Raw genomic sequence first — 56,669 nt, 5'->3', positions numbered from 1 at the left:
CAATCAGAGTCTGGTAAACCGCCGGATAATTTTTTAAGTCATCCAGGTATAAATGTTCAAGTTGCTGCAAATCGCCACTGCGCCAGGCTTTTCGCATCGCATCAAAGTCTTCACTGCTATCAGTTAAGTCTTCCATGGTGCTTTTAATCAAGGTTTCAGCACCACTATTATTCAGTTCGGTCAGCACAGCCAGATGCTGCTGCATAGTTTCAAGACCCGTTACTTTTTTTCCGGCTTTTTTTGCTTCCTCCTGCAAGTAGGCGTCTACTCCGGGAGCTGTTGCGCCCTGGGCTTGCAGTTGAGTGGTGGTCAGCATCACAGCGGCAAAAGCGGGTTTAAAACGGGCGATCTGCTCAAGGGGAATGTTATTTTTTTTGCAATACTCGGCCAGTTGCTTTGCTAAAGGTTGTGACAGTTGTTGCAGCAAATTTTCGCCGGAAGGGTAGGAGTTTTGCGCTATCAATTGCTGGATACCTGCCGGACTCGACAGCTGTTCCAAATCGGTTTCAAGTAATAGGCTGTCGCTGTTTTTAAGCGCTATTAGGTATTCTGGTGGCAAAGGATAATCATCAGGGCCAAGCAAATGTATGGAACCTGCCAGATAAAAATGCTGTTCGCCTTTGCTGACTTTCCAGACTCCGTCGGCGAATACAGAACTGCTCAGCAGTATGAAAGTAACAAGGCTAAAAATACGGAACACTACTGAAAACCTCTGATTAATCAAAAGAGCTTACTTTACCGCGCAGTTTTTTTCGTTCTTTATGCTGCGTTTTCTCTTTTAGTCTGTCCATGCGGGCACCAAAAGTGGGTTTAGTGGCGCGTCTTTTTTTCGCTTCAAAACTGGCGGATTGCAGCAGTTGCATTAATTTTGCAACCGCATCTTCCCTGTTCATATCCTGACTGCGGTGGGATTGAGCTTTAATAACTATAATCCCACTCTTGCTGATGCGGTCGTCCGGATACTGCAGCAGCTTTTGCTTAAATTCATCGGGTAAACTGCTGCGCCCAATATCAAAACGCAGCTGCACCGCAGTGGATACTTTATTGACATGCTGGCCTCCACTGCCCTGAGCCCGGATAAAGCTGAGCTCCAGCTCGTCCAAATCAAGTTCAAGGCCGGGTTTGACCTGAACTAAAGTTACCACATCAAATCATCCGGAATTTGATAGGCGGCGTACGGATCGTCTTCCGCCTGCACTTCGGCGCTTTGACCTGTGTTATGCAGCACTATGATGGTTTCAGCTAAACGCTGCTGAATTTTCTCAGCCACTTTCACCGGGATCACATAATACTGCTCAGCCAGTTTGGCGATAGCTGCCTGACCTTTGGTTAATTCAGCATGGATGCGGTTACTGACGTATAAACGTTTTACAACACTGCCGTCGGTGAAGTTAAAGGCGGTTTCACCTTTATGAGTAATGGTATTGAGCTCAACCAGCTGTTTGACCTGAGCTGCCAGTGCTTTTTTATCCTGTTCGGCTTTGCGCTGGCGATTTAACTCCTGATCGCGCTGCAATTGCTGCTGTCTGCTTTGTTCGGCGAGCACCGTAGCTTCATTGACGACTGTGCCATTTTTCCCGGCTTGCACCCGTTCTTTATGCTTTTCTTTTTTAATAGCTTTTAGCTTTTTCTCATTGCCTAAACCGGCTTTGAGCAATTGTTCCTGCAGTGATTTACTCATAAAAAGGTCCTGTCGATCAGATGTCGTTATTGTTTCATGTTCCGGCTGCGCTGCAAAGAGCAGAAGGGCAGACTAACCGCCTATGCTAAAAATGCGTTATGATAAGGCACTTTTATTGAATTTGTCCGGGACCTTATCTTGTTATTTCACGATCTTGCGTTAGACCCTCGTTTAGTCCGTTCTATCCAGCACCTTGGCTTTGCGAAACCAACGCCAATTCAGCAGGAGGCTGTGCCTGCCGCTATGACAGGCAAAGACTTAATGGTTTCTTCGCAAACCGGTTCAGGAAAAACTTTGGCGTATTTGTTGCCGATGATGCAGCGCTTATTGCGTAGCAGACCGTTATCCAAACAAGATGCCCGGGCTTTGATTCTGGTGCCAACACGTGAACTGGCTCACCAGGTCTATGCCAAATTACGTTTATTTGTGGCTAATACGCCTTTAACCAGTGCTTTAATTGTGGGTGGTGAGAACTTTAACGAGCAGGAAAAAATCCTGAAACGTCAGCCGACTATCATAGTGGCAACCCCAGGCCGTTTTATTGATCACCTGCAGCACAAAACGTTTTTTATTCAGGGCCTGGAAATGCTGATTTTAGATGAAGCAGACAGGATGCTGGATTTAGGCTTTATGCCACAACTGAATGAAATAAATAGAGCTGCGGATCACCGTTTGCGCCAAACCCTGATGTTTTCTGCCACTTTAGATCACGCCGAAGTGAATGAACTGGCGATGTCGTTGTTAAAGTCGCCACACCGAGTCTCCGTGGGAGCGTCCTATCAGCAACACGAAGATATAGAACAGCGTTGTTATTTCGCCGATCATTTGTCTCATAAAGAGGCGTTACTGGCTTTTTTTCTTAAACAGGAACAAATTGGTCAGCTGATAATTTTTACAGCGACCCGTGAAGATACCGATCGTCTGGCAAAACTATGTGACTCTTTAGGTTATCCGGCTGTAGGTTTAAGTGGCAAGTTAACTCAAGGTCAGCGTAACACTGTGATGCAGGGCTTTTCAGCCAATAAACATCAGGTGCTGGTGACTACAGATGTTGCGTCCCGTGGTCTGGATTTATTACAAGTCAGCCATGTGGTGAACTTTGATTTACCTAAACATGCAGAAGAGTATGTGCACCGTATAGGTCGTACCGGCAGAGCTGGAGCTAAAGGTATTGCGATTTCTTTGGTAGGTCCAAAAGACTGGGTCGCTTTTTGTGCAATAGAAAGCTTCTTACGCCGTCCTTTACCTATGGAGAAAGTGGAGTCTTTACCGGCAAAATTTAAAGGTGTGGATTTGCATGCACCGGTAAAAGCCGTGAAGAAAGCGAAGCCTGTGGTCAGAAAAGCCAAAGCAAAATCAACAGATACAACGGCTAAAGTAAAGGTCGCGCCAAAACCTAATTTTTATCAGGCTGGCGATGATGGTATGACTCCAGTAAAGAAAAAGATCAAATAATTTACAGTAGTATGTTTTTTATTCGGAAAATAGTGCTACACTCTGGTCGTTACTTTGTAGATTTGTTCGACAGTTTTTATTGCAAGCAATTGTTTTGGCTGAAGAATTATTTAGAGTAACTGGAACGGCCAAAACCAGAAAAACTATTTTTCTGTCGGATCAGTAATAGCTATTGACCACTTTGTCAGGTTCACTGATAATGGGGTCGTAATATGTACTAGCTCGAACACGGCCGGTAATATTTAAGTCGCCAAACAATTGGCAAATTTAGTTAAAGTAAGAGAATGTTATGTCACAATTAATTTCCGGTACCGTTAAGTGGTTCAACGAAGATAAAGGTTTTGGTTTCATCGAGCGTGAAGGCGGCAAAGACGTATTCGTACATTTCCGCGCTATCAATGGCACAGGCCGCAGAACTTTAGTTGAAGGTCAACGTGTAACTTTCGAAGTTACTGAAGGCCAAAAAGGTCCTCAGGCTGAGAACGTAACTGTTACCGGTTAATAGTTTTCTGAAAAAGAGCCAACTCTAAGTTGGCTTTTTTTATGCCTGAAATTCAGAGGTGCTGTTCCGTAACTGACTGTTTTGGCAAGCTAATTAATTATTTTCTTTGATATCAAAGCTCTAATGACAGCTGTGCCTGAGCTTCCTGCGCTTTTAATCCAACATGAATGCCCACCAGCCGCACTTTTTTACCATGCCCCCTGTGCCAGGCTTGCTCTAATAACTGCTTTAAGCTGGCCATATCCAATTCGGGTTGTTGTTTCTCTACAGTGGTTTGTTGAAAATCGGCAAATTTCAGTTTAATACCAATCTTTTGAATATGAGCTGTTGCTTCACAGCGTTCAATACGACGCCTGAGTTTAGGCAAAAGCTCTGATAAGCTTTGTTGGCCTGCATCCAGATCAGGCAGATCTTCAGTGTAAGTATGCTCAACGGCTACAGATTTACGCGGGTAATCGTTTTGTACCTCGCGACTGTCCCGGCCAAAACTGCGGTCTATTAAGGTTTCTGCAAAACTGCCGAAGTGTTTTACCAGTGTATGCAAAGGTGCGTTTTGAATATCCACACACTTAAAAAAACCTAAAGTCGCCAGACGCTCCGCAGTTTTTTTGCCGACTCCAGGGATTTTATGTAAAGGCAGAAATTTTACGAAGTCGCTGACTTTGTCTGGTGGTAATACGAACAAACCATCAGGTTTATTTTCATCACTGGCAATTTTGGCAAGAAATTTATTTGGTGCTACACCGGCTGAAGCTGTTAAACCTGTTTCGGCAAAAATTACCCGACGAATGTCTTCTGCAATACGGGTTGCGCTGCCAGAGAATAAGGTGCTGTCGCTGACATCTAAATAAGCTTCATCCAGGGATAAAGGCTCTACTTTGTCGGTATATCGATGAAAAATAGCCTGAATTTGCAAGCTGGCTGCTTTATATTTTTCCATATTGCCAGGTAATAACAACAGGTGAGGGCAGAGCTTTAAGGCTTGTCCTGTAGGCATGGCAGAACGCACGCCATAGACGCGGGCAGGGTAGTTACAGGTGCTGATCACACCACGCTCGGTGCGACTGCCGCCTATAGCCAGAGGAATATTGCGCCAATCCGGCCTGTCCCGCATCTCTACTGCAGCGAAAAAACAGTCCATGTCGATATGAATGATTTTTTTCATTTACAAAGCACTGTTGGTTTATACAGCTACATAATTGACTAGTTTTTGTTTTTTGTAAAGGCGGTTACTGGTTATATTTACAGTTGATTGCTCTACTCAGCCGACCAGACATAGCAAAACCCACTTTAGATGTTTAGATGGCTACTTTATAGCTGCATATTTAGCGGATTCCATGTAGAATGCGCGCAGTTTTTTTGTAAATAGCCTGGCCCTTTTGGCCACCTGGGAGCAAGCATGTTAAAGCGCGAAATGAACATTGCCGATTTTGATCCGGAATTATGGCAATCCATTACCAACGAAACCCAACGTCAGGAAGATCACATCGAGCTGATCGCTTCTGAAAACTATGCCAGCCCACGCGTGTTGCAGGCTCAGGGGTCTCAGTTAACTAACAAATATGCTGAAGGTTACCCGCATAAGCGTTATTACGGTGGTTGTGAGTACGTGGACGTGGCTGAAGACTTAGCTATCGCCCGTGCGAAAGAATTGTTTGGTGCCGATTACGCAAACGTGCAACCGCACTCAGGCTCTCAGGCTAACTCTGCAGTATTTTTAGCTTTATTAAACGCAGGCGATACCATTTTAGGTATGAGTCTGGCGCACGGTGGTCACTTAACTCACGGTGCTACCGTCAGCTCTTCAGGTAAGTTGTACAAAGCTGTGCAATATGGTCTGCACCCTGAAACTGGTGTTATTGATTATGCTCAGGTAGAAGCTTTAGCACTGGAGCACAAACCAAAACTAATCATCGCAGGTTTCTCTGCTTATTCAGGTATTATCGATTGGCAGAAATTCCGTGAAATCGCGGATAAAGTGGGTGCCTACCTGATGGTGGACATGGCTCACGTTGCTGGTTTAGTTGCGGCTGGGTTGTATCCAAACCCGGTGCCAGTTGCTGATGTTGTAACAACTACTACTCACAAAACTTTAGCCGGTCCTCGTGGTGGCTTAATTCTTGCCCGCAAAAACGAAGAGATCGAAAAGAAACTGAATTCTGCAGTTTTCCCTGGTGGTCAGGGTGGTCCTTTAATGCATGTGATTGCCGCTAAAGCTGTAGCTTTCAAAGAAGCGCTGCAACCAGAATTTAAAGTTTACCAGCAACAAGTACTGAAAAATGCTGTAGCTATGTGCGATGAAATGATCAAACGTGGTTATAAAATCGTGTCTGGCGGTACGCAAAACCACTTATTCCTGATGGATTTAATCGACAAAGACATCACAGGTAAAGAAGCGGATGCTTGGTTAGGCCAGGCCCATATCACAGTGAACAAAAACTCTGTGCCAAATGACCCGCGTTCTCCTTTCGTGACCAGTGGCTTACGTATCGGTACTCCTGCTATTACCCGCCGTGGTTTTAAAGAAGCAGAAGCCCGTTTGGTTGCCAGCCTGATTTGTGACGTACTGGACAGCCGCGGTGATGCTGGCGTTATTGACAAAGTACGTGCGCAGGTGTCTGAAGTTTGTGGCCGTTTACCGGTTTATGCCTGATTGCCAGCTATGACTGAACAAAGATAGAGTGTTATGATGGCCGCTTAATGCGGCCATTTTTTTCGGAGAAATTCCGTGTTTTGTCCTTTTTGTCGTGCCGACGATACCAAAGTTATAGATTCCCGCTTAGTAGCGGATGGGTCTCAAGTAAAAAGACGACGTGAATGTGGCGCCTGCCACGAACGTTTTACCACCTTTGAAGCTGCTGAACTGGTGATGCCTCGTATTGTAAAACGCGATGGCTCCCGCGAGCCTTATAACGAAGCTAAGTTGCGCAGTGGCGTGATGCGTTCACTGGAAAAACGTCCTGTACCTACAGAGCAGATTGAATCGCTGATCAGCAAAGTGGAGAGCTTATTACGCGCCACAGGTGAACGTGAAGTGCCAAGCCAGTTATTGGGCACTTTGATTATGGATGAGCTGGTGAAGCTGGATAAAGTGGCTTATGTGCGGTTTGCCTCAGTCTATCGTTCTTTTAAAGATATCCGCGAGTTCGGTGAGGAAATAGCCCGGCTTGGAGACAACTAAGTGAGCTTTACTGAACTCGATCATCATTATATGGCACGCGCTATTGAGCTTGCCCAGCAAGGCCGTTTTACCACAGCCCCTAACCCAAATGTTGGCTCTGTCGTAGTCCGCGATGGCGAGATAGTAGGTGAAGGTTATCATCGTCAGGCCGGTGGTCCACATGCTGAGGTTTTTGCTTTACGTCAAGCTGAACATCTTGCTTTAGGTGCAACCTGTTACGTCACTTTAGAGCCTTGTAGTCATTATGGTCGCACTGGTCCTTGTGCTTTGGCACTGGTAAACGCTGGTGTGAAAAAAGTCATAGTGGCTATGCTGGATCCTAATCCTTTAGTGGCTGGGCGTGGTATTCAAATTCTGCAAGATGCAGGCATCGAAGTGCAGGTTGGTTTGTTAGAAGGTCAAGCCCGGGCATTAAATCCAGGCTTTTTAAGCCGGATGGAGCGGCAAAAACCTTATATCCGGCTTAAACTTGCCACCAGTCTGGATGGGCGCATTGCGCTTGCCAATGGCAAAAGCCAATGGATAAGCTCGGCGCAGTCCCGCTCTGACGTGCAGTTGATGCGAGCTCAGGCTCATGCCATTTTATCGACTGCGACTACTGTGCTTGCAGACAATGCCCGTTTAACAGTGCGCTCTGAAGGCTTGGCCATACCGTCTTTGGACGATGGCTCTGTGCGTCAGCCAGTACGGGTGATTTTGGACCGCAACCTTAAATTAACAGGCCAGGAGCTTTTGTTTTCGCAAAATGGCCCCATAGTGCTGGTGCATGACAAGCAATTCAAACCGGCATTTGAACATCCACAAGTGCGTTTTATTGGGCTGAATGCTGTTGAGTCAGGACTGAATTTAAATGAATTAATGACTGTACTCGCAGCAGAAAACATCAACGACCTGTGGGTTGAAGCCGGTGCTGTGCTGGCAGGTTCTTTGTGGCAGGCAGGGTTAGTGGACGAACTTATTGTTTATCAGGCCCCCGTGCTGTTAGGTGATAAAGCCAAAGCCATGCTGCAGTTACCGAATTACAGTGAGCTTTCAGAGGCTCAGCATTTTGTATGGACTTCAGTCGAGACACTGGGGCCTGATTTAAAATTAACAGCAAGGTTAGAGCCATGTTTACCGGAATAATCGAAGCGACGGGTCGGGTGAGCGCCATTAAAGCGTCTGGTGTGGATTTAAAGCTGACCATTGAATCCGACAGTCTGGACTTTTCTGATGTCAAACTTGGCGATAGCATTGCCAGTAATGGCGTCTGTTTGACCGTTACAGCACTAGATGGCAAAAGTTTTAATGCCGATGTGTCAGGTGAAACTGTTAAACGGACTTTGTTTGGCCAGTACAAAGAAGGTCAGTTACTGAACCTGGAAAAAGCCTTGCTGGCGACCGGGCGCTTAGGCGGACATCTGGTCAGCGGCCATGTAGATGGTATCAGCAGTGTTGAAAAAATTGAGAAGTTTGGCGAAGCCTGGCAAATCTGGATAAAAATGCCAAAAGACTTAGCGCATTACATCGCTGAAAAAGGCTCTATTACGGTGGATGGCATCAGCCTGACCGTCAATGAATTAAGTGCTAGCGCTTTTCGTTTAACCATAGTGCCTCATACGGCACGGGAAACCACTTTGATGAACCTTAAAGCAGGCAGTCAGGTGCATCTGGAAGTGGATTTAATAGCGCGTTATTTAGAACGTTTGCTGCAGGGCCGGGAAGGGGCTGGCAGTAAAGGCGTGACTATGGATTTATTGCAACAACGTGGTTTTTTATAACGCAGTAAGGCCCGGGGCCTGAGGTGAAGTATGCAACTGAATACACCAGCAGAAATTATTGAAGATATTCGTCAGGGTAAAATGGTTATTCTGATGGATGACGAAGACCGTGAAAACGAAGGCGATTTAGTGATGGCGGCTGAATACGTCACGCCTGATGCTGTGAATTTTATGGCCACTCATGGCCGTGGTTTAATTTGTTTAACGCTGACGAAAAAACGCTGCGAGCAGTTAAAGTTACCGCTGATGGTGGATAAAAACTTATCGCCATTCTCTACCGCCTTTACCTTGTCTATTGAAGCGGCAGAAGGTGTCACTACCGGTATTTCAGCAGCCGACCGCGCCCGCACAGTTAAAGCCGCTGTAGCCCGTGATGCCAAGCCGACAGATATCGTTTATCCGGGTCATATCTTCCCGCTGATGGCTCAGGACGGTGGTGTTTTAGTGCGCGCTGGTCACACGGAAGCAGGTTGTGATTTAGCCCGTATGGCAGGTTTAGAACCCGCGGCAATGATTGTTGAAATTTTAAATGAAGACGGCACTATGGCGCGTCGCCCTGATTTAGAAATTTTTGCTCAAAAACACGGTATTAAAATTGGCACCATCGCCGATTTAATTGAATACCGGAATCTACATGAAACCACAATAGAACAAGTCGCCAGCTGCCAATTACCTACTGAATTTGGTGAGTTTAATCTCGTCACTTTCCGTGACACCATCGACAATCAAATTCATTTTGCTCTGGTCAAAGGTGTAGTTGAAGCAGAACAGCCGACCTTAGTCCGTGTGCATTTACATAATACCTTCAGTGATTTGTTGTTATCCGACCGCGGCGCTAATCGCAGTTTTTCGTTGCACTGTGCGATGAAGCGTATTGCCGATGAAGGTGGAGTGCTGGTGCTTTTAGGTAAAAACGAAAGCAGTGAAGAGCTGGTACAGATGGTGCAAAACTTTGAAGCCGAAGATAAAGGCGAAAAAGCCAAGACCGATCTGTGGAAAGGTACCTCACGTAATGTGGGTGTAGGTTCACAAATTCTGGCCAGTTTAGGCGTGAAAAAAATGCGCTTGTTAAGCGCGCCGAAAAAATACCATGCCTTGTCAGGTTTTGGTCTGGAAGTCGTGGACTATGTGTCTGAATAAGACACTGTAACAACTGCTACAGAAACAGTAGCAGGGGACGGGCAATCTTGTGTTATCATGGCGCCCGTTTTTTTGAATTCTGGTGTTTAAAACCATTTTTTTGCAGCAAATATGCAATAAGGACCTCCAATGCAGGTAATTGAAGCAGGCTTAACCGCTAAAGGTAAAAAATTTGCCATCGTTGTGGCCAGATTCAACAGCTTTATTGTCGAAAGTTTGTTAGACGGCGCTGTAGATACCTTAAAGCGTGTCGGCGACATCGCTGATCAAGACATCACTGTGGTTCGTATCCCTGGCGCTTTTGAAATGCCATTAGCTGTACAAAAAGTTGCAGCCAGTGGTAAGTATGACGCGATCATCGCCTTAGGTGCTGTGATCCGCGGTGGTACACCTCATTTTGAATACGTGGCGGGTGAATGCACCAAGGGCCTGGCTCAGGTGATGATGCAGCACAGTATTCCTGTTGCTTTTGGCGTATTGACTGTAGACAGTATCGAGCAGGCTGTTGAGCGTGCAGGTACCAAAATGGGCAATAAAGGCGCAGAAGCAGCGATGTCCTCGCTGGAAATGGTAAACGTTCTCTCTCAGTTGTAGGATTTGTTGATGAAACCTAATGCACGTCGTTTAGCCCGTTCTTTGGCCGTTCAGGGAGTTTATAGCTGGCAAGTCAGCAAGAACCCTATTGGTGATATTGAACAGCAGTTATTGCTGGAACAAAACACCAAACACCTGGACGTGGGCTATTTCCAGGATATTTTACGTGGTGTGGCTGTGAATCATCCTGTATTGGATGAAGCGGTAAAACCCTTTTTAGACCGTCCATTTGAAGAAATTGATCTGGTCGAAAAAGCCATATTACGTGTCTCCGCTTACGAGCTTAAATACCGTCTGGATGTGCCGTATAAGGTGGTGATCAACGAAGCCATCGAACTGGCGAAAGCCTTTGCTGCCGATGACAGCCACAAGTTTGTCAACGGCATACTTGATAAAGCCGTCAAACGCCTGCGAACCGAATAAAAAATGGAGAGCCGGCGTAAGTCGGCTTTTTTATGGGTGAATTTGAGTTAATTCAACGTTGTTTTGCCGAAGCGGGCCGTAAACGCACTGACGTTGCCATTGGTATTGGCGACGATGGTGCTGTGGTGCAGGTGCGCGAAGGCTGTGATCTGGTGATCACCACCGACAGCATGGTCGAAGGTATCCATTTTTTCCCGGATGTCGATCCGCGCTCGCTTGGGCATAAATTGGTGGCAGTGAATGTCAGCGATTTGGCTGCTATGGGGGCTGAACCTTGTTGGTTGTCACTTGCTTTAACTTTGCCAAAAGTGGATGAAGACTGGTTAACCGCTTTTGCTGAAGGCTTAAGCGAAACAGCGGATTACTACAATTGCCAGCTGATAGGTGGTGATACCACCCGCGGGCCCTTAAGTTTAACCATGATTGCCAAAGGCTTAGTGCCTAAAGGCAAAGCCATTACCCGCGCTGGCGCTCAGAATGGTGATTATCTGTATGTGACTGGCACTTTAGGTGATGCAGCTTTAGGTTTAAAGTTGGTTCAGGAGCAGGTTGAAGTCAGTAAAAAGCACCGGGCTCATATTCTGCAACGGTTCCACTACCCAACAGCCCGTGTGGCTTTAGGTCAGGCGCTGCGTAATATCGCAAGTTCTGCCATGGATGTATCTGACGGTTTAGCGGGCGATTTGCCGCATATTTTACGCCGCTCCAAAGTCGGGGCTGTGGTGGATGTCAGCAAATTGCCGATGTCGCAGGCGCTCAAAGACAGCTGCAGTGCGGAACAAGCATTGCGATATGCTTTGTCAGGCGGTGAAGACTACGAATTGTTGTTCACCGTGCCAGAAAACCGCCGTGGTTCTTTGGAAGTGTTGTTATCTCCTTACGGTGTGCCAGTGACTTGCATTGGCCGCATTACCGGTGCGGTCGGCAAGCTGGAATTTAAGCAAGGGGATTTGCCTTTTGTATACCAGCATCAGGGCTTTGAGCACTTTTAATGGCATCTACTCAACACGCTAAAGCTAAATTTGATCTGAGAAAGTGGACCCATTTTCTTGCATTGGGGTTTGGTTCCGGTCTGGCGCCAAAAGCGCCTGGTACTTTTGGTACATTAGCCGCTATACCTTTAATTTATCTGCAATCTTTAGTCAGCCCACAGCTTGGATTGATCTGGGTGTTGTTTGCTTTTGTGTTGGGTTGTTATGTCTGTGGCCAGACAGCCAAAGACATTGGTGAACATGATCACGGCGCCATTGTCTGGGATGAAGTCGCGGGGTATAGCCTGGCTATGTGGTGTATCCCATTTGAATGGCAGTACCTTCTGGCTGGTTTTTTACTTTTCCGCTTTTTTGATATCGTCAAACCTTGGCCTATTCGTTTGCTGGATAAAAAAATCCACGGCGGCTTTGGTATTATGATTGACGATATGCTGGCTGGTTTCTTTAGCTGGCTCATTCTCTTCGCGCTGGTGCAGTGGCAAGCTTTTAGTTAATATAAATTTTTCCCTGCAACCTGGTGATTTCTGTGCGTTTTGCGCTGCTGGTTTTTTTAGCCTTTTTTTCTGTTGCTGCATCCGGTCAGGGTCAGGCTGGTTCTATTTATGATTTTGACATCAAGCACTGGAACAGTGCGGATGGATTGTCCTCGAATTCAGTCAGAGCTATCAGTCAGGATCAGCAGGGCTATATGTGGATCGGCACTTTATATGGTTTAAATCGCTTTGATGGCCATCATTTCACCCAGTTCAGTACTAAAACCAGCCGTCAACTCGCCAGCAATTCCATCAATAAACTGCTTCTGGATCAACAAGGTTATATGTGGGTGGGCACTAAAGCCGGTTTATCTGGTTTTAATCCACAAAGCCTGAAGTTTGATCGGTATCCCATTTTAGCTGAGGTCACCTCTATTGTTGAGGTGGCTCCTGATGAATTATGGGTAGCCGCAGAAAATCTGTTTAAAGTAAAACAAGGCAAAGTCAGCCGGATTAACAGCATTAAAGAAGCTGTAGTACAGATGGAAATAGCCGGAGACTCGGTATTCGTTAGTACAGCCAGACATTTGTACAAACTCAGTCCACAAGGTGAAACTGAGCAAATTGCTTTGCCTGATGAGCTGCAACAACATCCGTTGTACGATTTAAATTGGTTCAACGATACCTTACATTTTGCCAGCGAGTCTGGTTACTTTCATTTAGACAAAACACAACAGATTGTTCGCTGCGCTATTAATGGGGTGGATAATACTGCTATCTATAAATTGTTCAGAGACAGCTCAGGCAATGATTGGATCTCCGGTTACAACAAGTTGTATCACCATCATGCCGGTCAGGAGTGGCAACACATCAGTTCTGAAGAGCTTGGAAGTTCGCCCTGGTTCAGCGATATTTTTGAAGACAGAGATCATAACATCTGGATGGCCAGTTTCAGCGAAGGTCTATATCGCGCTTCTCCTGGAAAAATGCGGCGGGTGGTTGGTGCGGGTCAACAGGATGTTGTGGTGCGCAGTGTGCGCTACTCAGCCCGCTTAAATAGCCTTTTAGTCGCTACCCAAACTAATGTTGGGCTGTTAAAGGCGAATCAAGACTTTCTTGAATTGGTCGATCATCAATCACTAGGACAAAGTACTGTGTTTGATTTATTCGACAGAAACAACCAGCTGTGGCTGGGGACTGACAGTGGCTTATTGCTTTACAACTTTGACGATCGCAGTGTCAGCCGGCCCTTTCAGGAATTAGCGAGCAGCGCTATTCGGGTTGTGCAACCTGATGCAGATAAGGGCCTGTGGTTTGGTGGAGCAAACGGACTTTATCACTATGACGGGAAAACACTGCAAGCCGCGCCATTTAATGCCGATTTAGAGTCTGGTTTTGTCACAGTGATTGAGCATCAGGGCCCGGATTTACTGGTTGGAACGACCAGTGGTTTGTATTGGTATCAGCAGGAAAAACTAAACAGAGTAGGCCTGGGAACGCCTTTATTTGGTGCTTATATCACTAGTGTTTTAACCTTGCCTGATCAACAACTGCTAGTTGCTACTCTGGATGACGGTTTGTTTATTAAAACAGCTCAAGGCCAATGGCAGCAATACGACAGCAGTAATGGTTTACCTTTGGATCCGGTGATCAGCTTATGGTATGACAAAGACAGAAATTATTTGTGGGCCAGCAGTTTAAAAGGGGTGTTCAGATTTAAACCTCCGGCAGCAAACGACAATGGCAAAGTACTGAGTTTCGAGTTGATCTTGTCACCTTACGATCGACAACTTGGCACAGCACCTGGGCGCTGTTGTAACGGCGCTGGTCACAGTAAAGTAGCTAATTGGCAAGGTCAGCTTTGGTATCCAAGTTTAAAAGGCCTGGTGGCTGTGCCTCTGCAATTAACTATGGCCCCCGACAGAGCTTTGCAACCCTTGTTACAGGATGTCACAGGCCAAAAGTCGTACTCTTTGTTACCTGATCAACATCAGTTGGTGCTGGAAACCTCGGATCGTAACATCAGTATTCGATACAGCGCGCTGGAATTTATCAAAGCAAATGCCATCGAATTCAGATATCAACTGAAAGGATTTGATCAGGAATGGCAGCAGGTTGGCCAGAGGCGGGAGGCTATTTACACAAATCTACCACCAGGACGCTATCAGTTTGTGGTGCAGGCCCGCTATTCCAGCCAGCTCTGGACTGAGCTGCAACAGCTACAGCTGGATTTGGTGGTGCCACGATTATTTACTGAGACTGTTGTATATAAAGGATTGTGGGCCTTGCTGGTCGTACTTGCTTTGTATGGTCTGGCCTGGTTGTGGCGTCGTAATGCCGTGATGCAGCAACAGGAGTTGAGTAAACTGGTGCGTCTGCGCACTGTGGAACTGGAAAACAGCAACTCGCGACTGAGTGAATTGAATGAGCAACTGTCGCAACTTACTCACAAAGACACTTTAACTGGCCTTAGAAACCGCCGTTTTCTATTTGAACAGTTGCCTAAAGACGTTGAGCAATATCAGCATAACAGAGACGCTATGTTGCAACAGGGCAAATGTATAGCCTTGCTGCAGCTGGATATGGATAATTTTAAATCAATTAATGATCTGTACGGCAATAGTGCCGGTGATAGTGTATTGCAGCAAATCAGTGGATTGTTGTTGCGCGAAAGCCGCGGGGCCGACTATGTGGTGCGTTATGCCGGTGAGCAGTTTGTTTTGGTATTACGAGACGTTGAATTTTCTACAGTTCGGGAAGTTGCCTTGCAATTGAATCAACTGGTTGCCAATGCGAATTTCCAGATCCCGGACGGCCGTACTGTGTCTTTGACCTGTTCTATTGGTTACAGCTGTTTTCCGCTGGAGCTTTTAGGAGGACAACTGATTTCCTGGGAAATCTCGTTACAGCTGTCTGAAATTGCCTTACGTAAAGTGAAACAATCGGGTCGTAATGGCTGTGCGACCTTGGGATTTGATCCTCAGGTCGATGCTTTTGAGTTTGAAGATTCAGGTCATATTGACGTACAGATCGAAAAGCTATTAGCCGATGGTGTGGCCTGGTTTGAAGTAAAAAGCTACCGCCCTTAGCCGTTGTTCTTGATGCAGAAGTAACGGGCGCGGGTAAACCGCGCCCCTACGAAAGAAAATAATCAGCGGGAAATAAAGGCTGCTACTTTGGCTTGGATACCTGTGCAGTCTAACCCTAGTTCAGCGTAAATTTGTTCCTGAGTACCGTGTTTGATAAAAATATCAGGCAGGCCGATATTCAGCAGCTTCACTGGCAACTGTTCGGCTATGCAGTATTCATTCACTGCAGAACCTGCGCCGCCCATAAGCGCATTGTCTTCAATAGTGACAAAGTGGCTGTGGGTTGTGGCAAGCTCAGCCAGCAGTTGCTGATCCAGAGGTTTCACAAAACGCATATCCACCAATGTGGCGTTTAATTGCTCTGCTACTGTATGGCAAGCCTGTAATAAAGGGCCAAACGCCAGCAAGGCTACTTTTTCGCCGCGACGGCGCACGAGACCCTTGCCCAGAGCTAATTCACTCATCACAGTTTCTGGCGCTTCGCCATTACCGCTACCCCGAGGATATCGCACTGCGGCAGGCCCTTTGTGCTTATAGCCGGTGTACAGCATCTGACGGCATTCGTTTTCATCCGAAGGCACCATAATCAGCATGTTTGGAATACAGCGCATAAAGCTCAAATCAAAAGAACCCTGGTGAGTTGGGCCATCGGCACCTACAACACCAGCACGGTCGATAGCAAAAAGCACATCCAGATTTTGAATTGCTATGTCGTGGATAAGCTGATCGTAACCACGTTGCAAGAAGCTGGAGTAAATCGCCACTACAGGTTTTAAACCTTCTATCGCCATACCTGCGGCCAAAGTCACAGCATGTTGCTCTGCAATAGCTACATCAAAATAACGCTCCGGATAGCGCTTAGAAAACTGGACTAAATCTGAGCCTTCGCGCATCGCAGGTGTAATACCTTGCAGCTTAGGATCCACTGCAGCCATATCGCATATCCACTGACCAAAAATATTGGAGAAGGTGGCTTTACCAGCTTTTTTAGCGGGCTGGCATTGTGCTGTTGGGTCAAATTTACTGACTGCATGATAACCAATAGGATCTTGCTCTGCCGGTAAATAGCCTTTGCCTTTTTTCGTCACCACATGCAGTAATTGCGGGCCTTTGAGATTACGCATATTACGAATGGTGTCAACCAGGCTTTTGACATCATGGCCATCAATGGGGCCTATGTAGTTAAAGCCCAGTTCTTCAAAAAAAGTACCAGGGGTGACCATACCTTTAAAATGTTCTTCAGCGCGGCTGGCTAGCTGATGTAAAGGTGGCACACCACTTAAAATCTTTTTACCGCCTTCACGCAGGCTGGTGTAAAAGTTCCCGGATAAAATGCGGGCGAAATAACGATTTAAAGCGCCAACATTCTCTGAAATCGACATTTCGTTGTCGTTTAAGATCACCAGCATATCGGGTTTGACTTCACCAGCATGGTTCAGCGCTTCAAAGGCCATGCCTGCAGTAATAGCACCGTCACCAATGACTGCAACCACCTTACGGTTTTTCTGCTCAGCTCGAGCTGCAATCGCCATACCTAAAGCTGCGCTGATAGAGGTACTGGAATGACCGACACTTAAGGTGTCGTATTCACTTTCTTCCCGCCATGGGAAAGGGTGTAAGCCATCTTTCTGGCGGATGCTGTGCATTTGATCGCGACGACCTGTCAGAATTTTATGAGGGTAAGCCTGATGGCCCACATCCCAAATCAGGCGGTCAAAAGGGGTGTTGTAGACATAATGCAAAGCAACCGTCAGCTCAATAGTGCCAAGACCTGAGGCGAAGTGGCCACTGCTTTGGCTGACGGTTTTCAATAAAAATGCCCGTAATTCGTCACTCAGAGCGGGTAACTCATCCTGTGGCAGCTGGCGCAAGTCGGCAGGCCAGTTGGCTTTATGAAGCAGAGGGAAATCCTGACTAGCTGATGTCATGAGAATGCCTGTATTAAAACTGTCGGGCAATAACGTACCGGGCCAACGCCACCAGTTCGTCTGTTGCATAAGGAAGTTCGCGTAAAGCGGCTAACGCCTCTTCAACCAATAAGTGTGCTTTTTGTTTCGCTTGATCTAAGCCCAATAAAGCAGGATAGGTGGCTTTATTAGCTTTTTGATCTGAACCTGCGGTTTTACCCAGTACCACAGTGTCGCCTTCGATATCAAGAATGTCGTCCTGCACCTGAAAAGCTAATCCTATGGCTCTGGCGTAACGAACTAAAGCATCTAAATGGGCGACATTATCCACTGGACTGGCCAGATAAGCAAAACGTACTGAACACTCAATCAAAGCACCGGTTTTTAGCTGATGCATCTGCTCCAGTGCTTCAACCGACATTTTCTGATTGGTATGAGCCAAATCAATAGCCTGACCGCCACACATGCCGTTGTAGCCTGCATGCAGCGCGAGTTGTTGCACCATAGTAAGAATACGTTGTGGCTGAACTTGTTGGTAGTCATGCTGGCTTAGTAGTTCAAACGCGAAGGTCTGCAGCGCATCGCCCGCCAGAATAGCGCTAGCTTCATCAAAAGCTTTATGGCAGGTGGCTTTACCACGACGCAAATCGTCGTTATCCATAGCTGGTAAGTCGTCATGGATTAAGGAGTAGGTATGTAACGCCTCAATAGCCGCCGCCGGGCCATCTAAATCTGCTAAAGAAGCGCCTAACATCTGACCGCAGCTATAAACCAAAAAAGGCCGCATACGTTTACCGCCCAGCAGTAAACTGTAGGCCATGGCCTGATGCAGCCGTGGGTCGGTCAGCGGCTTTTTATCTAATTGTTGTTGAAGTACCTGTTCCAGTCGTTGCTGGTACGAGGTTAAAGAAACTAACGTCAAATCATTCACCTTCGCTTGCTACAAAAGGTTCCAACTGATCTTGCCCTGCGTTCTGGACCAATAACTGGACTTTTTGTTGTGCAGCCTGTAGTTGCTGTTGACTGGTACGGGAGAGTTCGATACCACGCTCAAATTGTTGCAAAGCCTGATCAAGGCTTAAGTCGCCTTGCTCTAACTGTTGTACTATTTGCTCCAGCTCAGCAATGCTCTGCTCAAAATGGCTGAAATCTGTTTTCTTTTTTGTCATATTTTCGCCTGATAATGGGTGTCTGACCAAGCCCAGCGCGCTATTATGAGCAATCAGGACCGCGTTGGGAAAGGATAAATTTGTTTGAGGCCTGAATTTATAGTTAACTATCCCATACTTTTGCCGATAACTCACTATAAGCTAAGATAAAACCAGCGCTATGCTGGTATAAAACCAACTTTTTGCATTCAGTTTTCCGGGAGATACGCAGTGGATTTAGCAACCGTCATAGGATTGGTCTCGGTTATGGGGATGATGGGCTGGGCCATGTGGCTCAGTGCCAGTGGCAACATCGCCATGTTTTACGATTTTGTATCTATTGTCATCGTTTTTGGCGGTAGTATTACAGCTGTAGTGATCAAATTCACCTTTACTCAACTGGCCGATTCAATGAAAGCCGTGGGTAAAGCTTTTATGTTTAAAATTGAATCAGCAGAAGAGTTGATTGAAAAAGCGGTGCAATTGGCTGATGCCGCCCGTAAAGGCGGTTTTTTAGCCTTAGAAGAAGCAGAAATTCCTAATCCTTTTATGCAAAAAGGCATCAATATGTTAGTGGATGGCCACGATGCGGACGTGGTGCGCGGCACACTGGAAAAAGATATTGAATTAACCTACAGCCGACATAACACCGCTATTAGCGTGTTCAAGCAATTAGGTGATTTAGGCCCGGCTATGGGCATGATAGGTACCCTTATCGGTCTGGTCGCTATGTTGTCCAACATGTCTGACCCTAAAGCTATAGGCCCGGCAATGGCGGTAGCCTTATTAACCACTATGTACGGTGCTATTCAGGCTAACTGTATTTTTTTACCACTGTCAGAAAAAATGGCGGTGCGTAACGAAGAAGAAAAAACCAATAATCAGCTTATTCTGGATGCCATTATGGGCATACAGGATGGTCAGAACCCTAAAGTGATCGAAGGCATTTTACGTAATTACCTGGCTGCCAAGAAACGTGAGCCTGCAGCTCCGGCAGCGGAGTAGGAGTTAGTATGGATAAGTGTCCTAAGTGTCCACCTCCGGGGTTACCCGCTTATATGGGGACTTTTGCTGACCTGATGGCGCTTTTGATGTGTTTTTTTGTGCTGCTGCTGTCTTTTTCGGAAATGGATGTACTGAAGTTTAAGCAAATTGCAGGGTCCATGCAGTACGCTTTTGGTGTGCAAAATAAAATTGAAGTTAAAGATATCCCCAAGGGAACCAGTGTGATTGCGATGGAATTCCGTCCGGGCCGTCCTGATCCAACGCCCATTGATACCATCCAGCAACAAACTGTGGAAATGACGCAGCAAACGCTGAATTTTCAGGCGGGTAAAGAAGATGAAGCGGGTGGACGTCAGGAACAGCGGGAGGATAAAACCGGAGGTCAGTCGAGCAGTACCGCAGAAGAGCCTATGGAAGCAGTTGAAGCTGCTGCCACTGAAGTACAGGAACAAACCAACGAGCTGTTGAAAAAAATTGCTGAGCAGTTGGAAAAGCAAATTATGGATGGCGCTATTGAACTCGAATCTTTAGGCCAACAAATTATTATCCGTATTCGTGAGAATGGCTCATTCCCATCCGGCTCTTCGTTTTTACAGCCCAAATTCAAACCAATTATTCAAAATATTGGTACCTTGTTAAAAGATGTTCCAGGCGAAGTTACTGTTTCTGGCCATACTGATGGTGATCAGGTTTCTGATGAATTACATAGCAATAACTGGGATTTATCTGCTCAACGTGCTGTGTCTGTTGCTTCTGAAATGCTCAAAGCTCCAGGCTTTGATAAAAACCGTCTGGTGGTGGTAGGGCATGCTGAAACCCGTCCTTTGGTGCCTAATGATACGGAAAGCAACAGACGACGGAACCGCAGGGTTGAGATTTCTATTATGCAAGGTAAAGCAAAAGAGTCTGACCCTATCAGCCTGGAACCTGCAGCGCAGAGCAAGCCAAATCCGTAACTCCACTGAGTAATAACTGCAGCAATAAAAGCTAAACTGTTGTTGCAAGGCGCGCTATAATTCGCGCCTTTATTTTTTCAGCGAGTGATATGATGGAATTTTTAGTCAAACTGCACCCGGAAATATCGATTAAAAGTAAATCGGTCCGAAAACGTCAGACTATGCTTTTAGAGCAGAATCTGAAAACTATCTTGTTGCGGTTAGACCCATCCGTTGCCATCAAAAATAACTACGACCATTTGCTGGTGCAGGTGGCGTCCAATAGCCCTAAATTACGGCAGCAGATGATTGATCATCTGGCCTGTATTCCCGGCATAGTGCAGTTTATGGAAATGCAGTCGGGCACCTACACTTCACTGCATGATATTTTTGAACAAGTCAAAGCTGCGTTTACCGAAAAACTGGAAGGTAAAAGTTTTTGTGTGCGGGTAAAACGTACTGGCGATCATGAATTCAGCTCGCTTGAAGCAGAACGTTATATAGGCGGTGGTTTAAATCAGCATATCCCTTCTGCCCGCGTGCAACTGAAAAACCCGGATGAGGTGGTACGTGTGGAGATTAAACGTGACCAGCTGATTATTGTCAGTCAGGTGTTTGAAGGCATGGGCGGCTTTCCGCTGCCTAGCCAGAGTGACGTATTGTCGTTAATTTCCGGTGGCTTTGACTCGGCAGTAGCCAGTTACCTGATGATCCGCAAAGGCCTGCGTACTCACTATCTGTTTTTTAATTTAGGCGGCCCGGCCCATGAAACTGGCGTGCGGCAGATGGCTTTTTATTTATGGCAAAAATTCAGTTTGTCGCACAAAGTGAAATTTATCAGTGTTGATTTTGCCCCTGTGGTGACAGAAATTCTGGAGAAAGTTGATAACGGCCTGATGGGGGTTGTGTTGAAGCGCCAGATGATGCGAGCTGCTGCCATAGTGGCTGAACGTCTTGGCGTTCAGGCTCTGGTGACAGGCGAAAGTGTCGGGCAGGTGGCTAGCCAGACTATTGCCAATTTAAGTGTGATAGACAAAGCCACTGATACGCTGGTGTTGCGTCCGCTTATTTATCAGGACAAACAAGAGATCATTGATTTAGCGCGCAAAATTGGTGCTGAAGATATGGCCAAAACCATGCCTGAGTACTGTGGTGTGATTTCCAACAAACCCACCATCAACGCAGATTTAAACAAAGTACTGCTGGCGGAGCAACAACTGGATTTGGCGGCGTTGGAAAAACTGGCTTTGGATGCGAACGTGTTGGATATCCGCACTGTCGAGTTTCAGGCGGAGCAGCAAATCAACACAGTGCTGGATGAAAGCACTATGGCGTCCGACGCCATTATTCTGGATATACGCAGTCCTGATGAAGTAGATGTGAAGCCGCTAACTGGGGTTCGCCATCAGGTGCAACTGTTACCTTTTTATAAGTTGGCCAGTCAGTTTAGCCAGTTGGATCAAACACAGCAGTATTATCTGTATTGTGAACGTGGCGTAATGAGTCGTTTGCAGGCATTGTTATTGTCCGAACAGGGCCACACTAACGTAGGTGTTTATCGTGGTGATTTCTGAAGCAACAGCTGATAAATAGCCTGATGAGCGGGCAGTTGCAGTTGATGCTGCTCTGCCTGTTTCAGTAAGAATCCTGTGATATAGTCGAGCTCATTGCGGCGGCCTTTGGCAAAATCCTGCTGCATCGAGGAGTAATTGTCAGCGGTTTGCCTGATGACTTGCGTTACTCTGTTTTGAATCGCCTCAATGCTGAAATCTTGCCCTGCTGCTTTTGCTACCAACACAAACTCTTCAATCAATAACTCAACAGCTGCGGCATATTTGCTGTTGCTCAGCTCGCCATTTTTACATTGATGCAAAGCGGTGAGTGGGTTAATCACTGCATTTACTGCCAGTTTCTGCCAGAGTGCCGGCCAGATATCCGCCATCACCACCAGTGGACCCAACGCAGCTTGCATAGCCTGTTCAACACTCTGCTGCTGAGCAAGAGCCGCCTGATTAAGCGCACCCAATACCGACTGGCCCAGACCACTGTGGACTACTGTTGAATGATCAGGTTTAAAAGCGCCATGACTGGTACTTAAAAACCACAGTCCTTGTTCGGGTTTTAGCAGTGGTAACAGCTGTTCTATAGTACCCATGCCATTGTGGCTCAATACCAACTGTGCATTATCGCTCAGCAAAGGTAATAGCTGTTTTACTGCGTCCAGCACTGCATAAGCTTTTACAGGCAGAAGGATCGAAGAGTAGGGCTGTTGTATTTGACTGGGTAAAGAAAGGGACTGGGAACTAACAGCAGACTGAAAAACGAAATCGAAAGGCCCGGCAGTGCGCCGATGCAATTGCACCGGATAGCCAGCCAGATGTAAACGGGCTGCCGAGAGAAGGCCGATAGCACCTTCACCTACGACAGTCCAGAATGCGTGGGTTATTGTGTGCGGTTGCGCCATTTTTTTACAGCAAAATAGCACAAATAGAATACGGCTACGCCAACCAGATCGGCGACCCAATCTAACAATTCTGCGCGGCGATAGCTGGTTAAATAATTTTGCAGGAACTCAATGGCAACGCCATAACCGGCCATAATCAAGGCCGCTTGCCAAAGCTTAGGTTTATAACTCCATTGCAGCATAGCGGTCAGACAGAAAAAGACTAAAAAATGCAGGTGCTTGTCGTATTGGTTTAAGCTGATACCACTACTTTTAACTTCTGTCAGAAAACCAAAAGTGGCTGCGGTAAACACCAGCAAACAAATCGCATGGTAAAGATGACGCTTCACAAGATACTCTTCTTTAAAAGACCTGGCCGGATTGTATCAGTTTTACGATTACAATCTCCAGCTTGAAACAACGAGCCCTTGTATTCCTTTTTTCCTTTATGCAACCTGTTGTCAAACCTTGCTTAACAGGAAGTACGGAATAAGGTCGATAATCCGAACCGCGAATTGGCTGACCGCTCTGATTTTCGTGCTGTACAGGCCGCAGACCAATAGAAATGTCTGCAAGTCAGCACGACAGCTGAAGCTGATCTTCAGTGACTACAAACAATAGATAGTTTATTGTCAAAAGCGGTAAAACCCGGCTGGGCTTTGATCTGACAGACCATATTCAGGGCTTTTGAACCGGGAGGAGTTGCCTTTTTGTGATTCGGCGTCTCCTCCTGTTTAGGGGCAGATCAAACCTATCGAGAACGCAATTAGTCTCGGAAGTTCTTAAATTGGAACGGCTGCCCCAGGTCACTTCCTCTGACTAACTGCATCACAGCCTGCAGATCATCGCGTTTTTTACCTGTGACACGCAGCTCTTCTCCCTGAATGGCCACCTGTACTTTAATGCTACTGTCTTTGATTAATTTAATAACCTTTTTGGCTATCTCTTTGTCAATGCCTTGCTTGATAGTGATATGGCGGGTGATGTACTTCCCATGACGATCTTCTTTTTCAATTTTGAAACTACTTACATCTAACTGCAGCTTGCTTGCTTTTGTGGCAAAAATATCGAACAGCTGCATGACCTGCTGATCAGCTTCTGCGGTAAGCTCAATGTGCTCTTTGTTAAACTCAATTTTTGCGTCAACGCCACGAAAATCGAAACGGGTTTCTAGTTCACGTTTCGCATTCTCAACCGCGTTTTTTGCTTGATTCATATCAATTTCAGAAACAATATCAAATGAAGGCATAGCGTTCTCTTTTTTCCTTTGAAATTTATCAGGGCATTATAAGCGAAAGAATCCAAGGAGCGAACCTCATCGAGCTGTTTTCTGCCCTTATCGCTGATGGGAGACGTCTGGATTTCTATTGACATTATGACTGCGACCGCTACACTGACGCCGCGTTTTTCAGGTGCCCGCAGAATGTTGTTAACATTTGAGGGTGAAACGGGAATCTGGTGAAAACCCAGAGCTGCCCCCGCAACGGTAAAACAACAGAGAGCTTTGCTCTGGCTTGGATCAAACCACTGTCTTTGGATGGGAAGGGATCCCGGTTACTTTGAATAGCCTGTTGTCAGCCCGGAGACCGGCCTGAAAAGTTCATTCACTATTCAGGACGCGGTGGGCGTCTTTGGGAGATATCATGTTTAAAAAAACGTTGCTGGCGACAGTAGTCGCTGGTCTGCCTGCTTTTGTTTTTGCCGATAGCTCGGACGATCCGCTGGAACACATCAGTGTGTACGCCACTCGCCAGGCTCAGCCTGTGCATCAGATTTTATCATCAGTTACTGTATTAGACCGCGAGCAAATTGAACAAGCGCAAGTATCTGATTTGCCTGCTTTGTTGCGTCAGGTCGCAGGGGTGCAAATTAGTCGTTCCGGCGGTAAAGGCCAGACTAACACCATATTTTTACGCGGTGGTTCTGCCGGACACACCTTAGTACTGATTGATGGTGTTCGCACTGGCTCAGCTACTTTAGGTTATGCCTCTTTAGCTGAATTATCTCTGCAACAAATAGAACAAATTGAAGTTATTAAAGGGCCAAAAGCCGCTTTATATGGCTCTGACGCTATAGCTGGAGTGATCGCCATCACCACCCGTAAAGCAGATAACACCTCAGTGCAGTTAAAAACCGGCCGTTACCAAAGTCATGAAGCCGATATCGCCACCAGTCAGCAGTATGGTGATGTAACTGTTCGTGCGAATTTAGGCTGGTCCGACTCCGAAGGTTTTGATGTGCGTCCTGGCACCCAGGCTGACAAAGATGGTTTTGATCAGCGTTATGGTAAGTTAGGCGCTGAATACAATACAGCTTATGGTGTATGGTCTGTCGATCATAATGTACTCAGAAGCCGCGGTCAGTACGACTATGACCCGACGTGGGGCCCCGGCTCGGATCAAGTCGAAACTAAAACCAGTCAAAGTCGTTTAGGCTGGGCATTGGATGGTGATAAATCCCAACAGAAGCTGAGTATCTCTCGCAATCAGACGGAAGACTTAAACTGGGGCGAAGACAGTCCGGCCAGTTTGTTTGAAACTGAGCGGCAGGAACTGGATTACCAGTACAGCCGCCAACTGACGCAAAGCTTAACTGCGTTGACTGGTGTAAACTGGTATCAGGAAGATGTGTCAGGCAGCGATTTGGGCTATGACGTTGATTCTCGTATCAATAAAGCCATTTTTGCCGGTTTTAGCTATCAGTCAGGTGCCTGGTTGGCCGATGTCACGGGCCGTTATGATAAACAAAGCCAGTATGGTCATTCCAACACTTATGAAGTGGGTTTAGGCTATCAGCTGACCAACGAATTACTGCTTCGCGCCAGTCGCAGCAGTGCTTTTAAGGCGCCAAGCTTTAACGACCTGTATTACCCTTTGAGCGGTAACAAGGATTTAGCACCTGAAACTGCAACCTCTGATGAGCTGGGTTTACGTTACCGTGCTGGTGATGTGCAGATTGAAAGTTCCATTTATCAGCAGAACGTCAGTAACCTGATCCAGTGGGCTCCGGCAGCTGATGGCAACTGGGTGCCACAAAACGTCGGTGAAGCTAAAATTAAAGGTGCAGAGCTGAGTGTTAGTCACAGCTGGCAACAACTGCATCAGCAAGTCGCTTACAGTTACACAGATGCCAAAGATGAATCCACAGATGCTCCTTTAATTAAACGTTCTAAGCACACAGTGCATTGGCAGGGCGCTTATCAATGGCAAGACTGGCGTGTTTTTGTCACCTCTGATTATCAGAGTGATTTCCATACCGGCGATTTTTCCACACCACAACTGGGTGGGTACACCTTATGGGGCGCTGGCGTCAGTTACGAATTAAGCCGCGAGTTACAAATTTCGGCTAAAGCGGACAATCTGACCAACAAAGATTACTTGTATGTGCCTGGTTATGCTACGGCAGGTGCTGAATGGTCATTGCGTTTAAACTGGACACCTGATTTTTAATCGCCAGGGTCAGAGCCTTGGCTCTGACCCTATTAAGCCTTCAGTAAACTCACAAAAGTCTGGCGAAATTTAGCCAGCTTGGGTGTAATTAAGAACTGGCAATAAGGCTGGCTGGTGTTCTGCAAATAATAACCCTGATGATAGTCCTCAGCCGGATAAAAGGTACTGGCAGCGGTAACTTCTGTCACTATCGGCAAGTCAAATAACGGCCCTGCCGCTTTAATTGAAGCTATCGCCTGCTCACGTTGTTGTTCTGAGTGGTAAAACACTGCCGAGCGATACTGAGTGCCTATATCGTTGCCTTGACGGTTGAGCTGAGTCGGGTCATGCAAAAAAAATAACACCTGCAACAGCTGCTCAAAACTCACCAATGCCGGGTCAAACTCCACCTGTACAACTTCTGCATGGCCACTGGTGCCGCTACACACCTGACGATAATCCGGATTGAGTGTCTGGCCTCCCATGTAACCACTGGTTGCTTTGTTTACACCCTGAAGCTGATTCAGGGCTGATTCAATACACCAAAAACAGCCGGCGCCAAAGGTTGCTAGTTCAGTCTGACTCATGGGGTTACTCCGTTGTTGATCTTAAGCTTATGATACAGCGTAAAAGAGTTATGCATTCAAAAAAGAAAAAGCAGTGATGAAAAAAATAGCAGTGCTAGGTGCAGGACTTACCGGAGCCACTGTGGCAGCTACGCTGATTCAGAAAGGGTATCAAGTGACCGTTTTTGATAAAGGCCGTGCCGCTGGTGGCCGCATGAGCAGCAAAAGAACAGAGCAGGGTTATCTGGATATGGGGGCTCAGTATTTTACCGCCCGCAGTGACTCTTTTAAACAACAGGTCAAGTTGTGGCTTGACGATGGCCAGGTTGAGATCTGGTCCTGTAGTACAGCGCTGTTATCCTTGGCAGAAGGGCTTTCATCACTCAAAACATCAGAGGACGAGCAAGCCCGTTATATTGGCGTGCCTTCAATGCAAAGTCCGGTAAAGGCGTTATTACAGGGGGTGCCTCTGATCAATGGCTGCCGCATCCAACAACTTGATTATCAGCAGCAGAGCTGGACTTTGTTCAGTGACAACGGCTTAAGTTACACAGGCTTTGATGCAGTGCTGTTAACGTTGCCGCCAGCTCAGGTGCAGCAGTTAGTAGTTCAAAGTAGGCTGCCTGAACTTTTTGACTGCGCAGATGAGCTGCTGGAACCGTGCTGGGCTGTGGCTCTGCACACTGACGCCAGGCCTGCGCAGGATGCGATTTTTTGTCAGCATCCTAAATTAAGATTTATCAGTCATCAGCAACACAAAACGGGGCGTAAATCCTGTTACATCCTGCATTTTAATACAGCCTTTAGCGCTCTGTATCTTCATGAAGCAGAACAGTTCTGGTTTGCACAAGCCACTGCAATTTTGCGACAAGAGCTGCATATACACCAGGAAATCACCCCATTACTGGCGCACCGCTGGTTGTATGCCAGTCAAAACGAACAGGTCGCAGCACCGGGTTTAATTGCTCTGCCCAATTTGAAACTTTGGGCTGGCGGTGACTGGAGTTATGGCGGTCGGGTTGAAAACGCCTATCTGGCCGGATTAAATCTGGCGAATGCCGTGATTGAACAGGATAAGTCGCAGCAGGATACTCCATGAGCGCAGTGCTTATTATTGGCGCCAGTAGTTCGATAGGTACGGCTTTGGCAAAACATTATCTGCAACAAGGCTTGACTGTGATTTGGTTATCCCGCAGCGCCGCCGATTTTAGTGATCCCAGGCTTCAGGTGATCAAAGCACCCGCTTTAGCAGAACCCACTGACTGGGCTTCGCATCAGAGCTTTTTCAGCACTGTTATCGAAGTAGTGCAACAGCAGCAGGTGGGACTGATTTTTAACTGCATAGGTTGGTTGCATCAGGATGGTGAATTCAAACTCTTGCCGGAAAAAAGCTTAAGCCAAAGTTCCAGTGCCTTGCTGCGTAAAACTCTGCTGCTGAATCTGGAGCTTCCTGTCTTTTACCTGCGAGGCCTCTGGCCTTATCTAACCAAAACCCCTGGCATTCGGTATCTGCAATTGAGTGCCAAAGTGGGGAGCATCAGCGATAACCAGTTAGGCGGCTGGTATAGCTATCGTTCTGCCAAGGCGGCTCTGAATCAATGGATTAAAACGGCCAGCATAGAACTGAAGCGCAGCAATAAAACCGCAGCCCTGGTAACGCTGCACCCAGGCACGACAGATTCCGCTTTGTCAGCACCTTTTCAGCGCAATTTGCCAGCAGGGCAACTGCAAAGTCCGGCTCAGACCGCACAACATCTGGCAGAGGTTGCCCAACAGCTTCAGGTGGAGCACAGTGGTTTGCTACTGAATTGGGATGGCCTGGTTCTGGGCTTTTAACTCTTGCTGTTAGCATAAGGCAGAGATAAGCTCTGGCTTACCGGTTTTCATCACGTGCATTAACAAGGAATAAAAATGGGAATTTTTAGCGGTTTATTAGGTAATGCAGGCCAAATTGATTTGGCCGATATCGAGGCAGAGTTCAGCCAGATTTTATTGCCTGACGAAAAGCTGCAGCAAGCCTATAAAGTGATTCGCGACCTGATCGTTTTTACCGACAGACGTTTAATACTGGTGGATAAACAAGGTTTAACAGGGTCTAAAAAAGAGTTTATGTCGGTGCCTTACCGTTCCATAGTGCGTTTTAGTGCAGAAACCAAAGGCCATTTCGATCTGGAGTCTGATCTGCATATCTGGCTCAGCAGCACAGATACCCCAATCACAAAAACTTTTAATAAAGACGGCTCTATTTTAGATGTACAAAGAGCTTTGGCTTTGTACTGCTGCCGTTAATCTTTTAGCTCAGGCTGTTCAGCCTGAGCTGTTTTCCTTGCTGCGTTGTTAGTTTTAATACTTCCGTATAAGAGCCTTACCTAAAGAGACAATAGGCGCTCTGTCAACTTTGCTTAATACTCAGCTGGTAATTTTAACGGCAGGGTAAATGGCGCAAACCGCAGCCTATAAATGCCAATTGCTGACTTTATTACCTAAAGCCTGAACCTAATGGCCAGAACCTACTCTGACCCTGTTCTACCCATGCCGGTCCTTGTGCGTTTTATCTTTTGCACTGTGGTCTGATCGGTCACTGAAATCAAAGGAGACCATGATGAAAATTAAACGTAGTGCTTCAGTACGCTGGACCGGTGGCATATACCCAAGTGACCTCAAGATGCGAGTTTCAGAGCCGCTGGGCGTTTGCAATGCAAGGCAGCCTGGCGAAGCAATGTCGTCTACCTTGTGAGACAGGCTAACACCGCAGTGCAATCGTCCAGCGACTCCCGAAGGGCGGGTCTAAAAGCGCTTTATGCAGCGTTAACTGTTGTCGCTTTAGAACCACTAAAGCTTCCAACAGCTGCCTTGCCTAAAGCGTTTTTATCTCCCGCTGAATTCTGCATCTTGAAGTTACTTGGGTATACAGAAGGCCGTGGCGAAATATCCACCCAAACCGGTGCTTTATCGGCTTACCCTTATGGCTTTGCCAGTCGTTTTGAAGGTACACCAGGCAGTAATCCGGAAGAGCTGATAGGGGCGGCTCATGCGTCCTGTTTTACTATGGCTTTTACACTGATTTTATCCAAGGCAGGTTTTACTCCGGCTCAGCTGGATACTCAAGCCGTCGTTGCGCTGGAGCAACAAGGTGATGTGTTTGTTATCCCTTCTATTGCCTTAACTCTGAAGGCTGCTATTCCCGGTATAGATGAAGCCACGTTTAACGAACTGGCGACACTGGCCAAACTGAATTGCCCTGTATCCAAAGTATTAAATGCAGAAATCACGCTGGATGCAGAATTAGTCTGAATGCAGCGGGCGTAACCCTTTAAATCAATCGCCATCTGGCATTGATGCTGAACCCCGGAGATGTCTCCGGGGTTTTTTTAGGCTTTGTCACAGTATTATTCAGTGTAACGTTTGGCTGGATGTTGCAGTGATAAGTGGGGAGCCAAAGCGTACCGGGCTTGTAAAAAGGCCTGCCAGTCGGCCAGATCCGGCAAAGACGGAATGGTCACCAGCTCACCTTGATCCAAACCTGCCAGTGATGCATCGACCATATCACCGGCTTCCATAATCATGCCTGGGTCCAGGTGATTAATATCAAAACCTGCCCGTTCAAATATTTCGGTACGGGTAAGTCCTGGCAACACCGCCTGAATTTTTACCCCAACCGGAGCCAGTTCAGAGTGCATTCCCTGAGTTAATGCCAGCACAAAGGCTTTAGTGGCACTGTATACCGCATTAAATTTCTCCGGCAATAAAGCGACAACTGAAGCTATATTGACGATAGTGCCTTGCCCACGGGCTGAAAATACTTTAGCTGCGGCTAAGGTCAGTTGATGTAAACCCATTACATTGAGTTGGATCATGGTTTCCAGCTCGTTTTCGTTCGATTGCAATACGGCTCCTTCTGGGCCAATACCGGCGCAGTTGATCAGCATCGACAACTTAGTGTCTTTATAGATGCGTGCTACAGTCACACGCCAGCCTTCGGCTGAACTTAAATCGGCAGGCAGGCATTCAACCTTGATCTTGTAGGTGGAACTGAGTCTGTCGGCTAAGGCGGCTAAGCGCGCAGCATTACGTGCCACCAGAATTAAATCGTAACCACGTTTTGCTAAGCGGTCTGCATAAGTTGCGCCTATCCCGGAGGAGGCACCTGTTACAAGAGCTGTTGTCATTTGGGTTGTCCTGTTTTAGTCAATAAGGCTTGTCTGAAGACAAGGTGGTCATTGCATAAGATAGGAGTATTGAGAGGCCAAGGCATTAGTCCATCCGGGTGATTTCGCTCATACTTAGGTATGGCGTGCTCTGCAATTGCTTTAACTGAGTGGCAGCAACAACACAAAACAGGCGCCAACAGCGTTGTCATTGTTTTTGGCTTCAATAGTACCGCCAAGGGCTTCAATGATAGAGCGGCAAATCAGTAGCCCCATGCCCATTCCTGCGCTTTTGGTGGTAAAAAAACTGTCAAAGATATGAGGTAAGTGGTCCGGCAATATGCCCGGACCATTGTCGCTGATTTGCAGTTGCAGATGATGTTGATCGGCTAACAGGCTTTGAATATGGATGCCAGGCACTGTTTTTGATCCGTTGGTCGTTTTGCCGGATAAGGCTTGCATTGCATTCACCAGAATATTAATCAGCACCTGTTGCAGCTGAGTGCGGTCTGCCTGCAATGGCGGCAAACCTGGCGTCAGATCCAGTTCCAGTTGAATACGCTGGCTGCGAAGTTCATGTTGTAAAAACAACACCGACTCTTCCACACAGGCATTCAGATCCATCAGTTGTAGCTGCACTTTCGTATGGCTGGCCATAGCGCGAATTCGGCTGATAATGTCGGCGGCTCTGTAGGCGTCATTGACCATGCGCTGCATTAAATCACGGGCTTTGTTTAAATCTGGTTCTTGCCTGTTTAGCCAGCGCAAGCCGGTTTCACCATTGGTCGCTATGGCTGCCAGTGGCTGATTCACTTCATGGGCAATAGAGGCGGTGAGTTCACCCAGCATGGAAACCCGGGCGGCATGGGCCAATTCATCACGAAAATTATCGCGCTGATTACGATCTGCAACCCAGTCAGTAATATCCACTATAGTCAGCACCACCAGGCCCAGTTCCCTTAACGTAGCGGTAGAGGCAGATGCAAATAAAATATCTATTATTTTGCCATCCAGCCGACGTATTTTAGTTTCGGCCTGATAACCCGGTTCGCCGCGATAACCTGCTTCAATACTGCGCCTGAAGGTATCGCATTGGCCAGGGATCCAATAAGGCGTGACAGGGCCTAAAATTTCGGCTTTGGTTTTAGCGCCATACAAGGTCAGAGTGTAGGGATTGGCTTCGGCTATCCAGACCGCATCCATAGCTTGTTGCACAAATTCCGGATGCTCATCGATATAGGCTTTTAAGTCGGTAACGCCCTGAGCTTTTAAAGCTCTAAATAGCTGAGTCTGACGGCTGACATCCAGTTGCTGAAACGAAATGGCGGAGGCTTCAAATAATGTTCTGAATTTAAATTCACTTTTCATCAGCTCCCGCTCGGCCTGTTTACGTTGAGTGATATCCACTAAGGAGATAAACACTGTACCTGAGTCACGTAAGGCTGGGGAGGCGAACATGGAAAACTGCACATCGACTCTGCTGCCATCGAGTACCAGCATAAAGGTCTCGGCTTCGTACTTCGACTGACGCTGAAATCCAGCATTAATACTATTGCAAAAGGTATCGTTGTTATCGTTATTCCAATAGTTCACTACAGGGCCAAGCAGTTGTTCAGGCCGACTGGCCTTAAAAATCCGCATCGCTTCGGCATTCACTTTGACTACTGTGGAGGCCTGCATGGCTTGGGCTAAAAAGTCCGGGTTTTGTTGTGCATACAAAACTAAATCTGTAACGCCCTGAGCGCGTAACTGGACAAAGATCTGATTCAGCTCACTGGTATCTATCTCAAAACAGCCAACCGACATTGAATCAAACATAGCGCGGTACCGCAGTTCGCTTTGGCGTAACTCATCCTGAACCTGCTGGCTTTGAGTAATATCACGGCCGGATTCAATAATATCCAGCAATTGACCCGTAGCGCTATAACGGCAGGACCAACTGATCTTAATCAGTTTTAACTCGCCGCTTGCGCTAAAACGTTGTACCTGATGCTGTTGAGTGTTGGATTGCAGTGCCTGCAGCACATTAGCTATATCGGATGAACTGGTACAGCGTAGCAATGTACATACATTTTGCCCTAACGCATGCTTTGCACTCCAGCCATAAAGCTGCTCTGCCGCTTTATTCCAACCAGTAATAGTGCCTTCTGGCGTAAAGACTAAAACACTGAGCTGAATAAGGTTGAGGATTTCCATATCGTGCTGCTTCATCAGAAACCCTTAACTTAAATGCAATGCTTCAGCCATTTTGACTAAATCAGCCAGCGTTTTAGCCTGCATTTTGCGCATGGCAGAACCCCGGTGTATTTTGATAGTGACTTCGCTTAATTGCAGCTCCCAGGCAATTTGTTTATTCATCTTGCCCTGACACACCAGCGTCATCACCTGTTTTTCTCTGCTGGTTAAGCTATCAAAGCAAGCGCGTACAGCTTCGTTGCTTTTTTCTGCATGCTGCTGATCATGAATACGTTCCATGGCTGTGGCCACCGCGTCCAGCATGTCCTGATCACGAAAAGGTTTGGTTAAAAAGTCCACAGCACCGGCTTTCATCGCCCGCACAGACATAGGGATATCACCATGACCTGTCATCAGGATCACGGGCAGTTGAATACCATAATCCTGCAATTTCGCCTGAAAGCTCAAACCACTTAAACCAGGCAGACGCACATCTAAAATCAGGCAGCCCTGTGCGCCGGTTTTATACTGCTGTAAAAATTCCGCCACAGCACCGAAGCTCTGAGTTTGATAGCCCATCGAATTTAATAAGCCCTCCAGCGCATAACGCAACGAGCTGTCATCGTCCACTATATACACCACTAAATCCTGTTCCACGCTCTGTTCCTTTGCTGTGCTATTTTTGCCACCTATCGACTATAGCACTGGAATAACAACTGTTTTATGCTGGACTTCAATAGTCTGTCCGATTGCTAAAGGGAGTGTGTATGGAGCTTTCAGTCAGATACCCTGTGTTGTCAGGGCTGGCGGGGATATTATTGCTGTTAAATGGCTGCGGTCTCAGCCAGCCAGTGTTGGCTGATGGGCAATCTGTGGTTGCATTACCGTCACAATTGAAAGAAACCTCGGGTTTACTTTGCCTCGAGCAAGACTTTATCAGTTTCAATGATTCAGGTAATGAGCCCTTGCTTTATCGCTTTGACCATAATGGGCAAATCAATCACCAGCTACAACTTTCATTCAGAAATAGGGATTGGGAAGCTATCAGCTCAGATGGAGAATTTTTGTATCTGGCCGATACCGGTAATAATGCAAAGTACAAACAGACGTTGTTTATTTACAAAGTGCCGCTGAATTGGTCTGGTTTAAAACAACCTTATACCCCGGAGAGGCTAGAAATAACACTCCCTGTTGATAAGAAATATCAGCCTTATCAACATGATATCGATTTTGAGGCTCTGGTGTACCAGCAAGACAGTTTGTGGCTGATCAGTAAAAGCTGGGATAGTCAGATCCCAAAACGTTACAAGCTGGATCCTAAGTTAAAACAGCAAAAGCTTGGCAAAGCTCTGCCTTTTGCTAACCCCGGTTTTCTGGTCACAGATGCAGTTTTTGATCAAAATAAACAAGAATGGTGGCTGGTGGGTTACCCGGATCCACGCAAAGCAATTTGGGCTTATTTAAGTAATGCCGGTTTCCAGCCTCAAATTGCCCGTTATGATGAAAACCTGCTTTTGTTGGAAACCAAAGCTTTAGCCACCACAGGTCAGGTAGAGGGTCTTTGTATTGATCAGGATAAGCAGATTTGGATCAGTGAAGAGGGCAATAAACATAGTCCTGCGCTGTTGATTAAAACAGGCTTTAGCAGCAGTAAATGAAGAACTTGCAGAAGAAAAGAACTGGCCTTAAAAAGGTAAGGCCAGTTTAAAAAACAGCTGGTTTCAAGGCTTAGATGAAACCAGCACGTCAGGAGTCGTTACAACAGATTTACTTACACTTTCACCGAAAACCGCAGTTCGCTGCCGGTATTAGCGGCGACTGATTCAGTCATATCCTGATCTTCTACGGTTTTATCCGGGTTTAAAATCATTTCACGGAATTTAGCGAAGCCTTCCTGTATTAAGGAGTAGGTGCTGTCGATATCATCCGAAACTTTACCATTCAGTACACCCAAACCATCCAGAATACCGCGGGCATCTTCAAAGCCTTTATCTACACCACCGCCAACTAAGGACAGGAATTTATCCAGGCGTTCTTCTTCCGGCATGTCCGGGTTTTGTTCGGAGAACTTTTGATAAAAAGCTGTGGCAAAACCAACAATGCGATCGGCAGTGGCTTGTGGCGATGTGTCGACGCCGCTGTTTTTAATTTTTTCAGCTGCATTAGGGCCAAACTCGGCTTCCAGCTCACTATTAATGCCTTCAAGTGCAGTTTTATACAATAATCTCATCGAGTTATCGTCGTCACCTGTGCTTAGTTTCAGCTGATTTTCCATAATAGTTGCATTCAGCTTTTGCTTATTCATCTGAGACGACTCATAGCCTGAAAGCTTTTTCTCTTCGGTCGTTTCATTGGTTTCCGTCGCTTTGCTGGCTTGAGCCTGAGCTGCTGCATTTGACGAGCCGACACCGTTAACAGATGACATAACACACTCCCTTTGGGCGTAAATGAGCTTCAGTATAGTTCTGACTAATCATGCTATCGGCTTTGGCTTTAGTAACTTTAGGACTTTTTGGCAAAAAATTGCCGCGTTTTGTCGATGTCGGCGCAAAGTTGCCGAATACCAAGCAGCATTCGGCTGGTGGTGCGGTGTACAAGGTCGGAGTTGGGTTGGCTAAACTGTTGATATTTAACGGCTGGAATTGCAGGCCAGCGGCTCCAGTCCAGTAATGCCCGTGGTTCATTCACCGATACGGGCTGGATAATCAGTTGAGGTTGGCTTGCGACCACATGCTCTAAACTGACCTGAGGATAATCGCCTATGGCAGTTGCAAAAGGGTTAGTGGCGCCACAAAGCTCCAGTTGCTGCTGTGGCCAGGCCTTTTGTGCCACTGTCGACAGCGGTTGTTGCCACAACTCATAAAATACAATGACTTTTGGTTTGGTACTGTAGATCTGTCGCAACTCAGCCAGGCCTTGTTCCATTCGCTTCGCTTGTTGTTCTGCCGCAGCAACTGCACCTGTATGTTGGCCTAACAAACGCAGTTCTTTGGCAATATCATTCAGTTGCAACGGGTTAGAATCCACCACATGTAAACCAAGCTGCCGCAGTTTATTGAGATCCGCAGGTGGATTGCCATCTGTCCAGGCCAATACCAGATCCGGTTTTAACGCCAGAATTTTTTCGACCTGCAATTGAGCATAATTGCCAACACGAGGAATTTTTTTCGCGGCATCCGGATAATCAGCATGGTCTGTGGTGCCAACAATTTTGTCGCCTACACCAATGCTATACAGCTGCTCGACCAAATGGGGAGAGAGCGCAACAATACGCTGAGCAGGTTCGGCTTGTACTTTGACTGCAAATAAGGCGCAGCAGCACAACGTAATACGTAGCACGTACATTACCAATCAACTCCTTTTTGCACTTGAATCCCGGAGTCGAATGCATGTTTGATTGACTGCACTTCGCTGACGGTGTCGGCCATCTCAATTAAGGTCCGATGAGCCGCCCGGCCTGTGATCACCACATGTTGGGTGGAGGGTCTGTTATTGAGCGCATTCACTACTCTTTCCAAATCTATGTAGTGGTAACTCACCATATAGGTCAGTTCATCCAGCAGTACCAGTTGAATGCTGTCGTCCTGTAAAAATTGTTCGGCTTTGGCCCAGACCAATTCTGCTGCAGCAATATCAGCGGCTCTGTCCTGGGTATCCCAGGTAAAACCTGTGTTCATCACGGCAAACTCAACGCCATGTTGTTGTAACAAATTGCGCTCGCCACAGTCCCATGTACCTTTAATAAACTGCGCTACTGCGGCTTTTAAACCATGACCTACAGCGCGGGCCACAGTGCCAAAACCTGCGGTGGATTTACCTTTACCATTGCCTGTGATCACTAACAATAAAGCTTTGTCAGTGCTGGCGGCAGCGATACGGCTATCGACTTGCTCTTTGAGCTTTTGCTGACGTTTTTTATGGTTTTGCTGTTTTACATCTGTGTTTTGTTCAGTCATGTTGTCTCTCTTTGGAAAAATTTAAAAACCAGCGCTGCCAATACAGTGGATTTGCCATGGGCTTTGTTTGTTAAAACGGCTGATCCGGCTGACGCTGCCATAGGCAATAGACATCTGCTGCAGCCAGCTGCTTTGCTGTAAGTCGATCTTTAATAAGGAGGCCAGCAGCAGACGGATCACGCCGCCATGCACTAACCATAAAGCATGCTGGTGCTGCTCGTATTGCCGCTCGTATTGAGAGCCGCTATGCAATTCAAAAGCCCTTAAAACCCGCTGCTGAAAATCAATTAAAGATTCACCTTTAGGTGGCGTTATGGCAAAAGGCTGCTGCCAGAATTGTTGTTGTGCAGGCCAGCAGGGGCTTTGCTCATCAAAAGGCACGCCGTCCCACAGGCCAAAATTCATTTCTTTTAAATCCGGCTCTATCACAAGCTCAAGCTGCAGGCGTTGAGCCTGTGCTGCGGCACTGTGGCGGCAACGTTGTAAAGGTGATGTCAGTACATGCTGATAAGACTGGGTAGACAGCCACGACAGACAGGCAGGGGATGATTGCTGCAACATCACATCAGTCCAGCCGTATAAAGCAGCAGGGCCTGCGACAGGGCCATGGCGTACTAAATCAATCTGTTGCATCAATGCCTCGCTTTAGATAAAGCGGTAAGCCGGCTGCAACAAAAATCACCTCATCACAAACTCTGGCCAGCTGTTGGTTCAGCCAGCCTTGTTGGTCGACAAAAACTCGGTTCAGTTCGCCCATAGGCACCAGCCCCATACCCACTTCATTGCTGACCAGTATCAATTTGCCTTCAAACTGACTAACAGCATCTGCTACCTGCTGGCGCGCCAGGGCAAAATCTTGCTCTGGCTGATGATACAGCTGATTATTTAGCCAAAGCGTTAAGCAGTCGACTAATACCGTCTGGCCTGAACCAGAAAGCTGCGTTAAGGCTTCACAGAGCAACAATGGGCATTCGATTAATAGCCAGTTGTTGGGTCTTTGCTGCTGGTGCAATGTAATCCGTTTTGTCATCTCAGCATCAAAAGCAGTGGCTGTGGCTATGTAAGTCACCTGCTCTGATGTTTTGGCGAGAGTTTCTGCCAGACTGGATTTGCCACTGCGGGCGCCGCCTAAAATCAGCGTTTTTTTCATCACTGCTGTCTCCACCATATAAGCCACACCAGATATAAAGCAAGTTCAGTGACTTGTTGCGCTGCGCCTAATAAATCGCCTGTATAGCCCTGTAGCTGACAGCGGTAGTAAAAAAACAGCAGAACAAAACATAAGATGAGGATAGCGAGCAGAGATAAAGCTAAAGACAGAGGAACAAAATACAAAAGAGGCACTACAAAAAGCCAGATCCATAGCAAAGCACGTTTTTGTAGTGAGGTGGCTATAGGTTTGGTTTTACTCAACGAATCCAGTTGCTGATAAGGCAAGACAAAAGTAAGGCTGACTGCTGTGGCGCGCGATAAACCAGCCACCAGCACGAAAGCCCAAATGGCTTGTGTCTCTAAGGCTTGCAGGCTTTGCCACTTGATCAAAAAAACCGATAACAGCGCAACCAGACCATAAGTGCCAACTCTGCTGTCTTTCATGATCTCCAGCTTGCGCTCAAGGCTTAAACCGCCACCTAAACCGTCAGCTGTATCGGCCAGACCATCTTCATGAAAAGCACCTGTTAGTACCAGTCCTGCCATTAAAGCCAATAACACAGCGATGGAAAAGGGCAGCAGTTGAGCTGTAGCCACCAACACCAAAGCTTGCAGGGCACCCAATAACAAGCCCACCAGACTTAAATAGCGGCTGCTTTGATTCAAAAGCTCTGGGCTGTACGGGGTCGATGTAGGCACAGGAATACGGCTGAAAAATGACAAAGCCAGACAAAACAGGTGCCATTGCCTGAGTGGCCATTTCAGCATAGAGGTTTTCACTCAAGAGCTCCGGCTTCCACCACTTGAGTCACGCCGGCATCAGCAAAACTTGCCATATCGTTGTAAAAACTAATGGCTGCTTTGAGTAATGGTACCGCCAAAGCAGCTCCTGTGCCTTCGCCTAAACGTAAACCTAAATCCAGTAACACAGAGGCATCCAGAGCCTTTAACACCGCCTTATGACCAGCTTCAGCACCCTGATGCGCAAAAATTAAATAGTCACGGCAATTCGGCGCCATCTGACAGGCCAATAAAGCCGCGACTGAGACAATAAAGCCATCAATGAGTACAGGTTTTTGTAGTGAAGCTGCACCTAAGATAGCACCACAAAGCTGGACTATTTCAAAGCCACCAAATTCAGCCAGAATGGACAGCGGATCTTTGGCATAAGGTCGTTGCAAAGCCCGCTCAATTAACGCCAGTTTTAATTTAAATTGTGCATCACTGATACCAGTACCACGACCGACACAAGTTTCAATCGGCAAATGAGTTGAAGCTGCGAGTAAAGCGGCAGCACTGCTGGTATTGGCTATACCCATTTCACCCAACAGCAGTAAATCGCAGCCTGCAACAATCTGTTGCTGTGCAGCATGACGCCCTAAAGCCAGACCCGCTTCAACCTGCGCCAGACTCATAGCAGGGCCCTGACTGAAATCTGCTGTGCCACAGCCTAAAGAGTGTTGAATTAAACCTTCAGCATCCGGCAGTGGCAACAGCATGCCGGCATCAACCACAAATAGCTCAATATCATTGGCCTGGCAGAAACAGTTGGCCGCGGCACCGCCTGCCAAAAAATTCAATACCATCTGCTGAGTCACTGCGCTTGGCGCTATGCTGACGCCGTGCACATTGATGCCATGATCAGCGGCGAATATCAGTAGCACAGGTTTATTTAGTGATAAAGGGTCTTGGTTTTTATTTGGGTTCTGGATCAGCGCCAGTTGCAGCGCCAGCGTCTCCAGCATGCCCAGAGCGCCCGCAGGTTTAGTTTTTAAATTAATACGCTGCTGTATGGCTGGCGTCGCAGATTTATCTAAAGCAGGTATTTCAAATAACATAACAAGCGACTCCGTTTTCATCAGCATTTAACCGCGACGGTATTTAAACAACATGGATAAAAAGAACAAGCTGCCTATGGCTGAAGTAACAACCCCTATAGGCAATTCCTGATCTGGCAATACGCTGCGGGATAAGGTATCTACGCCAGCTAAAAACACGGCGCCCAGCCAGACAGAGCCCAGCAACAAAGCCACGCTGGATAAGCCAAATAAAGATCGCACCAGATGGGGGATCATCAGGCCGACAAAAGCGATGCCGCCACAACAGGCGACAATAGCAGCGCTGACCGCAGCACAAAGCAGCAAAATAACTAAACGCAAAGGTTGTACATTCACGCCTAAACTGCGGGCACTTTCATCGCTTAATACCAAAGCGTCTAACTGACGGCGATACAGTAATCCCAACAACAACGTAATAAACACCAGCGGGCTTATCAAAGCGATATGAGTCAGGCTGGCCTGGCTTAAACTGCCCATCAGCCAGAACATCACGCGGTTGGCGGCAAAAGGTTCTGATAAATACAACAAGGTGGTGGTGATAGCGCTGAGCATAAAGCTGACGGCTACGCCACAAAGCAGCAGACTTTCAAGCCTCTGCCAGCGACTGCTGGCGCCAATAATCAGCACCAGAAACACAGCCAGCAAAGCGCCAAAAAAAGCGAATAGGGGCGTGAGTAGCTGCCACTCTGGAACTACGATAGTAGCTATGGTTGCGCCTAAGGCTGCGCCTGAAACTATGCCAAATAAATAAGGGTCGGCCAGCGGATTGCGGCTGGCATTTTGCAATAAAGCACCACAAAGAGCTAAACCAGCACCTGCCAGCAGTGCCAGCAATAAACGCGGAAACCGCAGTTGCCACAGTACTGTTGACTGCATATCATCCAGCGGCGCCAAGCTAAATAATCCGGCCATGGAAATAGGCACTGAGCCGGTGCTTAATGCCAGCAGGCAAACCAGGACAAGTACTACCATTGCCAGTAAAAGACGCAGTGGTACAGGCAAAGCTGTTAACAACACCTTACTCATACATAGTCCTTGTAGCCAAAACTGACCCGTGGACAATCACCAAAAGGGTTTTGATCGATTAAACAAGGAATACGGAACACCTCCGTAAGTAACTCCTGCGTTAGTACTTGCTCTGCTGTGCCGTCGGCCACCAGTTGGCCTTGATTGAGCAGTAATAAACGGTCGCAGTAACGTGACGCCAGATTTAAATCATGAATACTGGCGATCACCGTAATATTCAGAGCCTTGGCAATACGCAGCACCTGATGCTGGTAATACAAATCCAGATGGTTGGTGGGTTCATCCAGCAATAACAGCAGAGGTTTTTGCATCACAGCGCGCGCCAATAACACCCTTTGTTGTTCACCACCGGATAAATGGGCAAAAGAATGACGTTCTTTATTTGCTAAACCGACCAGTTCCAGACTCTTCTTGAGTTGCTGCAGGTCCTGCTCTGTATTGGTTTGCCATAAAGCTTTATGAGGAATTAGTCCCATCAGCACCACATCGGCCACTGTTAAATCAAATAAAGGACCGGATAACTGACTGACGAGCGCCACTTTGGCCGCCAGCTCGCTTTGACTAAAAGTGGAGATGGGCTGGCCATGCAATTTAATCTGGCCGGAGCTTGGCTGATACTCTTTTTGCAGCAGTCGCAATAAGCTGGTTTTACCGGCTCCATTAGGACCAAGCAAAGCGACAAACTGGCCTGGCTCGATAGCAAAATTCAGCCCAGTTAATATCTGCTGCTGATTGATCAGCAACTGCACCTGCAAAAATTCGACAACCGGGGTGTGGCCCACTAAAACGCTCCATTAAAAAACGGGCAGGGACCAGGACATGCAGCACAAAAACCGCAGAGTTCCGGCACAGTGTAAGCCCGCACTGTGTGCTGCAAAAGTTGCAGCGCCTGAGGTTTGTAAAGGCAGGACATCTGACTTGCCATACTGGGTTCAGTGCGGCTTACAGTTGCGGGTACAGTACAGGATTTACACCTGTTTCCCTTTCAAGTTCATTGCACTAGCTAAAAGCTGTTGCTGAACACCTTTAACAAAACCCGCGCAGTGTAGCAGAGCAGGGCGCCGGGCGTCAGCAGAAATGTCCGGCGGTCTGGATGTCCTTTAAAGTAAGGATTCGAGCTTTATTCAGCAATCACTGTTTTAGTCAGTTCTGTGCCATCCGCTTGTTTAATTAAAAAGCTGACGGACTCACCCTTATTTTTTTTCATCAAATCTTTGGCATCATCGGCAGGACATCCCGGAATAGCGCAGTCAGCTATTTTCAAAATTTGATCACCTACCAATACACCTGCTTTTTCCGCAGCACCACCTGGCACAAGTTCTTTTACTTTAACACTGACAATAACAGGGCTAAAAAAACCATCCGCATTAATATCCAGAGATAAACCTATTTTACCCTTTTCCGCAGCCAAGGTTGCGGTACTGACTACCAGGCTGCAAAACGCAGCAGATAACAACAGCATTTTTTTATTCATGTCGATAATTCCTTATCTTTAAATTAACGAATAAAACCAGATGTTTACATAAGCGACAATAAAACGAATGTGGGATGGAAACAAGCCATAGCAGAAGATTTTTGCCGAAGTAGGGTGAGCATGTCTGGTAAAGCAAATAATGCCGTGCAATAGTAGATTTGTGTGATTTAACCCATAGGTTCGTTGATGCAAAAAAGGTTATTGTCTGGATTAGCTGCCTTAGTGTTGTTTTACGCAGGTGAAACACAGTCTTGTGTGCTGCGGATGGCGGCAGAAATCGACTTCCCGCCTCATCTGATCTTACAAAATGACAGCTGGCAGGGACAAAGTGTCGAGCTGTTGCAATTACTGGCCAAGGAGGTCGGCTGTGAACTGCAGTTTATTAACAGCCCCTGGCTGCGTTCTTTAGCACAAATCAAATCCGGCGAATTAGATTTAGTCAGTCATTTATCCTACAGCGACGCACGGAAAAATGATTTTGCATTTATCGGCCCTCATCATATTGAATCCATCTGGCTGATCGGCAATCCGGATAAGTTACCCAAAGTCTCGACTTTAAAAGACTTATCTCACGACGTTGATTTGGGCCGTATCGCTGAGCTTAATGGGGCTTATTATGGCGAGGAATTTGAGCTGTTAAAGCAAAATCCTTTTTTTGCCAGACAACTGGTGAGTATCAGTAGTATTCAGGACAAACTGGCATTGCTGGAGGCGGGTAGGGTCAACGCTATTCTGGAGGATGAGTCAGTGCTGTATTACTGGCAAACACATCAGTATAAAAATGCAAAAAATTACCGGCCTTTAGTACTGGTGTATCAAAGCCCTGTTTATTTTGGTTTCAGTAAAACAACCTTATCCAAAGCTATGTTAATCAAACTGCAAAAGGCCTGGCAGAAGTTGTATGAGCAAGGTGATATAGAAAAGACGGTGAAACGATATCAGCGAACAACCACAGACGTGTTGATCCCTTCGACTACCTTGTAAAGCTGTAAAGTAAAATGGCGACTGTACTTGCCAGCAGACAATACAACGCCATCGGCAGCAAGGTAAACCGCATAATCTGTCCCTCCTGTCCTGTTAGTTTCACCACTGAAGCAGCAGCCACCACGTTCACTACACAAAGCATATTGCCCGCATTGGCTCCCAGCATTTGTAATGCTAATACCAGAGGTAAGGGCAGGTTTGAATCTGCCGCCAGTTGTTGCTGCATACTGGCAAACATCAGGTTGGAAAAGGTGGCGGAACCTGCGATAAATGAGCCTAAAGCACCAACCCATGGCGCACACCATAACCAGACTTCCGCCAGATGTGTAGTGGCCATTGCGGCCAGATACATAGGCATAGCAGGTAAATCTGCGCTGTTCAGATCCGAATGCAAAAACAACCTTACCATAGGCACTGCGCTGGCGAGCGTAATAGCTGCAGGCCAAATTCTGCTCAAGCTTTCTGTTGTGGCTTTACGCATCAATTGGCGGCGTTTGGCTTGCCATGGTAAAAACAGCAGTACAGTTAATACAAACAACGTACCTGGTAAATATAAAGGCTGAACAGAGGTGGATAAATTGGTGCCAAAAATCTCGGACCAATTCAATTGCACAGCTTGTAACGCAGCTTTAAAAGGTAAAAATTCAAGTCGGCTTATCACCAATAAAGCCGCAAGTAACAGATAAGCGCCCCAGGCTTTGAATAAACTGAAATTTGAAGGTGCAGTATGATCTTCTGCACTGGTGTTATCCGCTTCGTTGTCACAGCGCCATCGAGTCACAGGCACGGCAAAACCAAAACGTACCAGCAAGGTCAACAGCAGCAAGCCTGCCAAAGCACCTAACAAAGATGGAAATTCAGGCCCAAGATAACGGGCGACCAAAACTGCGGGCAGGCTGTAACAAAGGCCAGACAACAAAGCGAGTGGCGCAATAGCCAAGCCAGAACGCCAGCTTGGCGTATCACTAAAATAGCGGCATAACAGCAGGCACATCAGCACTGGAATTAAGCTGGCGCACAACAGGTCAATACTGGCTGCAGTGATCGCGCTTTGCTCTATTAGCTCCGGCGATACACCAGGCAGGCCGTTGGTCAGACCTACCAAAACAGGAGTGCCAATAGCGCCAAAAGACACAGGCACTGAATCTGCTATCAGGGTTAAAACCACTGCAGCCAAAGGCCTGAAGCCTAATGCAATTAATAAAGGAGCAGCTATAGCCGCTGGTGTGCCAAACCCAGCTGCGCCTTCTAAAAACGCCACCAGTAGCCAACCAACAAATAATAACTGAATACGATGATCACTGGAGATGCTGGCAAAACCACGACGGATCAGCAAAAAACTGCCGTTATTTTCCAGCACATTTAATAGCAGCAAGGCACCAAACACTACCCACAATACGGTCGTGGCGATCACCAGACCTTCAATAATAGCTGCCGCTATATGCAAGCTTGGGACTGACCACACTACTGCGCTTAAGATTAAAGTGCCCAGCAGGCAAAGTGGCATAGCTTTTCGGGCTGGCCAGCGTAAAAAAACCAGAAAAAACAGTACGCTGAGTAGCGGAAAAAGCGCACAAAAAAGCAGGCTGTAGTCCATTTGCATCTGTTCCATTGCGGATCCCATCAGCCGCTAAGGTAGCTGATTTTTATGCTGATAAACCAGATCTAAAACAAAGGGCGGTGGGAATAAACCCTGAAAAAAGTAAAGGAGAAGGTGTCAGGCTGGAAAAACAGTCTCTGCAGCAAGGTGAATCACCGCAGAGACTCAGAATGAAAACTTTAATGTGGTTCCTCAGACTTCTCCGGGTTGTCCTTATCCAGCTGTTCCAATTGCTTACTGATGGCCAGTGGTGAGCCTGTATTGCGGGCCAGTACCATATAAGCCACTGGTACTACGTAAATGGTCAGCAGGGTAGCTACACCCACACCAGCGAAGATCACCATACCAATCACCATACGGCTTTCAGAACCCGGGCCAGTGGTGACAATCAGCGGAATAGCGCTGAACACTGTAGTGAAAGCTGTCATGACGATAGGACGTAAACGTAAAGCTGATGCGCGTTTAATGGCTTCTTCAAACTCTACGCCTGCGTCACGCAGCTGGTTGGCAAATTCGACTATTAAAATACCGTTTTTCGCCACTAAGCCTATCAGCATCACCAGGCCTATCTGGCTGTAAATATTCAGCGTCATGCCCGATAAATACAGGCCCGCCAAAGCTCCGACTAAGCCCAGTGGCACAGTCAGCATAATGACAAAAGGATGGACAAAACTTTCGAACTGAGCGGCCAAAACCAAAAAGGTAATAAGCAAAGCCAGCGCAAAAATTAATGCGGTTGACTCTCCACTTTCCTTAAACAGCAGCGATTCCCCTTTGTAGTCTATGCCAACAGGCGCTTCGATATTTTCTCTGACCGTGCTCTCCAAAAACTCCAGTGCTTCACCTAAGCTGTAACCTGGTGCGAGATTGGCGGTAATAGTAATACTGCGCATCCGGTTGTAACGGTTTAAGCTGGAGGTGGTTGCTTCTTCTTTTAATGTAACCAGGTTGTCTAATGGCACCAGTCTGCCCGACTCTTTAGAACGAACATATACATTGCTGATACTGCCAGGTCTGGCGAAGTCTTTATCTTCACCTTCGAGTATCACGTCATATTCTTTGCCTCTGTCGAGGAAAGTCGTAACCCGACGTCCGCCCAGCATGGCTTCCAGCGCCTGACCCACAGCACCCACAGAGATACCTAAATCTGCTGCGCGGTCGCTGTTAATTTCCACCAGTACCTGAGGTACAGTTTCTTTATAGTCATGGTCCAGCATTTGCAGGCTTGGATTTTCCGCTGCTTTTGCCAGCACTATATCGCGCCACTGCACCAGTTCCTGATAGGTATTGCCCTGAATAACAAACTGCACAGGACGACCACCACCACGACCTCCACCTAAACCACTGCGCATAAAGGTGAATGCTTTTACATCTGGCAGTTCGTTCAGTTTGGTACTGACTTCCTGCATTAACTCAGAAGTGCGTCTTTTGCCATTGTTCCAGTTTTCAGTGCCAACAATAGCCACGCCTCCTGAATTGCCCCAACCAGGTACGCGGATCAGCAAGCGGTTAAACTCACCTTTTTCGTAGTAGGGCATCAGCAAATCTTCAATCAGTCGCATATTACGGCTGTTATTGCCATAGCTTGCGCCTTCAGCGCCACTCATGTTGACAAAAAATGTGCCCCTGTCTTCTTGTGGCGCCAGCTCTGAAGGGATTAATTTCAGTAGCATGACTGTAGCGACAAAACTCAGCACTAACACAGCCAGCGTTGGCCAGCGATAGTTCATCACTGCATTGAGTTGATTGCGATACCCCGATTCCAGTTTGGCAAAGCCTTTGTGCATTGCAGCACTGAAACGGGACTCGCGTTTTTTGTGGGTCAGTAGTTTACTGGCCAGCATAGGAGAGAGGGTCAGCGCCGTAATACCGGAAAACACCACAGCGGCAGCTACAGCTAAAGCAAACTCAGTAAATAGTTTACCCAGCTCACCTTGCATAAACACCAGCGGTACAAAGACTGAAATCAGCACAAGGGTCGTAGCAACGACAGCAAAACCTACTTCACGGGCCCCACGGTACGAGGCTAAAAGCGGATGTTCACCTTCTTCAATTCGACGGTAGATGTTCTCCAAAACTACAATGGAGTCATCCACCACTAAACCTATGGCTAAAACCATGGCCAATAAGGTTAATAAGTTAATTGAGAAATCGAGCGCATAAAGCACGGTCACAGCGGCAACTAAAGCAACAGGCACAGTGACGGCCGGAATGAAGGTAGCGCGTAAATTCCCAAGGAACAGGAAAATCACCAGCACCACCATGCCCATGGCAATACCTAAAGTGTTGTACACCTCTTTGATGGATTCTGCGATAAACAAGGAAGAATCGTAGCCGGGTTCAATCGTCGTGCCTGCGGGTAAAATGGCCTTTACTTTCTCCATTTCTGCGCGGGCATTTTTCACTACATCCAGCGTATTGGCTTTGGATTGCTTGATAATGCCGATGCCTAACAGATTTTTACCGTCACCGCGGAATTCATTTTCTTCGTCTTCCGAGCTTAAAATAACCTGAGCCACTTCGCCCAAACGCACCAGATAATTATCGTCACCCCGTTTAATAGCTAAGCGGTTAAAGTCTTGCTGCGTTTTGTACGTACGAACGACCCGAACTGTAAAGTTACGATCTTCAGATTTAATATTACCGGCAGGCAGCTCGACGTTTTCTGCACGCAGCACAGTTTCAATATCCTGCACTGTGACCCCACGGGCGGCCATCGCATCTTTATCTAACCACAGACGCATGGCGTAACGACGTTCTCCACCAATTTGAATTCGGGCCACACCGTCAACGACGGAAAAACGCTCGACTATATAACGGTCGGCGTAATCGGATAATTCCAGGTTGGTCATGGTTTCACTGTTCAGCACAAACCAAGCGATGGTGTCATCGTCTCCGTCAGCCTTAAAAACTTCAGGCGGAAACGCTTGATCAGGCAGGTTATCCAGAATGCGCGACACCCGTTCCCGTACGTCGTTGGCTGCTGCGTCGATGTCGCGATTGACATTAAATTCGATAGTGACATTAGAGCGGCCATCCCGGCTGTTGGAATTAATGTTCTTAATGCCCTCAATGCCCGAGATGCGATCTTCTATTGGTTGAGTGATTTTGGTTTCGACTATTTCGGCTGAGGCGCCCGGATAATCGGTGCTGACTGTGACTATAGGAGCATCAATATCCGGGAATTCCCGCAGTGGCAGCATAGTGAAACAGACAATCCCAAAGATCAGTAAAATCAGATTCACTACAGTGGCGAAAACAGGCCTTTTGACCGAAACATCTGACAGCCACATGTTTATTGCTCCACTTTAGTGATCAATGAACCAGTGCGGATTTTGGTCGTACCTTCGATCACCACCTCGTCGCCTGCATTCAGACCGGACACTATTTCTACCAGGCCCGGTATACGTTGGCCCAGTTGAACTTCGGTTTGTGTCACGCTGTTGTCTTTATTCACTACAAACACATAATGTTTGCTTTGTAGCGGCACTATGGCCTTTTCTGAAATTTGCAACGCCTGTACTTCAGCCAGGGTGACACCGACATTCAATAACATACCTGGGCGTAATTCGAGTTGGCGATTTGGCACTAACGCATGGACTTTCACTGAACGGGTGACGGGGTCTAAGCGGGTATCAATGGCCTTAATCTGACCGGTAAATACTTTGCCTGGGTAGGCCACACTACTGGCATTCACCACCATGCCTGGCTTTAACTGCGCCAGATAATATTCAGCAACACTGAATTCCAGCCGGATAAGACTTAAATCGTCCAGCGTGGTTAACACTGTACCTGCGGTTAAATAAGCGCCTTCACTGACCTGGCGTAAACCCAAAACACCACTGAAGGGCGCACGGATCGTCATCTCGTTAAGTCGGGCTTTTACAGCATCCAACTGGGCTTGAGTGGTATTTACTCGGGTCTGCTGCTCGTCCAGTAAAGACTGCGCTGTTGCCTGAGTTTTGGCCAAATTCTTTACCCGTTCTAACTGGCGTTTTTGATCCAGCAAAGATGCAGATAATTCAGCAACACGGGCGCGTTCTTCCACATCATTTAATTGAGCAATTAATTGGCCTTTTTCAATGCGCTGACCTTCATTAATATGAAGAACGGTTAGGTAGTCGTTTGTGTTGGTGACAATTTGTACTGACTCGTTCGCAAGAGCTGTACCCAAGCTTACGACCTGACGCACTAACGCTGAATGGCTGACAATTTGTGTGCTAACTAAAGTCGCTGCGTTGGCAGCCTTTTGATCTTCTTCAGTAGATTGATTTTGAAGGAAAAGATAAACAACGAACAAGAACATGCCAATCAATAAAACCCATATCAGGCGCGAATTTTTTTGCGTCACGGTAACTCCACTCTGGTACTCTTCGAATAGTGGGCTTTATTGTAGGGAATATTAGTCACCGCAGTGCACGGGTTATCGCAATGACTCAGGTGTTGGTCGTATCGGAGGAGTGAATGTCGGAACAAAAATGTCAGTTTTGCCACAATATGCGATTTTACATCCTGTGGGTTGTGCTGATGGCTGTCTTTTATTTTTGGTATATGGATTAATGGAAAAACTTCAGTATAGAGCCGCCACTGCCAGAGGCGGTGTGAAAACCCTGTTATTCAGTGGTTTGGCTTTACTGTTATGGCTGTTATTACTGTTACTTATTCCTGATGTACTACACAGCTCAGCCTGGGCAGTGCTGTTTATATGTTGTTTGCTGGGCCTGATTGCTGGCTATGCTAAGCTCACAGAACCTTTTTATGTTATCGAGCTGGACCCGCAAGGTTTTACTTATATTCACCATAAAGGCCGTTGGTTTATCCCCTGGCAGGGATTTTCTTTTATCTCTGTGCCTGAACTGAATGGCAAAGAACTGGCTTATGTGGGCGTAAAGCTTCGTTGCTACGAGGAGTTTCTTGATCAACTTCAACCGCGGTTAGCTGTGAACTTGATGATGGAGCAACGTCATCTGCTCATAGCAGCCCTTGGCAGCAACTGCCCAACCGGAACTTGTCCTTCGGATCTGATGATTGAGGTTGGGGAATACAGAGCTGCAACGCGCAGTTATAAAGGGGCTATTGCAATGTTTGCCCGACGCATGCAATTATTGCGGCAATTAACCGGCTTTGATCTGTTTATTCCGATAAGTGCTATAGGCTCAGAACCTGCTGATTTTTGCCGCAAAGTGAATCAAATCCGGTTACAATGTTTAGACAATACAGTCACCTAGACACTTGATGTGCGTCTGTATCATAATGACGCGATAAAACAAAATTAAAAACGGTATTTCAGTTATGAATAATTATGAGAAAGCTTTTTTAGTCAGTGGGCGTAACACCTTGATTCACAAACAGAAAAAAGTGGATCTAGTCATTGTGAATGACGCTGGTGACCCGGTGATTGTTGCAACTCGTCATGGTGTCAAAATATTCACTGAAGAAGTCCCGTCCAGCAAAGCTGATGCAAAAGCCCGTTATTTAGAGTTAGTAGATATTGCCAGTTCTGACGTTTTCAGTGAAAACAAAACGCTGTTATTCGTGCAGGCTCTGAATAACAAAGAATATAAAGTTGATTACAGCAAAGTCGGAACAGAATTATTTATCCGTATCCACCAAGAGAACTATATTTAATAAGTTATTAGGTACAAATCCAGCGCTTGGGTAAAAGAGTTTTTTTGCCTGATGAATTTGTTGTAGTGGCGGCTAGCCATAAAAGTGGTAATTGCTTGTGACAGTAAATGTTTTAGCGTGTCAGTTTAGCCTCAAAGACGACTTAGTCTTTATTCACATGCCTGTCACTCAGACTAATCTGACAGCAGATTTATTAAAAGAACAACTGCACCAAGCAGGTTATGGCCGCTGTCTGCTGTTACAGGAGCAGGTCAAAAATCTGTTGCTGGAATACCAGCAAGTCCAACAAAAAATCAAACAACAGTTGCAGACCGAAGGCTATGTATTGAATTACAAGGTAGCTGAACGTATTCACGCTCAATTAAACGTTGAGATCAGCAGCGATGCGATGCTGGCTAACGCCGAAATTACCGCTGCTTATGGTGGTAATCCCGTTTCAGCCAATGACGTGGTAAAAGCCGGGCAGGAAGCTGGCATTGTGTTTGGTTTTCAGAAAGAACAAATCCTCCAGTTAGTGGCTCAAGCCAGTCGTGCAGAACCAGGCAGCAAAACCAAAGCGGAAATCGCTTTGGGCAAATTGCCAACTCCAGGCCGTGATTCTGTGTTTGAGTTGCTGATCCGTGATATGTCTAATCGCAGTAAACAGCCTATTGCACGTTCTGAAGGCAAGGTCGACTTACGTGATTTTGGCGCCATAGCTTCAGTGAAAACCGGTGAGGTGCTGATGCGTCGTCATCCGCCGACCAAAGGTAAGGAAGGCATGACGGTGTCAGGCACGCGTTTGTCTGCACTAGATGGTCAACAGTTGCCTTGGGGCGAAGCCGAAGGTTCTGCTGTCTCTGCGGATAATCCGGACCTGTTAGTTGCCAGCCGTGACGGCATGCCGCGTTTATTAGATGCTTGTGTTGCCGTTGATGAAGTCTTTGTCATTAACAAAGTCGATGCGGGTTCCGGACATATTATTTTTAAAGGTGCTGTTGTTATTAACGGCGATGTGGCTGAAGCCATGAAAGTCATTGCCGGTGGCAATGTGGTTGTAAAAGGCTTGTTTGAAGGCGAACTGATTGAGTCAGGTGGTGATATTACTATTGGTGGTGCCATTATTGGTCATCAGGTTGGTGAAGTAGGCGCTGATACTGAACTTAGCACACAAGTTCGGGCAAAAGGCCATGTGCAGTGCACTTTAGCTCAGTACGCCAGCATCAAATGCGAAGGCCGTCTTACGGTATCAAAACAGTTATTGCATTGTCAGGTGGAGGCCGATTCGGTGTTGGCTGGCACAGAAGAAAAAGCCAATGGCAAAATTGTCGGCGGCCGCTATTATCTGGGCAATGGCTTACGCTGCGGCAATCTTGGCGCTCCCTCAGGTAGTTTGCTGCAAATTGTACTGAATAAGCAGATGGACCCGCTGATAGAAAAACAAAATGTATTGCGCACTAGTCTGGTTGGTTTAAAAGCTGAGATGGAACTGGTTAAACAACATGTTGAGCAGCTCAGACAGATGGAAAAATCAGCGGCAGTGCAGGAACAAATGGCTGCTATGGTTGAAGAGTTTGAAGAACATCGTAGTATTGCTTCGGCTTTTATTGCTGATATAAAACAGTTGGAAGAGCAAAGACGGCAGTTGTTATTGTCTGTGTGCGTGGAAGTTACTCAGCAGCTTTTTGCCGGCGTAGAAACCAGTTTTGGCAACGAAGTTTTAAGAACTAAAAAAGAGTATAGCGCCTCTCGTATTCGATTGTCTGAGCAAGGTGTAGTGGTGGAGCCTCTTTAACACCCTTTGTGTTGCAAACCTCAACTGCTTTTTTCTGCAAAACTGGCCTGCCTTTTGCTTTGTTTCTTTTGAGTTACTTCTGACGTCAATTTTTTGTTGGGACCAGCGCTGACTTGCAGTGCTATCGCAGCATGTGGTGGAATAAATACAATGATCCGAACACAACAATGGCTTATTTTACTTTTACTCAGCTCGCTGTTGACGGGATGTGGTGGCGGTGGCGGAGGAGACTCTGATTCTGGTGGTCCGGCTTCCAGCGTCAATGCAGGGGTCGATCAGACGGTGAATGAAACAGATAGTTTTACTCTGACTGCTTTAGGTGATCCTGCGGGCGGCACTTTTGCATGGCGTCAGCTATCCGGTACAGCAGTTACCGGTATGCCAGCCAGCACTGCGGCTGTTGCTTTGAAGGCTCCTTCAGTTAAAGCCGAGGCCGTTTTGGTGTTTCAGGTGGCTTACACTACACCTGCAGGGCGAAACTTAACTGATGAAGTTCAGGTTCGGATTATTGCCAAAAACCAGGCGCCGGTTGCAGTATTGCAGATCACCCAGCCATCAATATTACCTGTAGCTCAGGGGTTGACCGCTACTGTGAGTGCGGCATCCTCTTATGATTTGGATGCGGATGGCAGTATAGTTTCGTATTTGTGGACCCAGACATCAGGTCCTGCGGTGAGCTTAACAGGTGCCAACACGGCGACTGTCAGTTTTGTCGCTCCGCTGGTGGCCAGTCAAAGTGATGTTGAACTGGCGTTGGCTATTACGGATGATGAAGGTGCTACAGGGCAAAGTAGTATAAAAGTGCCAGTACGCGCCAGCACTCAACAAATTATTGCAGATGCCGGGACAGATCAGCAGGTGCGCGAATTTGCCGAAGTGCGCTTAGATGCCAGCGGCACCCGCACAGTCACAGGCAGTTACAGCTGTCGCTGGAGTCAATTAAAGGGACAGGCGTTGGTGTTGGTCAATCCAACCTCCTGTCAGGCTTCTTTTATTGCTCCGGATATTTCTGGGACCAGCCAGCTTGAATTGCAATTAACTGTAACAGACAGCAATAACCAAACTGCAACGGACACTATGCTGGTGACAGTCAGTAACGCAGTACTGGGTGATTTACCCGACACAGGTGTAGTGAATTGTTACGACATTTCTGGTGTGATCCCATGCGGTGACGAAACTTATCCGCGTCAGGACGGTGATGGTGGTCGCGACAGCGTAGTGCAGTATTTACGCAAAATTGGCAAAGGTGAAAAGGCATTTGATTTCACTAAGCTGGATCAGTTCGGCGATGAGCTGGCTGACACGGCAAATGATTTTTCCTGTGTTCGGGATAATGTCACGGGGTTGATTTGGGAATTAAAAGAGCCGGTGATTGCAGTACCTCCAGCCAGTACCTTAAGAGCTGCAAATAACAGATACAGTTTTGTTAATGCAGATACAGGTAATGGTGGAAAAAGTGGTGAGGCCGCTGACGCATTAACTTCTTGCCCGAGCACTGTGGATTGTGGTTTAGGAACTTATGTCACAGAAGTTAATGAAACCGTATATTGCGGTGGGGCGAATTGGCGTTTACCCACTTTGGAAGAGCTGATGTCGATCGCCGATTTTGGCCGAGTTGGCCAGAACCATTTGTTAGACCCGGTATTTTTCCGTTTTGAACCCGATCATTCGGTGCAGAACAATATGTTCTACTGGACGACACAAAGCAGTGCTGAAGGTGGTGGTGGCATTTCTGCCTGGGTGTTTGACATCCGTAATGGCAACGACAATACCTTACCTAAGCAGCAGAATCAGTTAGGTTATGTGCGTCTGGTGCGCTCGCCATAGGGGAATTTTATGTCAAAGTATTTTATGTTAATACTGATGGTTGTATTGCCAGTACAGGCAGCACAGGTGTGTTACAGCGATATTACCACCACTAAACCTATCAGCAGTTTCCAGTTGAACACCGATGGCACAGTGTTGGATACCACAACGAAGTTAATGTGGTCGCGTTGTCTGGTCGGACAAAGCTGGGACAGCTCCAGCAGAACCTGCACTGGTACTGCACAGCAGCTGGACTGGTCTGAAGCGTTAACCGAAGCTAAACGTAGTGTGTTAGCCGGATACAGCACCTGGCGCTTACCTAATGCCAAAGAAGTGTTAACCCTGGTCGAACGTAGTTGTGTTGACCCAGCTATTAATCTGACAGCCTTTCCTGCAAGTAACAGTGAAAATATGTGGACTGGCACTACGGTGGTGGATCAGCCGGAACGGGGCTGGGCTATTGCCATGTACAGTGGAAAAAACAACTCCAAGGAAAAAATAGTGCGGTTGTACGTGCGTTTAGTAAGATTTAGCGACGAGTAAAATAGCTAGTGCTGTGGTCTTTTCGATGAAAGACCACAGCAATGCGTTACTTCCTGATGATCTGATGATGTTTTTCACCTAAGCTAGCTTCAACTGCCTTGAGCATTGTCCCACATGAGAGTTGATACCTTGCGTTTTATTCTGATCCTGTTATTGATGTTGTGCAGCTGGCCGGGCTATTCGACCGAATGCAACATGGCGTTTAAGCATGGTATTTTAATTTCGCCACAACAAATTCGAATTCAAAACACCAACCGTACTGTATTTCAGATTAACAATGATCAGGATTTATTTATCCGTGGTGAATGGATCACGCTAAACCCTGCGGAGCAAGAGCTGGTGCGGCAGTATGCGCAAGGTTTACGTAAATTTGTGCCTGAGCTGGTCAGCATTGCAGTGGATAGTGTGGAGCTGGGATTAACAGCTATTGAAAATATGTTGGTGGGGATTGGCAATAGTTCACAGCAGCAGGAGTGGCAGGCGCTGATCCGCGAAACAACTTATCAGCTGACTTCACGTTTTGTCCGAAGCGGGGAGCATTTTTATCTGGCACCTCAAAGCCTGCATGAACTGGATGCCTTTTTGCATGGCGAGCTAAAAAGCCAGCTAAAAGACTTAGCCAAATACACTGTAGGTGCAGTCTGGGATGCGTTACGTGATGCGTTGCGCCAAAGTGAAGATAACTTTGAACGTACTGAAAGTCAGAGCTGGCAACCTGCTGATGAATTATTAGCCAAAATCAACACGGGACTGGAATTAAAAGCCGACGAACTGGAACAAAAATCTGTTCTATTTTGTCAGCGTCTGACCGAGCTGGATCAAATCGAAACACAGTTGCAACAACGAGTGCCACAACTGCATGCATACGATGTAGTGACGATGAAATAACGCAGTTCAGTCGGCTGAACTGAGTAGGGCAAGTTTAGCTTTTAACTGTTGAGTGCGGCCTTTCTCTTTCTCCAGTAACTGTTTAAGCTGAGCTATTTTGGCGCCAGCTTCATCATCTTGTATAGCTTTAAGACGAATTTCTCCAGACTCTGTATCCTTCACTTGTCTTGCTCTGGCATCGCACGTTGGACAACGGTGTAATTCTGACATAGGTATGTACCTCAGGCTTTTTGAATGTAAAAGTAGTTGATATAATCAACTTAATTATTGTGTGTTTGGTGGATAAAGTCAACTATTTGGTGAGTTATGAAACAAAACCAGGATTTATTGGATCAGTTACAACAACTGACTGCTGAGCTGAGAAGCCAATTTTTTCAGCAATTAGGGCCTGGATTACCAGGGCTGACGGCAATGCATGGCCGTTTATTGTTAATGATTGCCAGAACAGCTGGGACTAATGCACAGCAACTTTCAGAATTATTAAGGCGGGATAAGGCGCAAATTACCCGCCTGTTAAACGACTTACAGCAAGCCGCTTTTGTACTGCGTCAGCCTGATCCGGTTGATGGGCGACGACAATTGTTGCTTTTATCTGAGCAAGGCCAGCAACTGGCTGCACAGCTAACAATAAAAAAACGTCACATCGCCAGTAAAATGCTGACAGGCTTAACCAAAGACCAGCAACAGCAGTTGACCGGGTTATTAGCGCAGATGTATCAGAATTTAATTACGACTGAAATACAGACGGAAGACACTCAGCAAGCACACTGATAAGGGAGGGAAACGGCAATGAAACACTGGTTATTTTTAGCAACTGCCATAGTGGCTGAAACTATCGCAACCTCATCTCTTAAAGCCAGCGAAGGTTTCACCCTCAGATGTTGTTGTGTATAGATCACTACCAGAAAATTACGACGAAGTAGCTATGCTTTCAGCAACCAGTTCTGTTTCATTA

Annotated in this window: 59 protein-coding genes and 2 riboswitches (2 of these 61 cut by a window edge); of the genes, 31 read left to right on the top strand and 28 right to left on the bottom strand. The window is 46.8% G+C overall.

Translation table 11 applies throughout. The features are described 5' to 3' along the window. The 3 genes in view from EK374_RS12870 to EK374_RS12860 are tightly spaced (at most 16 nt apart) and all read right to left on the bottom strand, a layout consistent with a single transcriptional unit that may run on beyond the window. A protein-coding gene (locus EK374_RS12870) for a TraB/GumN family protein (protein WP_164731872.1) crosses the window boundary here: on the bottom strand, positions 1-700 show its 5' portion. The gene continues 161 nt to the left of window position 1, outside the view; 700 of the gene's 861 nt are visible here — the first part of the coding sequence; it begins with the start codon at positions 698-700; its stop codon lies beyond the left edge, outside the window. A 16-nt stretch (positions 701-716) separates the two neighbouring features. After that, positions 717-1,145, bottom strand: coding sequence for an alternative ribosome rescue aminoacyl-tRNA hydrolase ArfB (gene arfB, locus EK374_RS12865; protein WP_127024223.1), 429 nt, complete (start codon positions 1,143-1,145; stop codon positions 717-719). After that, positions 1,139-1,681: a DUF2058 domain-containing protein gene (locus EK374_RS12860; protein WP_127024221.1), complete on the bottom strand. Its 543-nt coding sequence runs from the start codon at positions 1,679-1,681 to the stop codon at positions 1,139-1,141. Before EK374_RS12860 ends, arfB begins: the two co-directional genes overlap by 7 nt. A 138-nt stretch (positions 1,682-1,819) precedes the next feature. Between EK374_RS12860 and EK374_RS12855 the strand changes: the two genes are divergently transcribed. Together EK374_RS12855 and EK374_RS12850 are read left to right on the top strand one after the other, a co-directional pair. Beyond that, on the top strand, positions 1,820-3,136 hold the full coding sequence (locus EK374_RS12855; RefSeq protein WP_127024219.1) for a DEAD/DEAH box helicase: 1,317 nt from the start codon (positions 1,820-1,822) through the stop codon (positions 3,134-3,136). Between the two features lie 289 nt (positions 3,137-3,425). Then, the gene (locus EK374_RS12850) at positions 3,426-3,638 is read left to right on the top strand and encodes a cold-shock protein (RefSeq protein ID WP_008898286.1); all 213 of its coding nucleotides are present in this window, start codon (positions 3,426-3,428) and stop codon (positions 3,636-3,638) included. A gap of 112 nt (positions 3,639-3,750) precedes the next feature. Here EK374_RS12850 and dinB read toward each other — a convergent pair whose 3' ends face one another. Next, a complete protein-coding gene (gene dinB, locus EK374_RS12845; RefSeq protein WP_127024216.1) occupies positions 3,751-4,803 on the bottom strand; it encodes a DNA polymerase IV in 1,053 nt (350 codons plus the stop codon). A gap of 234 nt (positions 4,804-5,037) precedes the next feature. Between dinB and glyA the strand changes: the two genes are divergently transcribed. From glyA to EK374_RS12795, 10 genes are all read left to right on the top strand, one after another. Beyond that, entirely contained in the window at positions 5,038-6,291 is a 1,254-nt protein-coding gene (gene glyA / locus EK374_RS12840; RefSeq protein ID WP_127024213.1) for a serine hydroxymethyltransferase, read from the top strand. Positions 6,292-6,366: 75 nt separating this feature from the next. Then, positions 6,367-6,819 carry a transcriptional regulator NrdR gene (gene nrdR, locus EK374_RS12835; RefSeq protein WP_127024210.1) on the top strand — a complete coding sequence of 151 codons (453 nt, stop codon included), beginning with the start codon at positions 6,367-6,369 and terminating at the stop codon, positions 6,817-6,819. Then, on the top strand, positions 6,820-7,944 hold the full coding sequence (ribD, locus tag EK374_RS12830; protein ID WP_127024207.1) for a bifunctional diaminohydroxyphosphoribosylaminopyrimidine deaminase/5-amino-6-(5-phosphoribosylamino)uracil reductase RibD: 1,125 nt from the start codon (positions 6,820-6,822) through the stop codon (positions 7,942-7,944). Further along, positions 7,929-8,579: a riboflavin synthase gene (locus EK374_RS12825; protein WP_127024204.1), complete on the top strand. Its 651-nt coding sequence runs from the start codon at positions 7,929-7,931 to the stop codon at positions 8,577-8,579. The genes ribD and EK374_RS12825 overlap by 16 nt, the downstream gene beginning before the upstream one ends. Positions 8,580-8,609: 30 nt before the next feature. Further along, complete coding sequence (gene ribBA, locus EK374_RS12820) at positions 8,610-9,719, top strand: bifunctional 3,4-dihydroxy-2-butanone-4-phosphate synthase/GTP cyclohydrolase II (protein WP_127024202.1); 1,110 nt, start codon at positions 8,610-8,612, stop codon at positions 9,717-9,719. Between the two features lie 129 nt (positions 9,720-9,848). Further along, positions 9,849-10,313, top strand: coding sequence for a 6,7-dimethyl-8-ribityllumazine synthase (gene ribH, locus EK374_RS12815; RefSeq protein WP_008898293.1), 465 nt, complete (start codon positions 9,849-9,851; stop codon positions 10,311-10,313). Between the two features lie 9 nt (positions 10,314-10,322). Next, entirely contained in the window at positions 10,323-10,736 is a 414-nt protein-coding gene (gene nusB, locus EK374_RS12810; RefSeq protein ID WP_008898294.1) for a transcription antitermination factor NusB, read from the top strand. A 32-nt stretch (positions 10,737-10,768) separates the two neighbouring features. Next, entirely contained in the window at positions 10,769-11,728 is a 960-nt protein-coding gene (gene thiL / locus EK374_RS12805; protein ID WP_127024200.1) for a thiamine-phosphate kinase, read from the top strand. Beyond that, positions 11,728-12,222, top strand: coding sequence for a phosphatidylglycerophosphatase A family protein (locus EK374_RS12800; RefSeq protein WP_127024197.1), 495 nt, complete (start codon positions 11,728-11,730; stop codon positions 12,220-12,222). The genes thiL and EK374_RS12800 overlap by 1 nt, the downstream gene beginning before the upstream one ends. Before the next feature lie 32 nt (positions 12,223-12,254). Continuing rightward, on the top strand, positions 12,255-15,290 hold the full coding sequence (locus tag EK374_RS12795; RefSeq protein ID WP_233280248.1) for a ligand-binding sensor domain-containing protein: 3,036 nt from the start codon (positions 12,255-12,257) through the stop codon (positions 15,288-15,290). A 62-nt stretch (positions 15,291-15,352) separates the two neighbouring features. Here the strand turns inward: EK374_RS12795 and dxs are convergent, their stop codons facing one another. From dxs to EK374_RS12780, 3 genes are read right to left on the bottom strand one after another with little or no spacing between them, the layout of a single operon-like run. Then, the gene (gene dxs / locus EK374_RS12790) at positions 15,353-17,218 is read right to left on the bottom strand and encodes a 1-deoxy-D-xylulose-5-phosphate synthase (protein ID WP_127024191.1); all 1,866 of its coding nucleotides are present in this window, start codon (positions 17,216-17,218) and stop codon (positions 15,353-15,355) included. Positions 17,219-17,231: 13 nt separating this feature from the next. Then, complete coding sequence (gene ispA / locus EK374_RS12785; protein WP_127024188.1) at positions 17,232-18,119, bottom strand: (2E,6E)-farnesyl diphosphate synthase; 888 nt, start codon at positions 18,117-18,119, stop codon at positions 17,232-17,234. A gap of 1 nt (position 18,120) precedes the next feature. Then, positions 18,121-18,366: an exodeoxyribonuclease VII small subunit gene (locus EK374_RS12780; RefSeq protein WP_127024184.1), complete on the bottom strand. Its 246-nt coding sequence runs from the start codon at positions 18,364-18,366 to the stop codon at positions 18,121-18,123. A 210-nt stretch (positions 18,367-18,576) separates the two neighbouring features. On the opposite strand from EK374_RS12780, the gene pomA reads away from it, so the two are divergent. From pomA to thiI, 3 genes are all read left to right on the top strand, one after another. After that, positions 18,577-19,350 (top strand): flagellar motor protein PomA, encoded by a 774-nt coding sequence (gene pomA / locus EK374_RS12775; protein ID WP_127024181.1) that lies wholly within the window; start codon positions 18,577-18,579, stop codon positions 19,348-19,350. An 8-nt stretch (positions 19,351-19,358) separates the two neighbouring features. Then, on the top strand, positions 19,359-20,306 hold the full coding sequence (locus EK374_RS12770; RefSeq protein WP_127024178.1) for a flagellar motor protein MotB: 948 nt from the start codon (positions 19,359-19,361) through the stop codon (positions 20,304-20,306). Between the two features lie 89 nt (positions 20,307-20,395). Beyond that, positions 20,396-21,859: a tRNA uracil 4-sulfurtransferase ThiI gene (thiI, locus tag EK374_RS12765; protein ID WP_127024175.1), complete on the top strand. Its 1,464-nt coding sequence runs from the start codon at positions 20,396-20,398 to the stop codon at positions 21,857-21,859. Here thiI and EK374_RS12760 read toward each other — a convergent pair. The 3 genes from EK374_RS12760 to EK374_RS12750 all read right to left on the bottom strand — a co-directional run bounded on the left by EK374_RS12760 (position 21,841) and on the right by EK374_RS12750 (position 23,977). Beyond that, complete coding sequence (locus tag EK374_RS12760) at positions 21,841-22,749, bottom strand: ketopantoate reductase family protein (RefSeq protein WP_127024172.1); 909 nt, start codon at positions 22,747-22,749, stop codon at positions 21,841-21,843. The two genes, thiI and EK374_RS12760, sit on opposite strands and share 19 nt — an antisense overlap. Continuing rightward, positions 22,728-23,078, bottom strand: coding sequence for a VanZ family protein (locus tag EK374_RS12755; RefSeq protein WP_127024169.1), 351 nt, complete (start codon positions 23,076-23,078; stop codon positions 22,728-22,730). Before EK374_RS12755 ends, EK374_RS12760 begins: the two co-directional genes overlap by 22 nt. A gap of 416 nt (positions 23,079-23,494) precedes the next feature. Beyond that, positions 23,495-23,977 carry a YajQ family cyclic di-GMP-binding protein gene (locus tag EK374_RS12750; protein ID WP_127024166.1) on the bottom strand — a complete coding sequence of 161 codons (483 nt, stop codon included), beginning with the start codon at positions 23,975-23,977 and terminating at the stop codon, positions 23,495-23,497. A gap of 144 nt (positions 23,978-24,121) precedes the next feature. Then, positions 24,122-24,337, top strand: a riboswitch (cobalamin riboswitch). Between the two features lie 34 nt (positions 24,338-24,371). On the opposite strand from EK374_RS12750, the gene EK374_RS12745 reads away from it, so the two are divergent. After that, complete coding sequence (locus EK374_RS12745; RefSeq protein WP_127024163.1) at positions 24,372-26,177, top strand: TonB-dependent receptor domain-containing protein; 1,806 nt, start codon at positions 24,372-24,374, stop codon at positions 26,175-26,177. Between the two features lie 32 nt (positions 26,178-26,209). On the opposite strand, the gene msrA is transcribed toward EK374_RS12745, so the two are convergent. Beyond that, positions 26,210-26,743, bottom strand: a complete 534-nt coding sequence (msrA, locus tag EK374_RS12740; RefSeq protein ID WP_127024160.1) for a peptide-methionine (S)-S-oxide reductase MsrA — start codon at positions 26,741-26,743, stop codon at positions 26,210-26,212. Between the two features lie 76 nt (positions 26,744-26,819). On the opposite strand from msrA, the gene EK374_RS12735 reads away from it, so the two are divergent. The 4 genes from EK374_RS12735 to EK374_RS12720 all read left to right on the top strand — a co-directional run bounded on the left by EK374_RS12735 (position 26,820) and on the right by EK374_RS12720 (position 30,016). Continuing rightward, entirely contained in the window at positions 26,820-27,821 is a 1,002-nt protein-coding gene (locus EK374_RS12735) for an NAD(P)/FAD-dependent oxidoreductase (RefSeq protein ID WP_127024157.1), read from the top strand. Further along, positions 27,818-28,558 carry an SDR family NAD(P)-dependent oxidoreductase gene (locus tag EK374_RS12730; protein WP_127024154.1) on the top strand — a complete coding sequence of 247 codons (741 nt, stop codon included), beginning with the start codon at positions 27,818-27,820 and terminating at the stop codon, positions 28,556-28,558. Before EK374_RS12735 ends, EK374_RS12730 begins: the two co-directional genes overlap by 4 nt. 75 nt (positions 28,559-28,633) lie before the next feature. Continuing rightward, positions 28,634-29,011, top strand: coding sequence for a PH domain-containing protein (locus EK374_RS12725; RefSeq protein WP_127024150.1), 378 nt, complete (start codon positions 28,634-28,636; stop codon positions 29,009-29,011). A 444-nt stretch (positions 29,012-29,455) separates the two neighbouring features. Then, positions 29,456-30,016, top strand: coding sequence for an OsmC family protein (locus EK374_RS12720; RefSeq protein WP_233280247.1), 561 nt, complete (start codon positions 29,456-29,458; stop codon positions 30,014-30,016). A gap of 95 nt (positions 30,017-30,111) precedes the next feature. On the opposite strand, the gene EK374_RS12715 is transcribed toward EK374_RS12720, so the two are convergent. From EK374_RS12715 to EK374_RS12705, 3 genes are all read right to left on the bottom strand, one after another. Next, positions 30,112-30,891 (bottom strand): SDR family NAD(P)-dependent oxidoreductase, encoded by a 780-nt coding sequence (locus EK374_RS12715; RefSeq protein WP_127024145.1) that lies wholly within the window; start codon positions 30,889-30,891, stop codon positions 30,112-30,114. Between the two features lie 141 nt (positions 30,892-31,032). After that, positions 31,033-33,081, bottom strand: coding sequence for a PAS domain-containing sensor histidine kinase (locus EK374_RS12710; protein WP_127024142.1), 2,049 nt, complete (start codon positions 33,079-33,081; stop codon positions 31,033-31,035). Positions 33,082-33,090: 9 nt separating this feature from the next. Next, positions 33,091-33,702, bottom strand: a complete 612-nt coding sequence (locus EK374_RS12705; RefSeq protein WP_127024139.1) for a response regulator transcription factor — start codon at positions 33,700-33,702, stop codon at positions 33,091-33,093. 110 nt (positions 33,703-33,812) lie between these two features. Here EK374_RS12705 and EK374_RS12700 point away from each other — a divergent pair, with 110 nt between their 5' ends. Next, complete coding sequence (locus EK374_RS12700) at positions 33,813-34,703, top strand: hypothetical protein (RefSeq protein WP_127024136.1); 891 nt, start codon at positions 33,813-33,815, stop codon at positions 34,701-34,703. Between the two features lie 113 nt (positions 34,704-34,816). Here EK374_RS12700 and EK374_RS12695 read toward each other — a convergent pair whose 3' ends face one another. The 10 genes from EK374_RS12695 to EK374_RS12650 form a co-directional block, all read right to left on the bottom strand. Continuing rightward, positions 34,817-35,470, bottom strand: a complete 654-nt coding sequence (locus tag EK374_RS12695) for a DUF5610 domain-containing protein (RefSeq protein ID WP_127024133.1) — start codon at positions 35,468-35,470, stop codon at positions 34,817-34,819. Between the two features lie 77 nt (positions 35,471-35,547). After that, the gene (locus tag EK374_RS12690) at positions 35,548-36,390 is read right to left on the bottom strand and encodes a cobalamin-binding protein (protein WP_127024130.1); all 843 of its coding nucleotides are present in this window, start codon (positions 36,388-36,390) and stop codon (positions 35,548-35,550) included. Further along, positions 36,390-37,001 carry a cob(I)yrinic acid a,c-diamide adenosyltransferase gene (gene cobO, locus EK374_RS12685; protein WP_127024127.1) on the bottom strand — a complete coding sequence of 204 codons (612 nt, stop codon included), beginning with the start codon at positions 36,999-37,001 and terminating at the stop codon, positions 36,390-36,392. The genes EK374_RS12690 and cobO overlap by 1 nt, the downstream gene beginning before the upstream one ends. A 21-nt stretch (positions 37,002-37,022) precedes the next feature. Continuing rightward, entirely contained in the window at positions 37,023-37,634 is a 612-nt protein-coding gene (locus tag EK374_RS12680) for a histidine phosphatase family protein (protein ID WP_127024124.1), read from the bottom strand. Continuing rightward, the gene (gene cobU, locus EK374_RS12675; RefSeq protein WP_127024121.1) at positions 37,621-38,151 is read right to left on the bottom strand and encodes a bifunctional adenosylcobinamide kinase/adenosylcobinamide-phosphate guanylyltransferase; all 531 of its coding nucleotides are present in this window, start codon (positions 38,149-38,151) and stop codon (positions 37,621-37,623) included. The genes EK374_RS12680 and cobU overlap by 14 nt, the downstream gene beginning before the upstream one ends. Then, on the bottom strand, positions 38,151-38,933 hold the full coding sequence (locus tag EK374_RS12670; protein ID WP_206099200.1) for an adenosylcobinamide-GDP ribazoletransferase: 783 nt from the start codon (positions 38,931-38,933) through the stop codon (positions 38,151-38,153). The genes cobU and EK374_RS12670 overlap by 1 nt, the downstream gene beginning before the upstream one ends. Then, a complete protein-coding gene (gene cobT, locus EK374_RS12665; RefSeq protein ID WP_127024118.1) occupies positions 38,930-39,991 on the bottom strand; it encodes a nicotinate-nucleotide--dimethylbenzimidazole phosphoribosyltransferase in 1,062 nt (353 codons plus the stop codon). The genes EK374_RS12670 and cobT overlap by 4 nt, the downstream gene beginning before the upstream one ends. A gap of 27 nt (positions 39,992-40,018) precedes the next feature. After that, positions 40,019-41,017 (bottom strand): FecCD family ABC transporter permease, encoded by a 999-nt coding sequence (locus tag EK374_RS12660; RefSeq protein ID WP_127024115.1) that lies wholly within the window; start codon positions 41,015-41,017, stop codon positions 40,019-40,021. After that, on the bottom strand, positions 41,014-41,799 hold the full coding sequence (locus EK374_RS12655; RefSeq protein WP_233280246.1) for an ABC transporter ATP-binding protein: 786 nt from the start codon (positions 41,797-41,799) through the stop codon (positions 41,014-41,016). The genes EK374_RS12660 and EK374_RS12655 overlap by 4 nt, the downstream gene beginning before the upstream one ends. A 104-nt stretch (positions 41,800-41,903) precedes the next feature. Beyond that, a riboswitch (cobalamin riboswitch) is annotated at positions 41,904-42,060 on the bottom strand. 77 nt (positions 42,061-42,137) lie between these two features. Next, the gene (locus EK374_RS12650; protein WP_127024113.1) at positions 42,138-42,491 is read right to left on the bottom strand and encodes a PDZ domain-containing protein; all 354 of its coding nucleotides are present in this window, start codon (positions 42,489-42,491) and stop codon (positions 42,138-42,140) included. 186 nt (positions 42,492-42,677) lie between these two features. On the opposite strand from EK374_RS12650, the gene EK374_RS12645 reads away from it, so the two are divergent. Further along, positions 42,678-43,475, top strand: coding sequence for a substrate-binding periplasmic protein (locus EK374_RS12645; protein ID WP_127024110.1), 798 nt, complete (start codon positions 42,678-42,680; stop codon positions 43,473-43,475). Here EK374_RS12645 and EK374_RS12640 read toward each other — a convergent pair. From EK374_RS12640 to EK374_RS12630, 3 genes are all read right to left on the bottom strand, one after another. Next, the gene (locus EK374_RS12640) at positions 43,465-45,087 is read right to left on the bottom strand and encodes an L-lactate permease (protein ID WP_233280245.1); all 1,623 of its coding nucleotides are present in this window, start codon (positions 45,085-45,087) and stop codon (positions 43,465-43,467) included. The two genes, EK374_RS12645 and EK374_RS12640, sit on opposite strands and share 11 nt — an antisense overlap. A gap of 167 nt (positions 45,088-45,254) precedes the next feature. Next, the gene (locus EK374_RS12635; protein WP_127024107.1) at positions 45,255-48,368 is read right to left on the bottom strand and encodes an efflux RND transporter permease subunit; all 3,114 of its coding nucleotides are present in this window, start codon (positions 48,366-48,368) and stop codon (positions 45,255-45,257) included. Positions 48,369-48,370: 2 nt separating this feature from the next. Next, positions 48,371-49,426, bottom strand: coding sequence for an efflux RND transporter periplasmic adaptor subunit (locus EK374_RS12630; protein ID WP_127024104.1), 1,056 nt, complete (start codon positions 49,424-49,426; stop codon positions 48,371-48,373). Positions 49,427-49,634: 208 nt separating this feature from the next. On the opposite strand from EK374_RS12630, the gene EK374_RS12625 reads away from it, so the two are divergent. From EK374_RS12625 to EK374_RS12600, 6 genes are all read left to right on the top strand, one after another. After that, complete coding sequence (locus EK374_RS12625; RefSeq protein WP_164731871.1) at positions 49,635-50,303, top strand: DUF2982 domain-containing protein; 669 nt, start codon at positions 49,635-49,637, stop codon at positions 50,301-50,303. 64 nt (positions 50,304-50,367) lie between these two features. Next, positions 50,368-50,703 carry a hypothetical protein gene (locus tag EK374_RS12620; RefSeq protein ID WP_127024098.1) on the top strand — a complete coding sequence of 112 codons (336 nt, stop codon included), beginning with the start codon at positions 50,368-50,370 and terminating at the stop codon, positions 50,701-50,703. A gap of 97 nt (positions 50,704-50,800) precedes the next feature. Continuing rightward, positions 50,801-52,477: a DUF342 domain-containing protein gene (locus EK374_RS12615; RefSeq protein WP_127024096.1), complete on the top strand. Its 1,677-nt coding sequence runs from the start codon at positions 50,801-50,803 to the stop codon at positions 52,475-52,477. A 150-nt stretch (positions 52,478-52,627) separates the two neighbouring features. Next, positions 52,628-54,304: an Lcl C-terminal domain-containing protein gene (locus tag EK374_RS12610; RefSeq protein WP_127024093.1), complete on the top strand. Its 1,677-nt coding sequence runs from the start codon at positions 52,628-52,630 to the stop codon at positions 54,302-54,304. 9 nt (positions 54,305-54,313) lie between these two features. Then, positions 54,314-54,826 (top strand): Lcl C-terminal domain-containing protein, encoded by a 513-nt coding sequence (locus tag EK374_RS12605; protein WP_127024090.1) that lies wholly within the window; start codon positions 54,314-54,316, stop codon positions 54,824-54,826. 114 nt (positions 54,827-54,940) lie between these two features. Next, positions 54,941-55,714, top strand: coding sequence for a DUF2884 family protein (locus EK374_RS12600; protein WP_233280244.1), 774 nt, complete (start codon positions 54,941-54,943; stop codon positions 55,712-55,714). Positions 55,715-55,720: 6 nt separating this feature from the next. On the opposite strand, the gene EK374_RS12595 is transcribed toward EK374_RS12600, so the two are convergent. Beyond that, positions 55,721-55,924, bottom strand: a complete 204-nt coding sequence (locus EK374_RS12595; RefSeq protein ID WP_127024087.1) for a hypothetical protein — start codon at positions 55,922-55,924, stop codon at positions 55,721-55,723. Between the two features lie 96 nt (positions 55,925-56,020). Here EK374_RS12595 and EK374_RS12590 point away from each other — a divergent pair, with 96 nt between their 5' ends. The 3 genes in view from EK374_RS12590 to EK374_RS12580 are tightly spaced (at most 31 nt apart) and all read left to right on the top strand, a layout consistent with a single transcriptional unit that may run on beyond the window. Then, positions 56,021-56,485, top strand: a complete 465-nt coding sequence (locus EK374_RS12590) for a MarR family winged helix-turn-helix transcriptional regulator (protein ID WP_127024084.1) — start codon at positions 56,021-56,023, stop codon at positions 56,483-56,485. An 18-nt stretch (positions 56,486-56,503) separates the two neighbouring features. Beyond that, positions 56,504-56,608 carry an SMR family transporter gene (locus EK374_RS12585; RefSeq protein WP_127024082.1) on the top strand — a complete coding sequence of 35 codons (105 nt, stop codon included), beginning with the start codon at positions 56,504-56,506 and terminating at the stop codon, positions 56,606-56,608. 31 nt (positions 56,609-56,639) lie between these two features. Further along, a protein-coding gene (locus tag EK374_RS12580) for a hypothetical protein (protein ID WP_127024079.1) crosses the window boundary here: on the top strand, positions 56,640-56,669 show its start. Its footprint extends 210 nt past the window's final position; 30 of the gene's 240 nt are visible here — the first part of the coding sequence; it begins with the start codon at positions 56,640-56,642; the stop codon falls past the right edge of the window.

This window comes from Rheinheimera mangrovi, assembly GCF_003990335.1.
Classification (GTDB): Bacteria; Pseudomonadota; Gammaproteobacteria; order Enterobacterales; family Alteromonadaceae; genus Pararheinheimera; species Pararheinheimera mangrovi.
Note: the sequence above shows the minus strand (reverse complement) of the source record. Positions and strands in the feature narration are given on the sequence as shown.

What these genes read in the sequence shown, in the direction of transcription:
- EK374_RS12860 (WP_127024221.1), bottom strand. Translation starts at nt 1,681, where the DNA reads ATGAGTAAATCACTGCAGGAACAATTGCTCAAAGCCGGTTTAGGCAAT.
- EK374_RS12850 (WP_008898286.1), top strand. Translation starts at nt 3,426, where the DNA reads ATGTCACAATTAATTTCCGGTACCGTTAAGTGGTTCAACGAAGATAAA.
- dinB (WP_127024216.1), bottom strand. Translation starts at nt 4,803, where the DNA reads ATGAAAAAAATCATTCATATCGACATGGACTGTTTTTTCGCTGCAGTA.
- glyA (WP_127024213.1), top strand. Translation starts at nt 5,038, where the DNA reads ATGTTAAAGCGCGAAATGAACATTGCCGATTTTGATCCGGAATTATGG.
- EK374_RS12825 (WP_127024204.1), top strand. Translation starts at nt 7,929, where the DNA reads ATGTTTACCGGAATAATCGAAGCGACGGGTCGGGTGAGCGCCATTAAA.
- ribBA (WP_127024202.1), top strand. Translation starts at nt 8,610, where the DNA reads ATGCAACTGAATACACCAGCAGAAATTATTGAAGATATTCGTCAGGGT.
- ribH (WP_008898293.1), top strand. Translation starts at nt 9,849, where the DNA reads ATGCAGGTAATTGAAGCAGGCTTAACCGCTAAAGGTAAAAAATTTGCC.
- nusB (WP_008898294.1), top strand. Translation starts at nt 10,323, where the DNA reads ATGAAACCTAATGCACGTCGTTTAGCCCGTTCTTTGGCCGTTCAGGGA.
- thiL (WP_127024200.1), top strand. Translation starts at nt 10,769, where the DNA reads ATGGGTGAATTTGAGTTAATTCAACGTTGTTTTGCCGAAGCGGGCCGT.
- EK374_RS12800 (WP_127024197.1), top strand. Translation starts at nt 11,728, where the DNA reads ATGGCATCTACTCAACACGCTAAAGCTAAATTTGATCTGAGAAAGTGG.
- dxs (WP_127024191.1), bottom strand. Translation starts at nt 17,218, where the DNA reads ATGACATCAGCTAGTCAGGATTTCCCTCTGCTTCATAAAGCCAACTGG.
- EK374_RS12780 (WP_127024184.1), bottom strand. Translation starts at nt 18,366, where the DNA reads ATGACAAAAAAGAAAACAGATTTCAGCCATTTTGAGCAGAGCATTGCT.
- EK374_RS12770 (WP_127024178.1), top strand. Translation starts at nt 19,359, where the DNA reads ATGGATAAGTGTCCTAAGTGTCCACCTCCGGGGTTACCCGCTTATATG.
- thiI (WP_127024175.1), top strand. Translation starts at nt 20,396, where the DNA reads ATGATGGAATTTTTAGTCAAACTGCACCCGGAAATATCGATTAAAAGT.
- EK374_RS12760 (WP_127024172.1), bottom strand. Translation starts at nt 22,749, where the DNA reads ATGGCGCAACCGCACACAATAACCCACGCATTCTGGACTGTCGTAGGT.
- EK374_RS12750 (WP_127024166.1), bottom strand. Translation starts at nt 23,977, where the DNA reads ATGCCTTCATTTGATATTGTTTCTGAAATTGATATGAATCAAGCAAAA.
- EK374_RS12745 (WP_127024163.1), top strand. Translation starts at nt 24,372, where the DNA reads ATGTTTAAAAAAACGTTGCTGGCGACAGTAGTCGCTGGTCTGCCTGCT.
- msrA (WP_127024160.1), bottom strand. Translation starts at nt 26,743, where the DNA reads ATGAGTCAGACTGAACTAGCAACCTTTGGCGCCGGCTGTTTTTGGTGT.
- EK374_RS12735 (WP_127024157.1), top strand. Translation starts at nt 26,820, where the DNA reads ATGAAAAAAATAGCAGTGCTAGGTGCAGGACTTACCGGAGCCACTGTG.
- EK374_RS12730 (WP_127024154.1), top strand. Translation starts at nt 27,818, where the DNA reads ATGAGCGCAGTGCTTATTATTGGCGCCAGTAGTTCGATAGGTACGGCT.
- EK374_RS12725 (WP_127024150.1), top strand. Translation starts at nt 28,634, where the DNA reads ATGGGAATTTTTAGCGGTTTATTAGGTAATGCAGGCCAAATTGATTTG.
- EK374_RS12715 (WP_127024145.1), bottom strand. Translation starts at nt 30,891, where the DNA reads ATGACAACAGCTCTTGTAACAGGTGCCTCCTCCGGGATAGGCGCAACT.
- EK374_RS12710 (WP_127024142.1), bottom strand. Translation starts at nt 33,081, where the DNA reads ATGAAGCAGCACGATATGGAAATCCTCAACCTTATTCAGCTCAGTGTT.
- EK374_RS12700 (WP_127024136.1), top strand. Translation starts at nt 33,813, where the DNA reads ATGGAGCTTTCAGTCAGATACCCTGTGTTGTCAGGGCTGGCGGGGATA.
- EK374_RS12695 (WP_127024133.1), bottom strand. Translation starts at nt 35,470, where the DNA reads ATGTCATCTGTTAACGGTGTCGGCTCGTCAAATGCAGCAGCTCAGGCT.
- EK374_RS12690 (WP_127024130.1), bottom strand. Translation starts at nt 36,390, where the DNA reads ATGTACGTGCTACGTATTACGTTGTGCTGCTGCGCCTTATTTGCAGTC.
- cobO (WP_127024127.1), bottom strand. Translation starts at nt 37,001, where the DNA reads ATGACTGAACAAAACACAGATGTAAAACAGCAAAACCATAAAAAACGT.
- EK374_RS12680 (WP_127024124.1), bottom strand. Translation starts at nt 37,634, where the DNA reads ATGCAACAGATTGATTTAGTACGCCATGGCCCTGTCGCAGGCCCTGCT.
- cobU (WP_127024121.1), bottom strand. Translation starts at nt 38,151, where the DNA reads ATGAAAAAAACGCTGATTTTAGGCGGCGCCCGCAGTGGCAAATCCAGT.
- cobT (WP_127024118.1), bottom strand. Translation starts at nt 39,991, where the DNA reads ATGTTATTTGAAATACCTGCTTTAGATAAATCTGCGACGCCAGCCATA.
- EK374_RS12660 (WP_127024115.1), bottom strand. Translation starts at nt 41,017, where the DNA reads ATGAGTAAGGTGTTGTTAACAGCTTTGCCTGTACCACTGCGTCTTTTA.
- EK374_RS12650 (WP_127024113.1), bottom strand. Translation starts at nt 42,491, where the DNA reads ATGAATAAAAAAATGCTGTTGTTATCTGCTGCGTTTTGCAGCCTGGTA.
- EK374_RS12645 (WP_127024110.1), top strand. Translation starts at nt 42,678, where the DNA reads ATGCAAAAAAGGTTATTGTCTGGATTAGCTGCCTTAGTGTTGTTTTAC.
- EK374_RS12640 (WP_233280245.1), bottom strand. Translation starts at nt 45,087, where the DNA reads ATGGAACAGATGCAAATGGACTACAGCCTGCTTTTTTGTGCGCTTTTT.
- EK374_RS12635 (WP_127024107.1), bottom strand. Translation starts at nt 48,368, where the DNA reads ATGTGGCTGTCAGATGTTTCGGTCAAAAGGCCTGTTTTCGCCACTGTA.
- EK374_RS12625 (WP_164731871.1), top strand. Translation starts at nt 49,635, where the DNA reads ATGGAAAAACTTCAGTATAGAGCCGCCACTGCCAGAGGCGGTGTGAAA.
- EK374_RS12620 (WP_127024098.1), top strand. Translation starts at nt 50,368, where the DNA reads ATGAATAATTATGAGAAAGCTTTTTTAGTCAGTGGGCGTAACACCTTG.
- EK374_RS12610 (WP_127024093.1), top strand. Translation starts at nt 52,628, where the DNA reads ATGATCCGAACACAACAATGGCTTATTTTACTTTTACTCAGCTCGCTG.
- EK374_RS12605 (WP_127024090.1), top strand. Translation starts at nt 54,314, where the DNA reads ATGTCAAAGTATTTTATGTTAATACTGATGGTTGTATTGCCAGTACAG.
- EK374_RS12600 (WP_233280244.1), top strand. Translation starts at nt 54,941, where the DNA reads ATGAGAGTTGATACCTTGCGTTTTATTCTGATCCTGTTATTGATGTTG.
- EK374_RS12595 (WP_127024087.1), bottom strand. Translation starts at nt 55,924, where the DNA reads ATGTCAGAATTACACCGTTGTCCAACGTGCGATGCCAGAGCAAGACAA.
- EK374_RS12590 (WP_127024084.1), top strand. Translation starts at nt 56,021, where the DNA reads ATGAAACAAAACCAGGATTTATTGGATCAGTTACAACAACTGACTGCT.
- EK374_RS12585 (WP_127024082.1), top strand. Translation starts at nt 56,504, where the DNA reads ATGAAACACTGGTTATTTTTAGCAACTGCCATAGTGGCTGAAACTATC.